Source organism: Microbacterium atlanticum, assembly GCF_015277815.1.
Taxonomy (GTDB): Bacteria; Actinomycetota; Actinomycetes; order Actinomycetales; family Microbacteriaceae; genus Microbacterium; species Microbacterium atlanticum.
The window spans coordinates 2,357,657-2,415,327 of the sequence record NZ_CP063813.1 but is presented as its reverse complement, the minus strand read 5'-3'; the positions used below and the strand labels follow the sequence as shown (position 1 = coordinate 2,415,327).

Here is a 57,671-nt window from a genome sequence, read left to right as displayed (position 1 = left end):
GTTCTACGACCTCGCCATCGAGATCGCCCTCATCCGTCCCGGACCCATCCAGGGCGGCGCGGTGCACCCGTTCGTGCGCCGCAAACTCGGTCAGGAGCCGGTCACGTACCCTCACGAGAAGCTGAAGCCGGTGCTGGAGCGCACCAAGGGCATCCCGGTCTTCCAGGAGCAGCTCATGCAGATGGGGATGGTCATCGGCGGTCTCAGCGGAGAGGATGCCGATCTGCTGCGCCGGGCCATGGGTTCCAAGCGCGGGGTCGAGCGCATCGAGTCGCTGCGCGACAAGCTCTATTCCGGCATGGCGCAGAACGGTCTGGTGGGGGAGGACGCCGACGCGATCTACGCCAAGATCCAGGCGTTCGCGAACTTCGGGTTCGCCGAGTCACACTCCCTGTCGTTCGCGCTGCTCGTCTACGCCAGTTCGTGGATCAAGCTGCACTACCCGGGGGCGTTCCTTGCGGGGCTGCTGCGCGCGCAGCCGATGGGCTTCTACTCGCCGGCGACGCTCGTCGCCGACGCACGTCGCCACGGGGTCGACGTGCGTCGGCCCGACCTGCACCTGTCGGACGCGGAGGCGGTGCTCGAGCCGGCGGGAGTTCCGCCGTCGCCTCTTCCCGCCGGAGGACCGACCGGCCTGGACTCGTGCCTCGAACGCCGTCAGCCGCCCGTCGGGATCTTCGATCTCCATAGCCCCGACGAGTCGGCGGCGCATCGCCGTGACTCGGGGTTCGCGGTGCGGCTCGGTCTCGCCGGCGTGAAAGGCATCGGCGCCAAGGTGGCCCAGCGCATCGTCGACGCCCGTGCGGCCGGAGGACGCTTCCGCGACCTGCGCGATGTCGTGCGGCGCACCAGCATCACCGCCGCCCAGGTAGAGGCGCTCGCCACTGCGGGTGCGTTCGAGTGCCTGGGTCTCAGCCGGCGGGAGGCGATCTGGCTCGCCGGGTCAGCGGCCCAGGACCGCCCGGAGTATCTGCCGGGCTCGCTGATCGCCGTGCAGCCGCCGCTGTTCGCGGACCCCACGAGCTACGAGCGCCTCGCAGCCGATCTGTGGGCGACCGGGATCTCCACCGACGACCACCCGATGACGCACTATCGCTCGGCACTCGATGCCCGCGGGGTGCTCACCTCGCGCGAACTGCGCAGGCACGAGACCGGCAGGCGGGTGGAGGTCGCGGGGCTGGTTACGCACCGGCAGCGGCCGGCGACGGCATCCGGTGTCACGTTCGTCAACCTCGAGGACGAGCACGGGCTCGTCAACATCGTGTGCTCGGTCGGTGTGTGGAACAGGTATCGGCGGATCGTCCGGGACTCACCGGCGCTCATCGCCCGCGGCATCCTGGAGCGCTCGCCGGAGGGCGTGACCAATCTCGTCGCCGACGGATTCGATGACCTCCGTGTGGGGGTGCAGCATCGGGCGAGGGACTTCCGCTGACGGGCCGCAGTCGCCGCGCTCAGTCCGCGCAGGAGCCGTGGCGACCGACGCTATGGCTGCTGCTCGTCGCGAAGCGTGTCTGCCGACTCCGCCGATGCGGGCCGGTCGGGATCCTCTCCCTCTGCCTGCGAGGGATGGCCGTCCGCCGGTTGGGTGCGTGTGTCGGGCTGCCGGGCCTGGTCTTCGCCCTCGGCCTGGCTGGGGGTCGCGCCGGTGGGGTCGCTCTCTGACATGTTCCGTCCTCACTCCTGCTCGTCGGTGATGGCGCCGGTCGGTCCGGCATCCTCCACCACATGGTGAACGCCCAGGTCGTCTGCGACGGTGCGGCCGGCGTCCACCGCCTCCTCCTTGCTGGCGAAGCTTCCGGAGAGCTCCGGATGCCCCTCCAGGTGGTTCTCCCATTGGCCGCGGTTGGAGCGGGTCACAACGGGCGACGTGCCGTCGGTCATGGTCCTCCTTGCGCAGGGCGGCTCAGTCGAGCTCGCCGTCCCATTCGACTGTCTTCGGGACGTCGCCGTCGATGACGGCGACGGGATGGTGTCTGCGCTGGATGGCATTCAGCCGCTCCACGGCCGTCTCATCGACGAGCTCCTCGAGGTCGGGCGATGCATCCTTCGCCACGATCTGGCTCGCTGGGCCGATCAGCACCGTCACCGCGCTGATCGCTCCGTCCGGCTCGACGACGGGCAAGGACACCGTCTCCGCCTCGCCCGCCTCGGCGAGAGCCTGGCTGCAGCTCAGCAGCGCAAAGGTGATGTCATCCCCGGTCAAGAACTCGCTTCCTGCGTAGATCACCTTCTTCACGGGACTTTTCTACCCCCGGGCGCTCTCACAGCGCTGGGGGTTGCAGGCCCGGCCACCAACGGCTACGGAGAGCTGTTGGAGGCGGCCTGCTCCCGGTCGCCGGCCTTGCCTTCCGCGACCGTGAGCAGGAGGCGCAGCGCCCGGTTCACCGTCTCATCCAGCACCCGCTCGGGCCCGCCGTCCAGCTGCAGATGCTCCGCGCCGGACCCCGCTGCGCTGGCCCATCCCAGATAGACGGTTCCCGCCGGGTGGCCGTCCTCGTCCTCCGGTCCCCCGACGCCGGTGGTCGCGACGGCGATATCGACGTCGAGGAGCGCGCGCACTCCTTCTGCCAGTGCGGTCGCACAGCGCGAGGAGCAGGGGTCGAGCCCCTCAGGTACACCCAGGAGGCCCGTCTTGACGGGCATCCGATACGCCACGACGCCGCCCGAGAACCAGTCGCCGGCGCTTTCGCCCTTTCCGACCTCGCTGGCCAGGAGCCCCGAGGTGAGGGACTCGGCCACGGCGACGGTCAGGCCGCGCTCTCGAACCGCTGCGCTCAAGCGCTGGATGTCGGTCTCCATGCGTTCCAGCCTGTCACGCCAAGACGCTGGGCGATCGCTGAGCGTTCATGAGATCACTAGCTTATCTAGCGAGAAGGCGTACTCTGGGAGGCGTGCGAACCGATGGGGGCGTCATGGAAGTTGTGAGAGCTCGGGTGGACGGTCAGATGTTCATCCTCGATCCCGAGCAGGACGTCGCGGACTTGCAGAGGCGCATCATCGACGCCGTCCAGCAGGGTGCCGGCTTCGTGGACTTCCAGACCGTTGGACGCTCCGCGATCTCCGTCATGATCACCCCGTACATCGGCGTCCGCTTCGAGACGATCGAGCGGAGTTCCGAGCAGATGGAGGAGTGGGAGTTCAATCCGCCCAGGATCGAACCGGGCGACAGCGTCTACGACGACCTGATGTACTGACCCTCGAATCCTGCCGGGTCACCTCCCGATTCAACCTCGTTCGCCGTCTTCGTGCGCGCCCGCGAGCGGCCACGAGATCAGAGTGCGCCAGGCGGACGGGTCCGGTTCTTCGTCGGGATCGCTCAGATAGGTCTCCCACATGACCCCTGCCGGCTGCCATCCTTCCGCGGCGAAGAACTGCTGGACGGCGGCGTAGGTCTCGACCATGGTGTCGTACGGTCCGACGTGCACGGCCTCGACGACACGTCCTCCCGGCAGGGATCCCGGGCGGACCTCGCCGGACTCCGCGACCGACCCGTCGACGGGCAAGCCGGCCTCCACGTCTGCCGTGGCGCCCGGCATCCCGTAGTACTTGCCGTACGGCGGTCCCGCCGGATGGAGCCCTTGCCCTGCCAGGGCGCGTATGGTCTGCGCGAACGCCTCCGAGAAGAACTCCGTCAGCCCGCTCATCGGGACCGTCCTGCGCACGCCGGCCGTTGGTACTTCAGGCCGGTCGGTGACGTGGATCTCCGTCGTCATGCTCGTTTCCCCTCGAGATGTAGGAAGGGTCGCCCGCCCGTCGCGTGCCCCGCCCTGGATCCGAGACTTCAGAGTGCACCGATCGCCGCGGGGCGCACAGGGCCATTGGTCCCGTCGACGCGGCGCCGGATCGGCAAGAGGAAAGCGGGCGGGAAGGACCTTCGGCCCGCCCGGGGCCGTGCCTCGCGGGCATCGTCGTCTCATGACGAACATCTTCACGCTGAGCAGGATCACCATGGCCGACCTGCCGCAGGTCGGCGGCAAGAACGCCTCGCTGGGCGAGATGATCGCGACGCTGAGCACGGCGGGTGTCCGCGTGCCCGGCGGCTTCGCCACCACCGCCGATGCGTACCGCGCGTTCCTCGCCGGCGGCGGCCTCGCCGAGCGCATCGAGGCGGAACTGGCGCGGCTCGATGTGTCTGACGTCGTGGAGCTGCGTCGCGTGGGCGCCGCGATCCGCGGCTGGATCGAGGCTCAGCCGCTTCCCGCCGACCTCGAGCGCGACATCCGCGCGGCCTACGCGGAGGCGATGGGGGCGGATGCCGCACCCGACGGCACCACCTGGGCGGTGCGTTCCTCGGCCACGGCCGAAGATCTGCCCGATGCCTCTTTCGCGGGGCAGCAGGAGACGTATCTGAACATCGCGGGCATCGACCATGTGCTCCACGCGGTGCGGAGTGTCTTCGCCTCCCTCTACAACGATCGCGCCATCGCGTATCGGGTGCATCAGGGATTCGCGCACCGCGACGTGGCGCTGTCCGCGGCGGTGCAGCGCATGGTGCGGTCTGACGTCGGCGCGTCGGGGGTCATGTTCACGATCGACACCGAGTCCGGCTTCGACCGTGCGGTCCTGATCACGAGCGCGTACGGGCTCGGGGAGGCCGTCGTGCAGGGCGAGGTCAATCCCGATGAGTTCACGGTGTACAAGCCCGCATTGCAGGAGGGGCGCCCCGCCATCCTGCGCCGCCAGCTGGGCGACAAAGCGGTCGCGCTGCGGTTTGCGGCGGGCCACGACGTGGGTTCCAGCACGACGATGACGAGCGTCGCGCACGAAGACCGGCGTCGATTCAGCATCTCGGATGCCGAGGTGCACGAACTGGCCCGATACGCGGTGACCATCGAGGAGCACTACGGCCGCGCCATGGACATCGAGTGGGCACGCGACGGCGTCGACGGGCGCCTCTACATCCTGCAGGCTCGGCCCGAGACCGTCGTGTCGCGGGCGCACGGGCCCGTCCTCACGCGGTTCGTGCTCCGTGAGCACGGCCGGGTGCTCGTGGAGGGGCGGGCGATCGGGCAGCGGGTCGGCGCGGGCCCGGTGCGCGTGGTGACGTCCCCGGCGGAGATGGCGAAGGTCCGACCCGGCGACATCCTCGTCGCCGAGATGACCGACCCGGATTGGGAACCCGTCATGAAGCGCGCTGCCGCGATCGTCACCGACCGCGGCGGGCGAACCTGCCACGCCGCCATCATCGCGCGCGAACTCGGCATCCCCGCCGTCGTGGGTACGCGCACGGCGACGACAGCCCTGGCCGACGGTGCCGACGTCACCGTGTCCTGCGCCGAGGGCGACGACGGCTTCGTGTACGCGGGGCGACTCGACTTCGCGGAGCAGAGCATTCCGGTCGAGCGGATGCCGCAGCCGCCGGTCCGCGTGATGATGAACGTCGGCACCCCCGATCAGGCGTTCGCCCTCGCGGCGCTGCCGCACCAGGGCGTGGGCCTGGCACGCCTGGAGTTCATCGTCGGCACCCAGATCGGCATCCACCCTCGCGCCCTCCTCGAGGCCGAGGCGCTCGCCGAGCCGCTGCGCTCCGAGGTCGCACGCCGGGTGGAGGCCTACGCGTCACCGCGCGACTTCTTCGTCCAGCGCGTGGCCGAGGGCGTGGCGACGATCGCGGCCGCCTTCGCGCCCGAACCGGTGATCGTGCGCACCAGCGACTTCAAGTCCAACGAGTATGCGCACCTCCTCGGCGGCGAGCAGTACGAGCCGCGCGAGGAGAACCCGATGCTCGGGTGGCGCGGCGCCTCGCGGTACATCACGCCCAGCTTCCAGGAGTGCTTCGCCATGGAGTGCGAGGCTCTGCGGTTCGTCCGCGATGAGATGGGCCTTCGGAACCTGAAGATCATGGTGCCGTTCGTACGCACCCTCGCGGAGGCGGCGGAGGTGTCGGCGGAGCTGGCGAAGCACGGCCTCCAGCGCGGGCGCAACGGTCTCGAGGTCATGATGATGTGCGAGATCCCGTCCAACGCGCTCACGGCCGATCGCTTCCTGGATCACTTCGACGGCTTCTCGATCGGGTCGAACGACATGACGCAGCTCGTGCTCGGGATCGACCGTGACTCCGACCTCGTCGCCGCCGGGTTCGACGAGCGGGACCCGGCGGTGCTCGAGGTGCTCCGTCTCGCGATCGAGGCCTGCAACCGCCGCGGGAAGTACGTGGGGATCTGCGGCCAGGGCCCGTCCGACCACCCGGAGCTGGCGGACTGGCTCGTGGACGCCGGCATCCAGTCGATCTCGCTGAATCCGGATTCCGTCGTCGACACGTGGCTGCGGCTGGCGCAGCGCGCGGGCGCACCGGTCGAGGACCGTTCCGGCCACGCGGTGCCGGACCCGGTGGCACCCTGACGCCGCAGCGTCGCGGCATCCGTCACGACACCAGCGCGAGCGCGAGGAACGCGAAGATCACGATGTCGCTCAGGAAGTGGATGAACCACGCCCAGAAGAGGCCGCGGGTCTCGAGCATCGCCTTGCCGAGGATCCACCCCATGAAGACCGAGAGGACTGCGCCGACAAGGCCGCCGGGGACGCCGAAGTAATGCGCGACCCCGAAGAGGAAGGCGGTCTGCCACAGGGCGTGCCGGCCTCCCACCGCCGGTTCCAGCGTCGCGAGCAGCGGAGCGCGGTAGGTCATCTCCTCGCTGAAGGCGTTGAGCGCGGCGTAGAAGAGGATCGACGGCACCATCGGCCAGAGCGCGGCGATCGCGGACGGGTCGGGGCGCAGCAGCAGGTACTGCCCGACTCCGAGCGCGCCCGCGATGCCGAATCCCCAGATGAGGCCGAAGCGCGGCCACGGATCCGCCTTCGGGAAGCCGAGCACTCTCACCGGCCGGATCGGCGCGGTGAGCTGCCCCAGCGCCAGGAAGAACTGCCCCGGCCGCAGTCCCAGCAGCAGCATCACCCCGATCATCGACAGCGCGACGGCAAGGCGGCCGGTCTGCTCGGCCTGCATCCGGGCGTCGAAGGGCGTGCCGCCGAACAGGGACTGGAGGGCCGGCAGCGCGAAGGACACGTTTCCCCACGCCCACGTGAGAAGCAGAAGAGCGCCGGAGGCGACGCCGAAGCGCCAGAGCGGGCGGATGCGGGCTATCCCGAGCGTGCACAGCAGCAGCAGCCCCACGACCGCGGCCTGCGCGACGATGATCCACGACGGGACGGCGCCCCAGAGCTGGTGACCGAGGATGGCCGGCACGGCGCTGAGGAGGACCACCGCGACCCACGCGGTGCGAACCGCCCACGCGGCTCCCGGGGCGGCGCGCCAAGGGTGCGGACTGCGCCTCGTGTCGTCTCGGACCATGCGCTCGGTCACCCCGCCACCTCCGATCCGCAGCCAGCTTCCCGCGGAACCGCGTCGAGCGTCGGGCCGAACGTCCCCCGGCTACGCGCGGAAAGAAGTCACGCGCAGCCCCGTCGTCCGGGTCGCTCAGCGCTGCGGACGGAACCGCCGGCCGGTCACGGCGTCCGGCGTGATCTCCAGGTAGTCGTACTTACCGGTGGGGCTGGTCGACCGGAGGTCCAGCACGCCGGATGCCTCGATCTCGTCGTCACGATCCAGCCGGCGGGCGGCGCCACGGACCACGACGCTCCAGCGGAAGCCGTCCGCGTCACCCTCGGCCTCGAAGGCGACGAAGGGGTTGCGTGCGAGGTGCCGGAGCTTCAGGCCGGGGGCGGTGCGGAGGAAAAGGTGACGGTCGGAGACGAGGTAGTCCATCGGGAAGATGTCGGGTCGTCCGTCGGCGCCGATCACGGCCAGCCGGCCGACATGCGCACCGGCGAGCAGATCCCAGCATCCGGCGTCGGGCACGTCCTCCACCGCGGTCGCGATGAGGGCCGGGTGGACCGCGCCGGCGAGGATGCGAGCGGGTCCGGTGTGCGCGCCCGACATCTCAGATCGCCGCCCATCCGCCATCCACCGGGATGACGGCCCCCGACACGTTCGACGCATCGTCGCTGAGCAGCCAGGTGATCGCGGCCGCGAGCTGCGATGGCTGCGCGACCGGCGGCAGGTTGGTCTGGAAGAACGGTCCGAGCCGGGTCTGCGCCCACTCCGAGCGGAACGGCGCCTCGATGCTCGTGGCCACGGGGCCGGGCGCCACCGCATTGCACCGCACGCCCTTGGGTGTGTAGAAGAACGCCGTGCTGACGGTGAAGCCGTTCACGGCGTGCTTCGACGTCGTGTACGGCGTGCCGGCGGCCGACCCTCGCTGCCCTGCTTCGGATCCGACGTTGACGATGCTCCCCGCGCCCCGGTCGATCATCCCCGGGAGCACGGCGCGGGTGAGTCTCATCATCCCGGTGAGGTTCACCCCCAGGACGCGCTCCCAGGTGGCATCCGCGATCTCGGCTGTCGGCTCGAAGCCGTCCATGATGCCGGCCACGTTCGCGAGGCCGTCGATGCGTTCCCCCGCCGCCGCCATGATGGCCTCGATGCCGGCGGCGTCGGCGATGTCGGCGGAGACGGTGACGACTTCGCCGCCGACCTCGTCTGCGAGTGCCGTCAAGCGGTCGGCGGAGACGTCGACCGCGATGACGCGGCAGCCTTCCGCGGCGAGCCTTTCGGCGGTCGCCCGGCCGATGCCGGCGCCCGCTCCGGTGACAATCACCGTGCGTCCGTTGAATCGCTGGGAGGAGAGAGTCATGGCCGTCCTTTCCTATGGCCTCCATCCGAGCCGGTCAGGGCCGACGAGCTCGGGCCGAAGGTCCCGTGGGGACGAGGGGACCCCGGCGGCCAAACGGCCGGGGGACCTTCGGCCCAGGCGGGTGCTCCCACGGTGGGTTGGCTGGTCGTCAGCGGCGGATCCGCCGCGCGACACGGGGGGAGCGCCTCATGGAACGCATCGTTCTCGGCTACGACGGGAGTCCGGCATCCGTCTCCGCACTGTCCTGGGTGGCGGCGCGCGCCGGTCGCGAGGTCGCGAGCGTCGGTCTCGTGAATGTCGTGGGGCGATCCGCGAAGGACCGGGCCTCGGCGCTGGACCAGCTCGCCCACGCCGAGGAGTTCCTCCGCGAACGCGCACCCGGCGTCGGTGTGGAGCTGCACCGGCTGGAAGGCGGGACGCCGGAGTCGCTGGCGGACTTCGCAGCCGACACGGATCTTCTGGTCATCGGCATCAATCCGGGCCATCCGATCCGTGCGGCGATGGCGGGCGCGATGCCGCTGCGCCTGAGCACGACGGCCCGGGTTCCGGTCGTCATGGTGCCCGCGGCATGGGTGGACCTGGGGGAGCCCGTCACCATCGGCATCTCCGACGACGACTCGTCCAGCGCCGCGCTCGCGTTCGCGGCCGCCGAGGCCGACGCCACCCGGTCCGCGATCCGTCTCGTGCACGCGTGGCTCATGCCCACCCCGTCGTTCGCCGGCACGACCGCGCTCGCGCTCACGCCCGACGCGGCGATGGCCGAACATCGCGGAACCCTGGACGCCGCGATGAGCTGGGTCACGGAGCGGTATCCGCGGCTGGAGCTGCAGAGCGAGCTGGTCCGCGACAGCCAGTCGGCCGCCCTGCTGCGCTACGGGGCGCGCAGCTCGATGCTGGTCATGGGCACGCACCACAGGGGGGTCTTGGCGGGAAGCCTGCTGGGATCCGTCGTGCAGGAGGTGCTCTGGCGAGCGGAGTGCCCGGTCGCCGTGGTGCCGCGCGGTGCCGCCGAGTCCCGACACGAGGAGGACTGAGTCATGGTGCGCTTCTCTCGGATGACCCTGCTGATCATCCAGGCCTTCGTGGCCGTCACCGCGCTCGCGGGAGGTCTCGCGCTCATGATCGGGAGCATCGATCCCGACCTGGCGTCGGTGCTGATCCCGCCCGGCGACTACCTCGAGGGTTCGCCGTTCCGGTCGTACCTGGTACCGGGACTGCTCCTCATCGTGCTCGTGGCCGGGGTGCACGCGATCGCGTTCGTGGCGGTGCTGACCGAGTCCCGCTGGAAGACCATGTTCTCCGCCGCGGGCGGCTTCGCGTGCGCCATCTGGATCTTCGTGCAGATGGTCTACATCCCGTTCAGCTTCCTGCAGGCGCTGTACTTCGTCATCGGCTTGGCCGAGCTCGGGCTGACGATGGTGATGCTCGGCATCCTGGACGAGGTGACGGCCGCCCATCGATCGACCTTTGTGCCGGCCCGGTCTCGCCGTGCACCGCACGCGCACGGCTGAGCCGCGACGCGGCTCGGCTCAGTCGTGCCGGTGCTCGAGTTCGAACACCGCCGCCTGCGTGCGACGCTCGAGACCGAGCTTGCTCAGCAGTGAGGACACGTAGTTCTTCACCGTCTTCTCTGCGATGCCGAGGTTCTCGCCGATCTGACGGTTGGTCAGTCCGTCGGCGATCAGGCGCAGGATCTGACGTTCGCGCAGTCCCAGCGATCCGAGCCGGGGGTCGGAATCGTCCGCGCGCTCGCGGATCCTCGCCGTGGCACGCTGCACCACGGAGTGGTTCATCAGTGATCGGCCGGCGGCGACCGCGCGGATCGCATCGACCAGACGTGGCCCGCCCACGTCCTTGAGCACATACCCCGCCGCGCCCGCGAGCACGGACGCGCTCACCGCGGCGTCGTCGTCGTAGGCCGTGAGGATGAGGCATGCGACGGTGGGGATGCGGGAGCGGATGTCGCGGCAGAGGTCGATGCCGCTGCCGTCAGGCAGGCGCACATCGAGCACGGCCACGTCGGGCAGCGTCGCCTCGATCCGGCCGATCGCCTGCCGCACCGTACCGGCTTCGCCCACGACCTCCAGGTCGGGCTGCGATCTGACGAGGTCCGACAGTCCGCGCCTCACGATCTCATGGTCGTCCACCAGGAAGACGCCGATCATCCCATCCCTCCGTCGCCGTCGATCGGGCCGGAGTGCAGCGGCGCGGTCCACCGCGCCGCCGTCGCACCGGCACGGGAGTCCACGCGGAAGGCCCCGCCGCGCCCCGCCGCCCTCTCGGCCAGGTTGGCCAGGCCGCTTCGTCGTCCGCCCTCGTCGACACCGACCCCGTCGTCCTCCACCAGCACCGTGACGTCGTCCCCGACGACGGCCACCTCGATCGAGATCCGATCCGCGCCGGAGTGCCTCACCGCATTGCTGAGCAGCTCGCGGGCGACTCCCACCACGTCCTCCAGCAGCGGACCGGTGATCGCGTGGTCCACGGGTCCGGTGAACCGGATGGCGGGAGGATGCCGCAGCGCCGCCGACAGGTCGGCCACGACATCGATCACGCGATGCCGGAGGGAGCTCTCATCCCGCCGGGACAACGCGAAGACCACGGTGCGGATCTGCGAGATCGCATCGTCCAGCTGGTCGATCGACTCGTTCAGGCGGTTCGCCTCCGGCCCCGGCGCAATGCTGCCGGCAACGGCCTGCAGGGTGAGCCCGGTGCCGAACAGCTGCTGGATCACGTGATCGTGCAGGTCGCGCGCGATGCGCCGGCGATCCTCGGCCAGGAGCGACCGCTGACTCTCCTCGCGTGCATAGGCGAGCTCGAGCGCGATGGTCGCGCGCGAGGCGAAGTCCACGAGGCTTGCCAGCTCGGTGGCGGTGAAGCGGCGCTGTTGCGGCCCGCGCGCCGCGCACACGACGCCCCACAGCCTGCCCCGGGTCCGGAGGGGCGCCGCAGCGACAGGACCCGTGAGCCCGTCGGTGCAGATTCGCACGGGGTCGCTGTCGGACGCGGACTCCCGTCCGGCCGCGTGGGCGTGCCCCGAGGTGACGATCGTGCCGGCGCACGTGGCATCCGTCTCGACCGTCATTCCGAGCAGCTCCGCCTCGTCGTCGCCGCGTGCGGCGACGATCTTGAGCGTCGACGTCGTCTCGTCGGCGAGCAGGACGGTCACCTTCTCGCTGCCGGGCACGTCGAACAGACGGCCCGCGATGAGATCGAACGCCGTCTCGGTGGACGACGACAGCAGCGCCGCAGACAGCTCGGCGGCCGCCGTCATCCACCGCTCGCGGGTCCGCGCCTGCTCGAGGAGCCGCGCGTTCTCGACGGCGAACCCGGCCGTGGTCGCCAAGGCCTCGACGAGCCGCTCGTCCTCTTCCGAGAACGCGCCCTCGCGATGATTCGTGAGGTACAGGTTTCCGAAGATCTCGCCCCGAACCCGGACGGGCACCCCGAGGAACGACTCCATCATCGGGTGGTGCGGCGGGAATCCCGCCGCGCGCGGGTCGCTGGACATCTGCGGAAGACGGATGGGCCGGGGGTCCTCGATGAGGGCTCCCAGGAGCCCGTGACCGGTGGGCAGATGTCCGATGCGCGCCGCCTGTTCTTCGGTGAGGCCCACGTAGATGAACTCCTCGAGCGCGTCCCGCTCCGGAGCGATCACGCCGAGCGCTCCGTACTCCGCATTCACGAGCGCCGTGGCGGCTTCGGCGATCCGCCGGAGCACGGAGTTCAGATCGCTCTCCTCGACCACAGCCCGGGTGGCGCCGAGCAGCGCGCGCAGCCGGCCCTGACTCGTGCGCACCCGCTCGGCCTGCACGAGCAGGCTCGCCAGTGCCTCGTCGAGATCCTGGCGCGGTCCATCGGGGAACCCCAGGTCGTCCTGCGTCATCGTCCCCGCCTCCCTCGACGCCGAGGCCCACAGTAGGACACCTCGGTGGATGCCGCCAAGGGCACTGCCGCCGTCACCGCCGTGGCATCGCGGGACCTTCGGCACCCCGTCCGTCGACGCGGCGGAGCAGGGTGAGGTCATGAGCGCACACGCGATGAGCCCCCTCCCTCCGGTCACCCGCCGGCAGCGCGCCCGTGCGACACGGGCCCTCGGCTACACCATCGCCGCGGTGGTCAATTCGGTCCTGCTGTACCTGGTCAACGTGGCTCCCGGCTGGCAGGCGGTGCCTTTCCTGAGCGACAGTGCGGTTGATGTCGTTCCGGCGCTCAACGCCGCGCTCACGGTCGGGATCATCGGGAACGTCGTGAACGTGGCGGTCGACCGTCGGTGGATGCGGGCCCTCACCGACCTGCTCGCCTCGGGCGCATCCCTCGTCTTCATCGTCATGACGTGGCGGGTCTTCCCTTTCGACTTCGGCTCGGCCGACGTCGACGGGGAGCTGATCACCCGGACGGTGCTGGTCTTCGCCGCGATCGGCTGCCTCATCGGCATCGCCGCACAGGGGCCGCGTGAGCGGCAGCGGCTCGATCATCAGGTCGCCGCACCGCCGTTCGAGGTCATCCCTGCTCCCCAAAGGCGGGATCAGGCGGACGTGCGCCTCGAGGTCGGGCTCGCGCTCTCCCCACGCGTGGTGGCGACCCGCCCGCACCGGGAGCTGCCGCAACGTGGGCAGTTCCTGCACCCGGCGGGCGATCGTCCCGCGCACCGCCGTCATGTCCAGCACCCCGTCGCCGCCGACGAAACCGCCGCGGGTCAGCAGCCCCGCGACCAGGAAGACGTTGACCTGTCCCGGGTGGTCCAGGACGAGGTTGGCCTCGTCGGCCGGCTCGAGCCGTCGCTCCCGTTGCACCGAAGCTCTCCGTCCCGCCCCGGCGAGGCATCTGCTCGGGGCGTCGCCGGCGCCGGAAGCGCGGGCGTGCTTCCAGTTTGCGGGGGGCGTGCGAAGGCGGCCGGGCCCATGGTCCTGTGCGCTTCGCGGTCCGTCGGGGGACTTACGTCCCGGTGGCGCCGGGTCGCAGACGAAAGGCTGGTCTCGTACAGATTCCACGGAGGAGAGAGCAATGCGAAGCGCAGTCGTCCGAGAGCTCGGCACCCCGGCCCAGGTCGAGGAGCGTCCCATCCCGCAGCCGGGCCCCGGGCAGATCCTGATCCGGCTCGAGGCGTGCGGACTGTGTCACACCGACATCCACGCGATGCACGGTGACTGGCCCGTCAAGCCGAAGCTCCCACTGGTGCCCGGGCATGAGGGGGTCGGCATCATCGAGCAGCTGGGGGAGGGGGTGACCTCCCGCCAGATCGGACAGCGGGTCGCGATGCCGTGGCTCGGCCACGCGTGCGGCGAATGCCGCTACTGCGTGGACGGCCGCGAGAACCTCTGCGAGAGCCAGTACAACAACGGCTATGCGGTCGACGGCGGGTACGCGGAGTTCATGCTCGCCGATGCCCGCTACGCCGTTGTCGTCCCGGACGGCGTCACGCCGTTGGATGCCGCGCCCCTGACGTGCGCCGGCGTCACGACGTACGCCGCCATCAAGAACGCGCGGGTCGTGCCGGGGGAGACCGTTGCGGTGTTCGGCATCGGCGGCCTCGGCCACCTCGCCGTGCAGTATGCGCGGCTGGTCGGTGCGAAGGTGATCGCCGTCGACGTCACCGAGGAGAAGCTGGCGCTGGCGACCGAGCTCGGTGCCGACCACACGGTGAACGCCCGCACCACCGACCCGGTCGAGGCGATCCGCGATCTCGGGGGTGCCGATGTCGCCGTCGTCCTCGCTGTCGCTCCGGCGGTCTTCCGGCAGTCGTTCGACGCCCTCAACCGCGGCGGGCGGCTCGTGCTGGTCTCGCTGCCCGCCGACGGAACCATCACGCTCCCGATCTTCGAGACGGTGCTCAAGGGCATCAGCGTGATCGGCTCGATCGTCGGAACGCGTCAGGATCTCACCGAGGTCTTCACGCTGCACGCCGCCGGACGCACGCGGGTTATCACCGAGACCCGCGATCTCGACCAGGTGAACAGCGCCGTCGACGAGGTGCTCGAGGGCACGGTCCCGGCGCGGCTCGTCTTCACCTATGACACCGCAGACATCATGCAGAAGGACTGACCTTGAGAAAGAGGGACGGATGCCGCGCGGCATCCGTCCCTCTCTGCGCCACGGCTCCGCGCCCGGCGCGGCGCTCTCGTCGGCGGTGTGCGCGTAACGCCGGGTCGCCGGTGCTTTAGGCTAGCCTTACCTGTCTCGTTCCCAGGAGTAGTCCGATGCCTTCACGCCTGCGCCCTCGCGCGCGCCGCCTCCTCATCGCAGGGCCCGCGGTGCTCACCGCCCTCGCTCTCGCCGGCTGCGCCGGCGGCGCCGCCGGTGCCGACGGGTCCGCCGACGCCGATGCGCTCGTCGTCTACAACGCACAGCACGAGCAGCTCACCGAGGAGTGGGCCGAGGCGTTCACCGCAGAGACCGGCATCGACGTGGTGCTGCGCAACGGCGACGACAGCGAGCTCGCGAATCAGCTGGTGCAGGAGGGAGCGGCCTCCAAGGCGGATGTGTTCCTCACCGAGAACTCACCGGCGATGTCGCTGGTGGAGGACGCCGGCCTGTTCGCGCCGGTTGAGGCCGAGACCCTCGCCCTGGTTCCCGAGCAGTATCGTCCGGCGTCGGGGCTGTGGACCGGCATCGCGGCTCGTTCGACAGTGCTCGTCTACAACCCCGACCTCATCGCAGAGGACGAGCTGCCGGCATCGCTGCTCGAGCTCGCCGAGCCGGCGTGGGAGGGTCGCTGGGGTGCCGCGCCCGCCAAGGCGGACTTCCAGGCGATCGTGTCCGCCGTGCTCGCCACGCAGGGCGAGGACGGCGCGCGCGCATGGCTGGAGGGCATGGCCGAGAACGCCGTGGAGTACCGGAACAACATCGTCACGATGAAGGCGGTCAACGCCGGCGAGGTGCCGGTCGGGATCATCTATCACTACTACTGGTACCGCGACCAGGATGCCGCGGCCGAGGACAGCTCCGACACCGCGCTGCACTACTTCGGCAACCAGGACCCGGGCGCGTTCGTCAGCGTGTCGGGCGGTGGCGTTCTCGAGAACGCGCCGCATCCCGACGAGGCGCAGCAGTTCCTCGCCTTCATCGCGGGAGAGCAGGGCCAGGCGATCCTCGGCGAGGGGTACAGCTTCGAGTACCCGGTGGCGTCCGACGTCGCCGCCAAGCCGGAACTGCCCGCGCTCGCCGACCTCGACGCTCCCGTGATCGACCCCTCCACGCTCAACGGCCCCGCCGTGATCGAGCTCATGACGGAAGCCGGTCTGCTCTGACCCAGCTCGAGACGCGCGCCACGGCGGGCGGAGCGACCGAGAGGCGTCCGCCCGCCGCGCTCGTGGCTGTCGTCGTGGTGCTGGCGGTCGGCGCGCTCGTTCCGATCGGGTACGTCGTCCAGGCGGCAGTGGCCATGGGCTGGGACCAGCTGTCGACGCTCGTGCTGCGCCCCAAGGTCGGCGAGCTCCTCCTCAACACGGTGCTCCTCGTGCTGATCGGCGTGCCGGCCACGATCGTCCTCGGCGTCGGTGGGGCGTGGCTCGTCGAGCGCACGTCGCTCCCCGGCCGCGGCATCGTCAAGGTCGCGCTGGCCGCGCCGCTCGCGATCCCGGCGTTCGTCGCCAGCTACGGGTGGGCGAGCGCCCTGCCGTCCCTCAACGGGCTGTGGGCGGCAGTGCTGGTGGCGACGCTGGCGTACTTCCCGCTGGTGTACCTGCCGGCGCTCGCCGCCATCCGGGGCATGGACCCGGCGCTCGAGGAGTCCGCGCGCACCCTCGGCATGGGGTCGTGGGCCGTGTTCTTCCGCGTCATCGCTCCCCAGCTGCGTCTGGCCGTGCTCGGCGGGGCGCTGGTGGTCGCCCTGCACCTCCTCGCCGAGTACGGCGCGTTCGCGTTCCTGCGCTTCGACACCTTCACCACCGCGATCGTGGTCGCCTACCAGAGCACGTTCGCCGGTCCGAACGCCGCAGCGCTCGGACTCGTGCTGGCTCTCCTCTGCCTGGTGCTGCTGGTCGTCGAGTCCGCCGCGCGCGGTCGGGCACGGTACGCCCGCCTCGGGGGCGGGTCGCCGCACCCGGCCGCGACCCTTCGCCTGGGTCGCTTCACCGCGCCGGCCCTGATGGCGGTCGCGGTGGTGCTCACCGCCGCCCTCGTGGTGCCTCTCAGCACCGTCGCGCGGTGGCTGCTGCGAAGCGATCCGGGCGCGTTCGGCGACGTGGCGGTGGCCGCGCTGCAGACACTCGGGCTCGCGGTCGCCGGCGCCGTGTGCACGATCGCCGTCGCCTTTCCGTTCGCATGGCTGGCGGTGCGTCACCCCGGACGGGTGTCCCGGGTGCTCGAGGGCACGGCGTACCTCGCCAGCAGCCTGCCGGCCATCATCGTGGCCCTCGCCCTCGTCGCGGCCACCCTCGCGTTCGCCCCGGCGCTGTACCAGACGGCGTTCACGGTCGTCGCCGCCTACGTCGTCATCTTCCTGCCTCGCGCGCTGGTGCCCCTGCGCGCCGGCCTCTCGCAGGTTCCGGAGTCGCTGGAGGAGGCGGCGCGCGCCCTGGCGGTGTCGCCGGCGGCGGCCCGTATGCGCGTCACCATGCCCCTGCTGCTTCCGTCGATCGGAGCGGGAGCGGCCCTCGTCGCGCTCGGGGCGGCCAATGAGCTCACGGCCACGCTCCTGCTGGCCCCCACGGGCACCAGCACCGTCGCGACGAGCTTCTGGTCCGCGGCATCCGCTCTCGACTATCCCGCCGCAGCGCCCTACGCCGTTCTGCTCGTGCTGCTGTCGGTGCCTGCGGTCGCGCTGATGTTCGCCCACGCGACGGGGAGGACCGTGCGATGACCCTGCGACTGGACGGCGTGTCGAAGTCCTTCGGCGGCAGCCAGGTGCTGCGCGACGTCTCACTCGAGGTGCCCCGCGGCACCCGCCTCGCGCTGGTGGGGGCATCGGGCAGCGGCAAGACGACGCTGCTGCGTCTGGTCGCAGGGTTCGTGGATCCGGATGCCGGCAGGATCAGCCTGGGCGGCGAGGAGCTGTCGCGACCGGGCCGCAGCGTTGCGACCCATCGCCGCGGCATCGGCTACGTGGCGCAGGACGGCGCGCTCTTCCCGCACCTGTCGGTGGGACGCAACATCGCCTTCGGCCTCCCCCGCGGGGCGGGCCGGGCCCAGCGCGTGCGTGAGCTGCTGGAGCTCGCGTCGCTCCCGCCGGAGTTCGCCGACCGCATGCCGCACGAGCTCTCGGGCGGGCAGCAGCAGCGGGTGGCCCTCGTGCGGGCCCTCGCCCAGCGGCCGCGCATGATCCTCCTCGACGAGCCGTTCAGCGCGCTGGACACCGGACTGCGTTCGGCGACGCGGGATGCGGTCGTCGACGTGCTCGAGCGCAGCGGCGTCACCGCCGTGCTGGTCACGCACGACCAGCACGAGGCGCTGTCGTTCGGCCACCAGGTGGGCGTGCTGGTCGGCGGCCGCCTGGTGCAGTCGGGCGACCCGATGGCCGTCTACGACGCGCCGGTCGATGCATCCGTCGCCCTCTTCCTCGGCGATGCCCTCGTGGTCCCCGCCCGCGTCGACGCTGACGGCGTCGAGTGCGGATTCGGCCGCCTCGCGGTGCGCCACGACCTCTCCGGCGGGGCTGCGCGGGTGCGTGCGATGGTGCGGCCGGCGCAGCTGCGGATCGCGGCGCTCGCGCACGGCGCGGCCGCGACGTTGGCGCCGGTGGCCAACGGGGTCGTGACGGCGGTGCGTCCGGCAGGCTCGACCGCCGACCTTCGGCTCAGCGTCGGATCGGGGGAGCTCTCGACCGAGCTGATGTACCGGGTGCCGCAGCACCGGGCGGCGGCCTTCGCCCCCGGCACCGCGGTGCGCGTCGTCGTCGAGGGGGGCGTCGTGCTGTATGCCGCCGCCGGCGAGCCGACGACGGGGAGCCTCATGGCCGCGCAGCCCGCCGCCGACCGCGCGCCCGCAGCTGCTTCACCGCTCGTGGAGCCGCGCCGCTCAGGGTGACGTAGGCGCGGTACGCCAGCACGCCGACGGCGAAGGACAGCAGTGTGCCCAGCCACGGCGCGGTCTGCTCGAACGGCGGGTAGACCTGCCAGTGCGTGAGGTAGACGAACAGCGATGCGGCGGCGACCGTGACCAGCAGCGGTACGGCGATGCGGGGGACAGGGATCGCGCGAACCCACACGAGCGCCAGGATGCCGACGGCGACGATGGCTTCGCGGACGGGTTCGCCGAAGAAGCCCCACACCGATGCGACGGCCACGACCGACACCACCGCGCGGCGGGCGGTGGTGTCTGCGCGCGCGATGAGCCAGCCGAGTGCCACCAGCCAGAGCACCCCGATGGCGGTGTAGCGCTCCACGTGCTCGGCGGTCAGGCCCGTCGTCACGAACCGCGCCGCGAGGGCGACGGCGAAGAGGGCGAGCGCGAACGCGAAGGGCGCGCGGCGCTCCAGCCGGTCGACCGGTCGCACCGCGAGGAGCAGAGCCGCGCCGACGAGGGCCCACAGCATCGCCTCCAGGAACCAGAACTGCCACTGCTCGTTCCACCGGCCGTCGCCGGGCACCAGGTTGTTGACGAGGGCGACGGTCGTCGGCGCATACTGGCCGGTGACCAGCGCGACAGCGCCGATCCAGAGCACGGCCGGCACCACGAGCTGTGATGCGCTGCGCCCCAGCCGCCCCAGCCGCCCCAGCCGCCGCAGCCGCCCGGTGCCGGTCGAGGTCGCCAGCTGGAATCGCGCCAGGTTGTAGCCGGCGACGGCCAGCAGCAGGTGCGCGCCGCCCTTCAGGGTGAGGAGGTCGGCGTGCGTGGCCACGATGAGGAAGATGGCGGCGGCGCGTAGCACGACGGGCGTCTCGAGTCGCGTCCACGCTCGGCGCCGTCGTGGCGTTGCCCGGCCTCTCGGCGCCGCAGTCGCGGAGGGCGGCGCGGGCGGCGTGGCCGCGGAGTGCGGCGCGGTCGCAATGGCGGTCGCCGTCGCGGCGGCATCCTCCGCCGCAGTGACCGCGGCCGGAGCGGCCGATGCCGCCAGCTCGCGCGGGGTGAGAGCGGGCCACTCGCGCGGCAACGTGCCGAGCAGGTCCTCCAGGCGCAGCGAGATCTCGACGTAGCTGAGCGAGTCTCCGCTGAGCGCCGCGAACGAGTCGTCGAGGCCGGCGCCCGGTTCGCCCAGCAGCGCGGCGTAGAGATCGCGGACGCCCTCGGCCGTCACCGCTGCACCCTGCGCCGCGCTTGCGCCGGCAGCCGGGGCGGTGCGGTCGCTGAGTTCGGCGTAGCGCGCCAGGGCGGCGTAGTCGCGCTTGCCGTTGGCCGTGCGGGGGAACTCCGCGACGGCGTAGGCCGAGATGATGTGCGCCGGCACGCCGGTCAGCGCGGCGGCACGCGCACGGGCTCGCTCGGCCGCGCGCTCGGAGGTCGCGAAAAGCAGCAGACGCTCGTCGACGGTCGTGGCGCGCGTCTCGATGCCCTCCTCCTCCAGCAGCTGCTCGATGCGGTCGAGGTCGAGCCGAAGCCCGAACACCTTCACGAACCGGTTGATCCGGCCGACGATCTCGTACAGCCCGTCGTCGCGACGTCGCGCCACGTCGCCGGTGCGCAGCTCGGTCGCGTCGGGACCGAGTGCGAAGTCCTCGGGAGTCTGCGCGTACCCCATCATGACGTTCGGCCCCTGATAGACCAGTTCCCCGGTGCCGGCCTCGTCGGCGGCGTCGATGCGGAACGTGCCGCCCGGGATCGGCCGTCCGATGGCGCCCGCGTGGGTCTCGGCGAGCTCGGGCGGGAGGTAGGCCATGCGGGCGGTGGCCTCGGTCTGCCCGTACATGACGTACAGCTCGAAACCGCGCTCGCGGCCGAGGCGCGCGAATCGGCGCACCGTGTCGGGCGCCATGCGCCCGCCAGCCTGGGTGACGTACCGCAGCGAGGGCAGGTCGCGGGTGGCGAAGCCGCCGGCTTCGAGCAGCTCGAAGGTGTACGGCACTCCCGCGAACGACGTCACGCCCTCCCGCCGCGCCTGAGCCCAGAACTCCTCGTCGGTGACCGACCGGTCGGTGAGCAGCAGGCTGGCCCCCGCGAGCAGGTGGCTGTTCACGACCGAGAGGCCGTAGCAGTACTGCAGCGGCAGCGTGGTCGCGGCTCGGTCGCTCGGGTCGAGCCGCAGGTACTCGGCGATGGCGGCGGCGTTGCTGCGCATGTTCTCGGCCGAGAGCCGCACGAGCTTCGGCGATCCAGTCGACCCCGACGTGCTCGAGAGCATCGCGAGGTCGGGGTGGAGGTCGTGGCGGCTGCCGGGGCGACGCTCGTCCAGCACCCAGCCCGACGGGCCGTCCGCGGCGATGACATCGGGGTCGAACCGGCTGACCAGCGCGTCGCGATGGGCCCGGGGGCCCTCGGCGTCCGAACCGTCCACGAGCAGCACGGGGTGACCGCCCTCCAGTGCCGCGAGGTACGTCACGATCGGCTCGAGCGCGTTGCTCGCTGCGATCATGACGAGTCGTCGGATGCCGCCGAGCTCGTCTCGCCGGCGTCGCACGCGGTCGCTCAGCTCGGCGTAATCGATGCGTGCGCCGTCCGCGATCAGCGCCGTGTCGTGCGCCCTGCCACCCAGCAGAGAGAAGCCGAGCGCGGTTGCGGTTGCAGTCATGGGGGATGGGTCCTCCGAGAGTGCGAGCCGGAGGAGCACGCGACGATCAGGGCAGGTTTGGCTATCCTAACCTCCGCTGACTGTCGTGCCCTGAGTGTGACGGCGCCTGCCGCCGGATCACCGCTTCATCGAGTCCGCCCGCGCGTGGCCGGCATCGGGCGTGGACGTCGCCGATGGCGGGAGGGATGCTGCGGAGGGAAGCCGCCCTCCCAGCGCGCGGAGCGCGTAGAGAATCGTTGCGAGATCCACGAGCTCCTGGATGAGCGCGCCCGCGACGGCGGGGATGACGCCGGTCATGGCGACGAGCATCAGCCCGATGCTCAATCCGATGCCGATCCAGATCGCAGTGAGAGCCACCTGCAGCGTGTGCCGGCCGATGGCGATCGCGTCGACGACCTCGGTCAGCGAGTCCACGAGGACCACGACGTCGGCGGCGTCACCGGCTGCCGTCGCGCCCTTCGCGCCCATCGCGACGCCGACATCGGATGCCGCCAGCACCGGCGCATCGTTGACCCCGTCGCCGACCATCATCATGGGGCGCGGGCGCATCTCGCGTGCGAGCTGGACCTTGTCGGGCGGAAGCATCTCGGCGTGGACCTCATCGATACCCACTTGCTGGGCGATCGATGCGGCCGTGGCGGAGGCGTCGCCCGTCAGCATCGCGATCCGCTCGATCCCGTTCGCACGGAGCCAGGCGACGACCTGGGAGGACTCGGGTCGTGGATCGTCGGCGAGGATGAGAGTGCCGGCGAAGCATCCGTCCACCGCGACATAAGCGGCCGCCTGTCCCTGCGTGAGGGCGGCGGGAACCGTGTCCGGTGCGAGAGCGGCGACGAAGGAGCGCTTGCCGACCGCCACGTGCCGGCGTCGAACACGGCTTCGACGCCGTTCGTGGCCACCTCGGAGGCGTCATCCGACGTCAGGAGCTCCACGCCGCGGTCCATGGCGGCACGTCGAACGCCCTCAGCGAGAACGTGGGACGAATACTGCTCTGCGGATGCGGCGAGCTGCAGCACGTCGGCGGCGTCGAAGCCTCCTGCCGGACGGATGGCGATGAGATCCGGCCGTCCCTCGGTCAGGGTTCCCGTCTTGTCGAACGCGATCGTGCGCACGCGGGCCAGCTGTTCGATGACGGCGCCGCTCTTGATGATCACGCCATCCTTCGCCGCCCGGGACAGTCCGCCGAGAAAGGCCACCGGGGCGGCGATGAGGAGCGGGCAGGGCGTGGCGAGGACCAGCACTTCGGCGAACCGCGTGGGGTCGCCTGAGAGGGCCCACGCGGTGCCGGCCAGGACGAGGGAGACCGCCGTGAAGGGGATCGCGAAGCGGTCGGCGAGGCGGACGACGGGCGCCCGGGATTCCTGCGCTCCCCGGACCAGGGCGACGATCTGCTGGTACTGGCTGTCGCGGCTGAGGCGGGTCGCCCGCATCGTCACCGCGCGCGTCCCGTTGATCGATCCCGACATCACCTCGCTTCCCGCCTCCCGGGTCACCGGCATGCTCTCGCCGGTGAGGGAGGACTCGTCGAACGTCCCGCCGGCGCTCAGGAGGACTCCGTCGACCGGCACGATCTCCGATGGCCGCACCAGCAGGACGTCGCCGATGGCGACATCGTCCACGGGGAGGTCCGACACGTCTTCGGAGCCTCCGGAGTCCGCACGGAGGACATGTGCGATCCGTGGCGATCGGTCCAGCAGCGCGGTCAGGTCGCGCCGGGCCCGCCTGCCGGCGTAGTCCTCCAGCGCCTCCCCGCCGGAGAGCATCAAGACGACGATCAGAGCGGCGAGGTACTCGCCGACGGCGAGCGCCGCGACCATCGCGACCACCGCGAGGATGTCGAGCCCGACGTGCCCGCGGAGCACGTCTCGCACCATTCCGACGATCGTCCACGCGATGAACGCCGCGACGTACGCGGTCGCCACCCATCGGGCCGCGGTCAGCGCGCCGGCGAACTGCAGTGTCAGCACCACGCCGAGCGCCGCCACGGACGCGATGATCACGGGGTACCGCCGGATTGCGCGAATCATCGCCACGTCCTCAGCATCTCGCCTTCCCACGGCTCGTACCACTGCGGCGATCCGCGCCGGCCGCGTCGAGTGCACGCTACGCTCAGCGATTCGCGCCAGCAGGGGTCTATGGTCCCGCGGCCTTGCCGTCCGACCGCCCACGCCAGCGACGACGCACCGGTCGCCGGGGTGCGGTCAGCGTGGAGGCGTCTGCACCAGCACGCGCCGCGCACGCACGGGAGAGGGCACGAGGAACACCAAATCGTCACAAGATCGCAAGATCGGCAGGGGACCGCCGAGGGCCGGTGTGACTAGCGTGGACCTGAGCGGGCATGCTCGCGCCCGCCGAAGCGAGGTCATCGACATGTGCCTGCGCGCTCCCGCAACGCTGACTTTCCTCATCGCAAGCCTGCTCGCGATGACCGGTTGTGCCACCGCCACGGACACGACCGGAACGTCGACCGCACCGACCGTCTCGGATGGGCGGTCTCCAACGCCTGACCCGACGACTCCACCAGGAGATGGTGCGTCCGACGATAGCTCGCCGACTCCGTCGGCGCCGCCGGGCGCATACGTGGACTATTCCGACGGCCTGATCGAGGCAACGACCGGGACGAAGGCGTTGTTCTTTCACGCGTCCTGGTGCCCGCAGTGCCGCGCGCTCGACGAAGCCCTGCGTGCCGAGGGGGTTCCCGACGGGCTCACCGTGTTCAAAGTGGACTACGACAGTCGCACCGATCTGCGGCAGAAGTACGGCGTCACGCTGCAGACCACGATCGTCTTCGTCGATGATGCCGGTGAGGCGATCTCGTCGACCGTTCTCTACGACGATCCGTCCGTCGACTCCCTCGTGGCCGCCATCCCCTGATCGGGCGCCATGACCGCTTCGCTGATCGGTGCACTGGCTGCGGGAATCCTCACCGTGGCCGCGCCGTGTGTGCTGCCTCTGCTGCCGATCATCGTGGGAGGATCGATCGTCCGCGATGGCGGTGCCCGGCGGGAGCGCTGGCGTCCGTACGTGATCGCGGCATCTCTCGCCGTGAGCGTTGTCGTCTTCACTCTCGCGCTGAAAGCGACGACCGCGCTGCTGGGCATCCCCCCACAGGTCTGGCAGGTCGTGTCGGGCCTCATCGTCATTCTCCTCGGGATCGACCTGCTCGTTCCGGCCCTGTGGGAGCGAGTCTCGGCGCGGCTCCACCTGCCGGCGCGTGCCGGCGAGGCACTCGACCGATCGGTGGCGCGTCAGAGCTTCAGCGGCGACATCCTTACGGGCGCCGCGCTCGGGCCGGTTTTCTCGAGCTGCAGCCCCACGTACGCGCTGATCATCGCTGCGGTGCTGCCCGTCTCGTTCCTGGAGGGTCTCGCGTATGTCGTCGCGTATGCGGTGGGCCTCGCCGGGATGCTGCTCCTCATCGCTCTCCTGGGCCGCCGTCTCGTGCGGCGGCTGGGGTGGATGGCGAAGCCCGACGGGTGGTTCCGTCGGACGGTCGGCGTGCTCTTCGTGCTCGTGGGAGTGGCGGTCATCACGGGATTCGACAAGCAGCTGCAGACGTGGATCCTGGACGCGGGGATCTACGACCCGATCGCCCAATTCGAGGAGTGGATCGGTGCCGGATGAGGCGCCGCCGGTAGCGCCTCCGTTCCCGCCACACAACCCGATGGGCCGGCAGGAAGGTCTCTCCTAGAGTTCGAGCATGTGGGTCGACAGCTGGTCAGACGTCGCCCGCGTCGTGGTGGTCTTGGGGGGCAACGGCCGGATCAGCGTGATCGCGATGAGCGAGCTGGGCAGCGGCTCCAGTCTCAGCGGCATCCCTCGCCCTGAGAAGTGAGATTCGGCAGGCGGGAGGAGTCGGGCATGGCGGAGCACACGAGCCGCGCGGCGACGGGGTCCCGAGCGCGAGGGTCGAGCGGCCGCGGCCCGGGGTCGGCTTGGTACGCCCGGCTCTCGGAGTCCGTGGAGTCGCGGCTCTGGCCCCTGCCCCTCGCGGTCATCGCGGTTGCGGTCGCTCTGGGCATCCTCCTGCCTCGCGTCGACCTGCTCGTCGACGCCAGTCTTCCGGATGCCGTCGATTCGGCCGTGTTCAACGGCGGCGCTGACACGGCGCGATCCGTCTTGTCATCCATCGCCGGGTCGCTCATCACCGCGACGTCGCTCACCTTCTCTCTGACTGTGATCGCCCTGCAGCTTGCGAGCACCCAGGCTTCTCCCCGCGTACTGCGGCTGTTCGCGCGTGACCGTCAGGTTCACTGGACGCTCGCTGCGTTTCTGGGGACATTCGCGTATGCGATCACGGTGCTTCGCTCTGTCCGCTCGCCTTCGGAAGATACGCCGGAATTCGTTCCCAGGATCTCCGTGACGGTCGCGTTCGTGCTGACGATCGTCAGCGTGGTGATGCTCATCTTCTTCCTCGCCCACCTGGCGAAGCAGCTCCGCGTCGAGACGATGCTGAAAGACATCCACGCCGAGACCGACCGCGCCGTCCGCCTCGTCGGCGACCGCAGCGAAGCGGTCTCCGCCTTCCACGGGCAGGCTGTCGTCCCACGCGGCCCGACCACCGTCCGAGCAACGGCCAGCGGGTTCATCACCGGGGGTGACCTTCCCACCCTGGTGCAGCTCGCCGAGGATCATGGCATCGTCGTCGAGGAGCTGCGGCAGGTCGGCGACAACATCGTGGCAGGGACTGATCTCGCCAGGTGGTGGGTGCCCGACGAGGAGGCCGGCTCGGCCGATGAGCCCGTGATCGCCGAGAAGATCCGCAGGATCTACGCCATCCGGTTCGAGCGGACCAGTGTCGAAGACATCCGGTACGGCATGCAGCAGATCGTGGACATCGCTTTGCGGGCGCTGTCGCCGGGCGTGAACGACCCGACGACCGCCGTGCATGCCGTCGGCCACCTCAGCGCCATCCTGATCAAGGCGGTCGCCATGCCGCGGCCGCCCGAGGCGGTCGCGGGCCCCACGGGCCTACTCCGAGTCGTGACTCATCGAACCGCCGCGGCCGATGACCTCGAGGCCGCGCTTGAGCCGATCCGACACTACGGATCTGGCGATCAGTCAGTCGTCGCGCGCTTCATTCAGCTCATCGAGGAGGTGTCGAGCTCGACCCGAAACAGAGACGTCCTGCGATCACTGATCGGGCAGCTGGACGCTCTCGCGCAGCAACTGGAGGGCGATCGTGTCGACCCAGCGACTTCGGAGAAGACCCTGCGTGCGGCGCTGGCCGCGCGGCAGCACCTCGCCCTCGCTCTGGAGGAAGACGAAGGTGCTGCCTCGCCGGCGCCGCTCAGGCGCTCGCGCCCTCGATGACCTCCAGCGCGCGTCGTGGGGTTTCGGGAGGACGCCCCTGGAGGGACTCGAAAACGTTTTGAGCATTCTGCATAGCAACGCCGAGCGGCAACTTCCGCGTAATTCCGCGGGTTGTCAGGACCACGACGACATCGAACGACGTCCGAAAACAGCCAGCGGCGAATAGAATGCGGCCAAAATGCGGGCAAGACTTGCCACTGCTGGAGAGGATCTCAGGCTCACCTCAGAACTGAATGCGGGCAAGTCGGTATTGGCCGCTAGTTGAAGGGCGTGATTTTGGGCGCTCTGCTCGCAGACGCGCGTCTTGCTTCGCAGAGTGCTCAAATACGGCTTAACGGATCTCGATGTTGTCAGCGACCGATCGAGGGCCCCGGTGAACGTGGCCTGACCGAGGGGTTGGTGAACTGCTCGCGGAGCTGCTGCTCGCGAGCCTGGACAAGCACCTCGCGACCAGTGGCCTCGTCGACGAGGCCGGCAATCCGCGCCCGATTCATCATGCGCGTCGCGGTGCTGACACTGACGCCGAGCTGTTCCGAGACGAGCTTGAGTGGACCGTCGTTGATGACCGAGGCGAGCCGGTAGAGCCTGACCGCCTCACGCAGGTTCTGTTCCTCCGAGCGCGACTCGTCCGCCTTCAGCCGTGTCAGGTATTGTCCGTAGGTCTCGGGCTCGGACAGACCGCCGTCGATTCGGATAACGCGAGCTGCAGCCCACTTGACGATGGCCTGAACTCGGAGGTCGCGCAGCAGCGTGGTGGTCACCTCATCGCCCTGGCCGCTCCGATCCACTCGAATCGACTCAGCCGCTGCCCGCCGCAGCGTCGGGTCGTACACGACGTGCGCGCGCACGGCACCCGGAATGTCGGGAAGGCCAGTCACGACGGCGACCCACGAGCGTGGAATGTGAATGCCGTCGCCGGCATCGAGGATCTCGTCGTCGATCAGCTCGATCGAGAGTTCAGGCATGCTGCGAGTTTCCCAGTTTCAGGAATCGCGAGCAAGTGATGACATCGAGCAATCACGGGTGTACAGTGCGTGAGCAAGTGATGACATCTACCATCCAGCGAAGGAGAAAGTCATGAACTCATCGCCGAATTCGCTTGCCCTGACGATGAAGGAGGCCGCGAAGCTCGTCGGGGTCGACTACCGCACGATCAAGCTCGGCATCGAGAGCGGGACCATCCCCACGATCCAACTCGGCCCGCGCCGGATGATCCCCCGCGTCCCGCTGCTGCGCGCCTTCGGCGTCGACGCCTGATTGCGGCGCGACAAGCGCTGCAGCCCAACGTCGAAGCAACCGGCAGGCTCGGTCCGATACTTCTGCGGGCACCGCCACGATGAGGAGCGCTCAGCGGGCGCTCGACCAAATCGCGAACATCAGTCGGGCGGCACCATATGTCGTGGACTCAACTGCTGACGAGGGTTGACCCGCGGGACGGCGCGCAGGGGTGCGTCACGCCCGACCTCACCGCCCCGCCGCTCGTGGCTGCGCGGTGCCGCTTGCCGTCTCGGCGCTCTTGCCTCGGGTCGTCGCCGTAGTGGGCGCACAATTAGCGGAGAGGTGGCCTGACTGCGCCACCCGCGCGGTCGCATCCTGATGGTTGCCTGGGCGCTCGGGCCAGCGCTCGCGGGGAAATGAGGGGAAGCTCTGAAAAGGACGGCTCGGGCAGATACGACATGATATTTTCGCAACAGCGTCGATGGTCTAATACGGCAAGGGCGCCCGCCTTCATCAGCCCGAGAACAGGGCTCCTCAGAGCGGGAGGTGTTCGTTCGAATCGAACCGGCGCACATGACGCTTGCCGACGTCGGATTGACCGTTACTCCTGCACGCAGGAAGTTCAAGCTCACTGCTGGTCAGAACAATCACTTCCTCATAACTCTGCTCGTCGGGCTCGACAGCGTACGAAGCGGAGAAGCCGTCGTGTCGGCGGAGTTCTCAACGTCGTGGAGCCCAAGCGACCGCGAGAGCAGCTATCACCGTAGTCGGCAGTACGCGCTCGAGTCGGCACTGGTCTGGATCACGGACCTGCTTGACGGGTACCGCCGGTCCATCACCAACATGCCGGGTCTATTTGCCGAAGGCGACGCACTGCGCATCAATCAGATGGACGGACGTGCTCGGAAGCTGCGGGAACTCGCTCGGCACTTGTCTCTCGAGCAGTCCGATGCCGAGTTGCTCGTTCAGGTCGGTTATGTCTGGCGTAATCGGGTCGTCCATTCGGACGGATCCGGTGGACGCGTCTCAGCCGATGTGCGAGCACGTCTGGAACGAGCGCGTGATCGCATCAGAGCTGATTTTCGCGGACTCGACGTCGACGAGTACCTCGACCGAGTTGGCGGCGGGAGTATTCCGTCGTTCAAGGACACAGCTTCAGCGATTGCCGCAACTCAACAACTCGTACAGGCGATCGACCACGCCGTGATCGACCGCATCGATCTCGACTCGTGGGGCGAGGCCTTGATCGGCGATTTTGTCCGCGAACAGTTCGTCACGAACTCAGCCGTCTACGCGCAGTTCTGGCCCGGCAATGCGGAGAAAACCTGTAGCAAAGTACGGCAGCTACTCCTTCAGCAGGGCATGAGCTCGGTCGGCCCCGGCGATCGGCGACTGTCGCGCGACTGGGTCGAGGAGCTTTCCTCGCTGCGAGCGCGTGATGCGCGGGAGCGCTTTGCGCCATCCTCTGACGAGACGCAGTAACTCTGTTCCGGTGAACGCGCCGATCTACCTGACTGCATCGGTTTGGCCGCGTACGTCTCAATCCAACGACGGTCCCACTGGTCGCAAGAAGAGAGGCATTCGATCGACACGTGCTCCGAACGCGTGCTAGACGTGCCGTGGTCGGCACTACGAGAGCACGCCCCGATACGGTTGCATACGTGATGCGCGAAAATGTCTGGCGGCCTTGGGATGCGGACGACGAAGAGTATGCCCACCGCCTCACGGTGCGAGAGATGCTACCTGCGCACGCGCGTGCGGCGGTAGAGAATTGGCTAGGTGCACGGCTCGCCAACGCCGGGTACGGATTCACGTCTGCCGCGCTTCGCAACTACATCGAGACTGCGCTGCACTTCAAGTTCGCGTACGACCCAGGCGATGTGCGAGCCCAGGCCCTTGTCGGCTCGATACTGGACGAAGGTGATCGTTTCACAGTACGTGTCATCGACCTCCTCGTAAGCGGAATGGAACGGGACCACATGTACCGGCCGCCTTCTGCGATTGTTGAGCTGGCGGGCTATCTGGATCTCGCCGCCTCGAGCATCACGATTGTCGACGATGATCGCTCGTTTCGCATCGGCCGACGCCTCCCAGACGGTGTAGAGCGGATCGCTTCCGAGGCCGCCGCGGCCGCGGGGGAGGTAGCTGGTCGACACCTCGCAACGGCATGGGCCGCGGCAACTGCGCTTGAGCCTGATCCAAGTAAAGCCATGACGGAAGCGATCCGTGGTGTTGAGGCCGCGGCTGGGCCCGTCGTGATCCCAAGGGACGGGCGCCCGCAACTGGGCAAGATCGTCCGTGCCATCAGGGACAAGCCCGACATTACCCTGATCTTCGAAACCCGCGACGATGGGCACCCCGACCTTCGACAGGTACTGATTGGGATGCTGGAGACCCTGGCGTTTGCCCAGAGAGATCGCCATAGTGGCGAGGCACCCGAACCTATTACCGCGATCGGGCACGTCCAACTCGCATCCACGTTGGTCAGCTGGTTCTCAACCGGCGTTGTGCGGTACAACGACTAGCTGCAGATTCACGCTGCAATCCCGAGGATAAAGCGGGGGCGCGAAACGTTACCTTCAACCTCGAGAGCGGGTCCGCGCAGCCGCGTCGAACCGGCGGTCAGCAGCCGGCGTCCACCCTGCCCGGCTGTCAAGACTCCCTCGACAGGGCGAGCAACTTCCGCGCGGCGCCCCGCTCCGTGGCTCAGAGGTGCTAGGAGCGCATCCCATGTGGGCAGTCCGCTCTCCTGCGACATCCCAGCTCCAACGAAGTCTGATGCAAATCCTGCACGCAGTGAGCGCTGAAGTCCTTCAGGAATGCCTCTACGGTGGCCGTGACAGAATCATCGTCGCGGGTCGCAGGCTACCGAAGAGGGCGAAATCTGATGCTGACTGCTGATGCTGCACTCGGCAGCGATTGCCGGCCGAGCGATGACCCCGCCGACAGCGGTACGGATATGGAACAGACAGAAGCGCGCGGCATGCACCATTTCGCCGCGGAGCCCACGTTGCGGCCGCGGCTCGAACTTGGCGCCCGGTGCTCGACAGCACATAGCGTCACGAGCAAGCTTTCTAGTTCTTCGCCAGCCACCTATTTCGGTCGCACCGCTACCTGGGAATCAATCGGGGGCGGACGGCGCAGCCCAGATGGATTCTCGCAGTCGCTCTTCGGCTGCTTTCACCGCGGACAGACGGCGGACGGTTGCAGCTGTAGACAGCATCAGTTCAGCTATTACCACTTGCCCGAAGAGGGCGAGCTTCGGCAACGCAAACCACAGCGGGGCGAGAGCGCTGGCCAGCACGAGCAATGCCCAGAGGGCTTCGAACGCCCCGACGACCCCCACCATTGCTTGTCCGTTCCGGATGGCCAGGACCAGGAGAAGAAGTGGCGCGTATCCGACCAGGGCGATTGAGGCGCAGACAAGGACGCTGAACGGAATCCACTTCCACGAAGAGGTCCAATACCGGGTCGCAACGGCAAGGTGGAGCCCGACAACGGCGAGCAACCCGACTGGTACGAGGACCCAAGCGGAGCGAGCGGTCTCCCAGAACTGCCCACCGTCTACTGCAGCACTCGTCGCGACAATTCCAACGGGAACCACACTGGCCAGGATGTACCAGACGACGATCTGTGTCCGCACCGCTGCGAGACGGGTGTACGGCGAGCTGTATCGACGAGTGACCGTCTCCGCAGCGCTCATGCGATTTACGCGCTCCGCAAGTTGAGCAGACCTGCTGCGCTCGTCGCTTCGGCGCGCGGACTCGGATAGCGGAAGAAGTTCGCGCACCACGGCGCTGACGACGACGCAAACGGCAGCGAGCGCAACGGCAGCAAGGGCTCGCCCGTCAGCGAAGTTTCCCCCGCCGAAGCTTGCGGCGACTGCGAGCGCGGCCCACGCAACCGCGAGCCACCCGCACATGGTCGCTGTCCCTACAATGAAGGAGCTCGCAGAGCCCACCGCTTTTACGACCGCCAGTGCTACCACCACCGCAGACAACGCCGGAAGAACTGTCGCTGCAGATGGCGAGAAGGGTCCTGCAGCGTCAGCCAGGGAGAGCCTCGACGTCGGAAAGAACTGCCCGGTGAATATGAGCGCGCGAAGCGCAAGATAAAGGCCCGCGACGTACACTCCGGTGCCGACAAGCAGGCCAATTCGGCTGGCGACGCGGCGTACTGAGTCACGGCGAACCTGGGCGTATGCCTCCTCATCGCTTTTCAGCGTCTCACTCGACGAAGCGGGGCTGTCTGTTGGTAGGAACCTCCCGCTCGCTCGTCGCGCTGAGCCGCGTGCGTGCGCGGCAAGCAAGGCGCTTACCGCCACGGCAGTCGAGCTCAGGCATATGACCGCGGCGTATGTGATCCCTCTGCCCTTGATCATCGAGGACCAGGCTAGCGGGCCTCTTCGACAACCCTTTTCCTTGAGCCCGCCGGCATTCGCATGCCGGCACGCCGCCCCCTAATCAGATCGGTCGTATGAGCCACGGCCGTCTCTATCCGATCCGGCCGGACTCGCACTCCGCGATTCAAGACTTGCGGTTGAGCATCAATGAAGTCGAGCCATAACGCGGCCTGCAACGCGCTCAGGAGCCGAAATGTCGAGGACGGTGTGGTGTTGCCATTAGCGTTCGTGGGTAGAAGGTGTCAATTACGGAGTTGAAGTGGCAGAAGAGAACCCCTGGAACGCGGCGCGCCTGATCCCGACGTCCGGGATCAACGGTGCTGAGGAGCAGGAGCGAAGAGCGACATCCGCATTGCTGGCGGTCATGAGTTCGGTGAAGGAATACGGCCGGGTAGTGACGGGTCGTATGGGCGCGCCGGCCGGGGTGCTGGAGACGTTCATCGAGGTGCCGTTCCAGCTTGGGGATAAGAAGGTCTTTCCCGACGGTCTCATCCGGGTGAAGCGCGGAAGCAAGGTCTGGACCGCGCTCGTGGAGGTCAAGACGGGCAACAACGAGCTGCAGCGGGAGCAGCTGGAGAACTATCTCGACGTCGCGCGGCAACATCGGTTCGACGCGCTGCTGACGATCTCCAATGAGATTCCGGCGGCGGCGGGCACCCACCCGACCGTCGTTGATAAGCGGAAGTCGAAGTACGCCAGCATGCACCACCTGTCATGGACAGAAGTGCTGACTGCCGCGATCATGCAGAAGGAGTTCCGTGGCGTCGCCGATCCCGATCAGGCGTGGATCCTGGGTGAGCTGATCCGGTATCTGGAGCACCCGAAGTCCGGCGCCGTCGAGTTCACTGACATGGGCCCGAGTTGGGTACCCGTTCGGGATTCGGTGTCGAGCGGCACGCTTCGCAAGAGCGATAAGGACGCCGCCCAGGTCGCGGGACGATTCGATGCATTGCTGCGCTACGGCGCCCTAAAGCTCGGGCAGCGACTCGGCGCTGACGTCACCCAGGTCTTGTCGAAAACGGAAGTCGCCAACCCGGCCCTTCGAATCGGAGCGGTCACCGACATGCTGGTGAACGAGGGCAAGATGTCAGGCGCGATCCGTATCCCGAACGCCGTGTCGCCTCTATCGGTGACCGTCGATATCCGCGCGGCGCAGGTTACATGCTCTTTCTCCACGAGCGCTCCCGCCGAGGGCCGGCCAACCACGAGGGTCAACTGGCTGCTGCGTCAGCTCAAGGATGCACCGGACTCCCTCCGCGTTGAGGCGTTCGCGGCGCGTCAACGCGGTGGCACCGCCGAGCTTCTGAAGACAGCACGCGAGAATCCAGGTGTCCTGGTTGCTGATCCCGCGAAGGAGATCAAGTCGTTCACGGTGACCTACATCGGCAAGATGGGCACCGCCCGCCTGGCGGGCAGGTCCGGCTTCATCGATTCGGTTATGGAGGCGATCCTCGAGTGCTATGACCTTGTGGGGCAGCGACTCAAGGATTGGTCTGCCGCTCCTCCGCGCCTCCGGAAGCCTGAGGAGGTCGTGGTGGACGAGGAAGTGTCGAAGGATATTCCCTCCGCTGCGCTCTCGTCCCAAGACGACGAGTTGCCGGGTTCGGCGGCAGCAGACGCACGCTAGCTTCGCGCGCAGGACGACTCACAGATGTTGAGTGCTGAAAGCCGCGCTGAGGTGTTCGCCCGTCTTTCCCGTGGCCAGGAATTCCTAGCAATGGCGACGATCGGGGAGGGCGATGAGAACTTCGTGAACTCCGTTGTCAGCCTCTGCGCGCAGGCAGGAATTGCCGCGTCGGACGCGACGCTCATGGCACACGGTATCGGGCGCGGCGCTCGAGCGGGGCACGAAACCGCACCTGCGGCTCTACGACGGATCCAGCAAGACCGGATCGCTGCCGCGCTCAGCCGACTCTTGCGTCTCAAGGCGAAAGCGCAGTATACGGCGAGAACGAGCTGCACACTGGGCGATGCTCGTTCTGCCCTGAGCGACGCGCGGCGGGCACTCGAGCTCGCGAAAGAATTCTGTGAACGAAAGGTATCTGAATGACTACTTGCTTCGTGATCGGGCCGATCGGCAACGAGTTCGCGCCCCCGGAGTCCGCGGCACGTCTGTCATGGGAGTCTTCCCTTGAGATCTATGAGCGCGTCATCAGGGCGGCATGCGAGTTCCTTGGCATCGAGGCCGTTCGCGCGGACCAGATTTCGATCTCCGGCGACATAAACGAGCAGATTTTTCGGCATTTGTTTGAGGCCGATCTTGTCATCGCCGATCTGACAGGAGCCAACGCCAATGTCATGTATGAACTCGGGCTCCGGCACTCGCTGAAGCGCCTGACGATCCAGGTAGCGGACAGCGCGACACCGCTGCCGTTCGACGTTAAGGCCGTGCGGACTATTCTGATCGAACGATCTCAGTTGGGCCTGGTGGAAGCGCGCAAGCGCCTGGTCAAGGCCATCGAGACGGGACTCAACGGCCAGATCGATATGGTCGCAGCGACCCGCGTCTGGGAGGCTTTGCAGAGCGCCGATTCCGGCGATGTAACGGTCGTGCTGGGCGAGCCCGACCCCTCGGAAGATGAAGCGCCCGAAACGCAGGCCGGCTTTTTCGAGATAGTGATGAGTCTTGACGACTCCTTCGGGACCGTCACGGCAACCTTGCAACGTGTTAGCGAGGTGATGTCCGCGATGAACGAGGACACGTCGCTGGCGAGCTCAGGGCTGAGAGCCATCCCCTCGACGGCAAGCAATGCAACGCGGCTGGCCAAGATTAGAGAGTTCGCGGACATGCTGAAGGGTCACGCATCGGAGTTCGACCGAGTTACCCTTGCTTACGAACGCGATCTGAGCGCCCTCGACTCACACGTTTCTCCTCTGCTGCGTATCGTCGCTACCAACCCGACTCTCCTGCGGAACGAGGGAACGACCAAGTTCCTGGAGGTTATCTCCGATCTTGCAATCACTGCTCGGCAAGCATTCGAGGGCTTCGGCGGCTTTAGCGCCTCGTTGCAGGACCTCGGAGCGATGAGTTCCATGTTGCGTGCCCCTGCGAAGACGATCGCGCAGGGCGTCGCTCGCCTAGCTGAGACGGTGACTCTCATCGATGATTGGGACGCTGCCGTGCGGCGCATCCGTGATGGGCAGCACCAAGGGATCGGCTGAACTGCGCGTGGCGCCCCCGCGAGGCCGTCCGAAGGACGCTATCGCGTCAGCAACTCGGGCAGTTCCGGGTCACGAGCGCGAAGCGCCATCCTTGTCTTGGCCCTTGTAGGTCCATGATCCGGCATTCGCGCGATCAGCGTCGCCGGCCGGAGAGCGGTGGTGGATGGGACGGTTCACTTCACGAGCACGGGCGTGACAGAAGTTGGCGGGCGGCTACCGACGGTTGCGGACGGGCTAGAACGTGGAGATGCATCGCGCTCTGCCACGGTCACGCACCCTGAAAGAGGGCGCAATTGCCTCCGTGCGTCAGAGAATTGAGGTGTGCTCCAGATTGCTAGCGGGATCTACTTCGACACGGATGACCTTTATGAAACGGTGCACCGCCGAGTCGTGTACACCAACGGCCTGCGCGGCCGGGCGGAGGACGTAGAACTGCCGATCGGCGTCCTACGGTTCACCAATGGGTACGGCGACGTTCAACCGGTCGTAGTCGAGTGCGTCGATCGACTGGAAAGGACTGACCCCGATGGTTCGCAGTCTCCTCACATCGCGACTAGTGGCGACGAACTAATCGATGACTTCGCCGATGTGGTTGCCTTCGGCCTCGACATCGTCGTCCTCCCTGATGTCGACCTGGCACAGCGCGTAGTCTCGGGCGGCGGAAAGGGGCGAAGGCGGCGAGCGAAGCTTCTCAAGCATGTCCTGGAACCGGCGCGATATCTCTCCGATGAGGAGATCACCGACCTCCGTGAATTCTGCAGCGAGTTGATCGCGCTCGAGCGGCCGCACTTCGAGGCCGCGATGCGTGCTATCCGCCGGGTCGCCGACGCCGTCACCTTCGCCGACAGTGACGTCTCGCTCTCGTACACGCTGTTTGTCGCCGCAATTGAATCGCTTGCGAAGGACTCGGTTGTTCCTACGGCTACGTGGGAACAGTACGACTCTCCCAAACGGAAAATTATCGACGCTGCGTGTGCGGGGCTTGAAGAGGGCGAAACCGCGCTCATAAGAGATGCAGTGTTGAAGGTCGACATGCTCTCCTTACGTCGTAAATTCCAGGGGTTCGTGCTCGAACATCTTCCGGCTGAGTATTACCGGAGCGGTGCGGCGAACTCCATAAGCCCTATCCGGGCGGTCGACTTGCCCAAGGCTCTAGACTTCGCGTATCAGGTGAGGTCTAAAACCGTTCACGAACTTCGCGATCTTGCTCCGGAGCTGCGCGAGCTAGCCCGACAGGACGATACTGTCCGGCACGATGGAAAGACCGTTCTGAGTTTGGAGGGACTACACCGGGTCTGTCAGCACGTGATCCGGCAGTACATCAAGCGAGCTCCCACCGGCGTGGATACCGATTTCCAGCGCAGATATAGGCAGGCAATTCCTGGGATTATGTGGGTACCGTTGTCTCCAGAGATTTGGCTGCCTGGGTGGGACAGCTTCAACGCCAAGGACGCCCCGAGAATCTTCTCCGCCCTTGTCGAGTCGTTTCGTGCCGTTCTTAGCGGCGAGTCTGAGGGCGTCATCGACGCGCGCAAACCCCTCGAGCAGATCGAGAAGCTACTTCCAGGCGAGGCAAAACAAAATCGCGTGCCGTTGGTCGCCGCTTATGCACTGTGGCATGCCAGGGTCGCCGAGGACCTGAGGCGACCGCAAGCGGATCACTATCTCAAGCCAAACATGGACCTGCTGCGCGCGCCATCGATGTATTCATACGCCTTGTGGGCGTTTGGATTCACATTCGATTGGACCGACGCGGAGCTCATGGCTCTCGCCGATGAACGTGAATCGTCAATGCGCCAACAGCCCAAATACCTCCTTGAGCTCCCTGCCCGCCTCGACGCAGCTCTGCGATTCGATCTGGCGCAACGGGCCTGGAAACGGGGAGATCGAAGCGCGAGTCGCGTACAGATCAGCAAGGCAATCGAGTTACTCCCGGGAGACGAGCTACTCCTCGCCCACGAATTGCGAATGGGCACCGAGGACGTGTTCGAGGAACTCGACATCCGGGCCTTCTTCCTAAAAGGCGTTGAGCGCGATGACTCGGAGCCGTCGCCGGACGCTGGCGCTCTCTCGGAACGCGACCTCGACGGCACGGCGGAGTAACGCGAAGGGTCGGTGGCGCCAGGTAGCAACACGCGAGTGCGCCACGCGGCTACCGTGTGGGACGCCGTTGCGCGCTCAGGCCGGTTTCAGACCACGCGCGGGGATGCGACATCGGGCTTACGGACGGAAAGACGCACGGGTTCGACTCCAACAGGCACTACCTTGTGGCCATGAAGAAGGGCAACGTCGTTCGCATCGAACAGGTCACCTACGAGCTGAAGGTCAGCCTCGGGGGTGGCGGTGCAGGCGAGGTTTGGAAGGTCAGGGCTCGGGACGGTGAGGAAGACCTCGCACTCAAGCGCATTCCGAAGACCAAGAAGCGCTCTCGCAACGAACGCTTCCGGAATGAGATCGCCTATTGCGCGACGGCGACACATCCGAACGTCGTGAAGGTGCTCGCTTCTATAGAGGACGACGCAGCGTTCTCCTACGTGATGCGCTTGTATCCAATGACGTTGCGAAACGTGATCGACACCGAGTCAGATCACAAGGTACTGCTCGACTACGTGCTTCAGCTCTGCGAAGGCCTCGCACACGTGCACGGCGATGGCGTTGTCCACCGAGACCTTAAACCCGAGAACATCCTCGTCGACCCGGATACCCACACACTCGTCATCGCCGACTTTGGGATTGCCCACTTCAAGGACTCGACGCTGACTGAGCATGGTGAGCTTCTCGCCAACCGAAACTACGTCGCGCCCGAACAGATGGCCCAGAAGGGATCCATCGGCATCGGTCAGCCGGCTGACGTCTTCGCTCTCGGCCTCATCGCGACAGAGATGTTTACCAAACGGAACGCAAGGGGCAGCCACCATCCCAGAGTGGCCGACCTTTACCCATTTCTTTCCGATGTGGATCTGGTCGTGGACCGGATGCTCCTGCAGGAAGAGTCCGACCGAATCCGAATCGAGGCAGCGCGCGACGCCCTCCGGACGATCGAACGGAATGTCGAATCGATGATCGGCGACATCGCCGACGACTTGCGGCCCGCCGACGCGTCGATTCTGATCGATCCGAGTCAACGTGACCTCATTCGCGAACGTGCAGCGCGGGACATTCTCTCGGTGAAGTACCTCTTCGAGAGGGCAGCGCCGGAGGAGCTCGCTCGCCTCAACCCGAACTACCACTGTGAAATCGCGTACCGAGCCAGCCCCGATCTCTTCAATACATGCGTGCAAGCCGCGATCTACACGCGGTGCAAAGCGAAGTTCGAGTACGAAAGCCACGGCTCATGGGACGATCACGACCGCAGCCTCGTGCTCTCCACGGACAAACAGAAGCTCGAACGTGAGCTCGAGACGATTCTCACCGCGTTCCCTCTCACCCGAACTTCAATGTGGCTGGGCCTGGTCGACCGATCGCGGCACTACTTCCGTTTCCTCAAGGACTATCACTGTGGCGAGTTGTTGGAAAGCATCACCGAGATGATTTCAGCCGAAGGACCGGGCTCGCTTCGGTCGAACCTTCTCAACGCACCGCTCGTTTGGCTTGCCCAACACGTGAGGACGTACCTCGCGACCGACTTCACCCTGCTCGATCAGCGCACTCTCGAGCTCCTCGAGTTTGAACAGAATGTCGGCATCCTCTGGAGCGAGACCAACCTTGACGACAAGCAGCGAAGGGCCGCGGGCGCCGACCTGATCGACAAGTCGCTCTTCGCCGAAGAAACGGCGCGGATACTCGAGGCGTTCGAGAGCGCATGGGACGTCACCTATGGCGAGCGCACCGACGGGCGCTACTCCGTGCATTTTGGTTCCCGGGCCGAGTACGAGAGGTTCCGTTCTCTTGCGCTCATCAACGCCTCCCCGTTTTATGTGTTCGAGGCCGATGTTCTCGATCTGTTGCACCCCACAGGTTCGTACGAAGACCTCGTCACCCTTGAATGGGATGCCGAGTTTCGGATCCGGAACACGTTGGCGAAGGTCCTGGGGCTTCGCGATATCACCGAAGCTCCGAATGTTGCGCCTTCGCCGCGTCAGGCGCGGCGGGATTTGTGATCTCGAGCAGGCCAAACGGTAACGAATCGTCCCCTAGTCGCGACCCTTTGGTGCCTTAAAGGGCGGTCCCTCAAAGCAAGAGCGAGGAAATTCTGTGACCGACGCTGATGCCCGCGCTGATCGCGCCCGAATAACCCGCAACAGCATCTTCTCGTTGTGCCAGGTAATCGAGCGCCTTTAAATCCCCATCCCGCGCCCCGCACTCGGCGCCCCAACCACCGGGCCCGTCACCATGGCCGCCTCCCGCTTCCGCGCTGCCTGCCGCATCTCGGCCTCAGCCGCGCGCACCGCATCTTGCATCGTCAACTCCGGAGTGCCGCGCTGCATCGACTCGGCGAGGCACTCGCGGGCCGCGGCATCCGTCCGCGCCACGACGACCGCGACGTTGCTCAGCCGACCGCGCGTAAGGCCCACATAGAGACCTGCAGCATCCACGTCCGGCCCGACCACCGACGCGTCGGCGGTGTCGCCCTGCACGCCGTGCACGGTGGACGCGTAGGCGAGCTGCAGGTGCTCGCGCGCGTACTCGGTGGAGACACGCGCCACCTCGCCGCTGTCGCTCACCGAGACGAGGGACAGGTATTCGTCGCGGATGCCCCGCACGATCCACTGCGCGCGATTCTCGACTCCCGTGAGCCGGTCGTTGCGACGGGTCTGAACGGTGTCGCCGACGAGGATGTGCTGCTGCCCGGTTCCCCACGCGGCGACGCGGACGTCGAGCTCGCCCAGATCGACTCGCCGCTGCTGAATGGCGTCGTTGATCGCATCCGCCTCAGCATTCGTGCCAGATACCAGCGTCACCCGCTTGCCGCGTGCGTGCCAGTGGAAGTACGCGTCGACCATCCGCTCACGCGCCGCGTCGTGATGTTCGAGCCGGTCGACGTGACCGTGTTCGGCAAGCTCGCCGGCAACCACCAGCGCACGCTCGCGATCACCTGCATCCCGCAGCCGCAGCGTGAGGGACGCGTACTCGCGATCGCGGAACCGGTGTACAGTGTCAAGCTCGACCGCAGCGTTCGCGTGCCGGATCGCAGAACCCATCGCACCCGCATGTCCGACCGGCAACGCCTGATGCGTGTCACCCACGAACGCCAGCCCGACACCCTGCTCGATCGCGAGCTCGACGAGGACGTTCGCCGTCTGCAGGTCGACCATGCCGGCTTCGTCGACGACGATCCGATCGCGAGAGCGCAACACGTACCGGGTTGGTCCGCCGTACAGGGCGTCCGTGCTGGAATCGACTTCTCCCACTCGAAGCCTGGTCCACACCTTCGCGCCGGCATCGTCGGTGGCCCATCGGTAGCCGTGGTCCAAGAGAAGGGCTTGAATACTGGATGCCGCGGCCCCGATCTCGCGCGACGCCACCGATGCCGCTTTTCGCGTGGGAGCAACCACGAGCATCCGTCGCCGTTGCGACGTGAGCGCCGCGAACGCAGCGCGCAGCATCGTCGTCTTGCCCGCGCCGGCGGGTCCGGTCACCGTCACGAGCCCGTCCGTGCCGGCGATGCCGCACGCGGCAACGCCTTGCGATGAATCGAGCGCCGACAGATCCGCGCCCGACGTGAGCCGGTGCAACTCGCCCGGGAGCAGGGAACGCCCGGGGCGGGCGAGTACGTCCAAGCGGCCGGCGAGACGCACCTTGGCGCGTACGGTCTCCGTCGCCATGAACGCCTTGACGTGCGCCGGCGGATCCTCCGCAACGAGCCGGTAGACGGAACGCGTGGCACGCTGCGCGATCTCGGCGATCGCGCCGTCGAGCCGGTCGCGCGCCACAACGACGCCCGTGCGCGAGAGTGCGCGGATGGCTCCCGCGCGGATGTCGAAGCTACTGAACCTCCCGCCGCATGAGGTGGACCGTTCGTCCGCGTCAACGACCGCCTGCGCAGCAAGCAGATCCAGGTTCAGCGCATCCGGGTCTGTCACAGCAACTGGAACGGGTGCGCGGAGGGTGGTCAGACCCGGATCGATTGCTGTGATCTCGTCGCGGACGCGGGCCTCCCAGGACGCCTCAACGAGTCCGGCCGGTTTGTTCGGACGCGACACCGCCCACGCGCGGCGATCGATCTGCTGCAGCACCTCCACGCTCGGCGCAGATCCTCCGTGGGCCGCTGACCACTCCGCGATCAGGCGGGCGCGGTTGCCCTCGATCTGTGCCGACCGGCGGGAGACGGGTCGTACGGCACCGGCGAGCTCGGCGATCTCGCCCGTCTCGTCGAGCGTGTACCCATGCTCGGCGAGCGCAGCGATCCAGGCGGGATCGGTTCGGGCGGCGAGCTCACCCTCAGCATTGACGACGGTGTGGAGTTTCATTGCGACGCGCGAGTCGAGGTTGGACCACTTGCCATCCGCGCCCAGTACCTTGATGTTCAGCCAGAGGTGACGGTGGATGTGCGGGTCGAGCGCGCGCGAGCGCCGATGCCGTAGCTCGACGGCCTCGATGCGGGTGATCTCCTCGCGGATGAGCCCGCCGTGCCCGCGCCGGGCGTTGAGCTCCGTCTGCCACGTGAGCAGGACGCGGTCACGCAGCCGGTCCTGGAGCCCTTCGAACGCGGCGGCGAGCTCCGGCTGCAGCAGCGCGGCGATGCTGTACGACTTCGGGTGGTTGAGGGTCCCGTCGAGCAGCAGGTCGGCGTCGGGGTTCAGCCGCTGATGGCCGCGCTCTTCCCCAGTGACCGGGTCGTGGCCGGTGAGCCAGACACGAAGGCCGCCAGCGGTGAGCTCGTCGGAGGTGATGACACCGTTCTCGACGATGAACCGCGACACGGTCGAATCCGATGCGGCACTGTACCGTTCGAGCGCCTCAACGCCGGGGGAGTGCTGCAGGTGAGCATCGCAGGTGCCCTCGAGTGCATAGGCGATCGCCTGTCGAACCCCTCGGGATTCGACACCTCGCTTCCATCGCTCGAGGCCTCCACGCATGCGGTCAGAATAGGGCGCGTTTTACCGATTATCCAGGGATTTTTCGGGCGTGCAGGTATGTGTAGGGGAGTGTTGCTAAAGGGCGTCGCTCACCCATGGTGCCTGCGTGCATTGCTGGATTGCTGGTTCCCGTTGGTTGTCTGGCTTTTGTCACCTTTGCTCGTCACCCTCTCATTCGTCGGCTTGGACTTCGTCTTCTCGCCCTGGTCGATATTGCGATCGGCGCCCACCTGTTCCGTCGAATGTGGCACCTGACCGTCCGAGACGATAGCGCCGGCCTAGCGGACGTCTCCAGCGACCAGACGATGACGGCTCGATCGGGTACCCGCGCGTGAACGGAGCGGCATCGTCTGCAATTCAGCGAGAGGACTAGGAGCGAGCAGAGATGGAGTCGTCGCTACGTTCGCGGCCCCAGTGAACGAAACCAGCGCGCGATCGAGCTCTGATTGGTTTTCGTCGACTGCGCGGCGAGTTCCGCCTCGCTTTCGCGCTGCGCTAGTTCACGCCGTTCCTTCTCATGGATCGCTGCCGCCAGCTCGTCCTCCAGCTGTCCCAGCTGCACGTTGCGCTGGACAATCTGACCATGCATCGGCAACACGCCGGCCGCGAGAGCGCCCGCCGTGAGGCTGATGATGAAGAACGTAGTGGCCGCTGTGGACGGTGATTCGTCACGTCCGAGCAAGATGAGTGCGAGCATGACCGAGATTGCCAGCAACATAACCAGGGCCGAGCTTGCAATGACTCCTAAACCCCACCGACGCCCAGCAGTGAACACACGCCAAGACCAGTAGTCGACGAACGGCATCTCTTTACGAATCGCCCGCCTCGCAACGCGGCTCGACGGGACCGCGTCGGCGTAGGTAAATCGGAAGAATCGAGACTCCACTACGAGCGCCAGCAAGAGTACAGGTGCGATCTGTGCAACGGTAGCCACGAAGGCCCGCTCAGCTTCAGTCACTGGCGCTCGCGGGTCTGGGCAGGCGTCGCCGCGCGCGGGCGCCCCGGATCGCGTCATTGAGCTCGGTCTCGATCTTCTTCATGTCGTACTCCAGGCGACTCCAGTCAAGGCGAGGGTGCTCACGATGGACTACCTCGTTACGGCTGTTGAGCACCCGCTTGATCCTGAACTCGGTATCCTCGCTGATCACGTGATCGTGAACGAGCGACTGGACGACCGACGGGATCGGCCGAGATGCATCCTTTCCCCCGAGAGTAATCTCCGCGAGTTGAAGTAGCTGTTTCTCGATTCCGATCCACCGCGCCAAGAAGGTGTAGCGGGTGATTGCCGCTTCCTCGGCCTCGGCGATCTCTTCGTCGATCGACGGACCAGCCAACGCCGCCACCTCCGACCCGTAGGCGTAGTCGCGAGAGAGCGCGCGAACGGTCGAAAGGCGGTCGAGCGTTTCGCGCTCACGTCGCTTGTTGCTCGCCGAAACCGCCAGAAACCAGACGACGGTGGCGGCTGCCATGGCCGCGGACGTGATAGTCGCGAGGATGGAGATCCATGGTTCGGATACTCTTCCCGAGTCAGCAAACAGACCAAGCAGGCTGGCGGCTGCAGCACTCGCAGCAACCACGAGAACCGTTGCTTGACCGACCTGGATCTGCAGCGTCAGCCGCCGCTCTGACTGAGCAACCAGGTCCTCTGCTTCGAGGTTCAGTGGCGCGGACTGCGCGCCGGTCGTTTCGGTGTAGGCGCGCAATACGTCAACAGCATCGAGCGGACCGCCTCCGCGCCGCGCAGCCTCGCGAATCACCTCTTCCCGTTGGCGATTCAGAATCTCATCCAATGCCGCGCGAGCGTCATCCGTGAGGATCGGGCGGTCTTGCTCGCGAGCGGTCATTTGTTCTCCAGCATCCACTTGTGGATCTTCTCGATTGCCAGGCTCACCGCGGCGACGACCATGGTGAGCGCCGTCACCACTGCCCAACCCCAGCCGTTGGGCGTCATGCTCAACGCCCACCCGGCGAATGCCCACAACGGTGGTTGGAAGACCTCGACAACGATGTGCCAACGCGGAGTCTTGAGCCGGACCCATCCCGCGTCAAGCACGGAACGTTCGGCGTCGACGAAGTTCTTGGTGCTGAACTCGCGATGCCGCACGCCCCTGGCTCTTCGAAGCCACTCCTCCTTCGATGCCACCTCGAACACCCGGAAGGCGTAGTCCTGAACGATCTTCGTGAAGGCCGCGCGGTGTGCTTCGTTGAGCTGCGATGTGCCCTTGACGGTAACGGTGATGACATCTCTCGCCGAAGCGTCAGACGAAACGGAGCCGACCGTTGGGGTACTGCTGCTCGTCATCATTCTCCTTGAGATTCGAGCCGACTGTAGCAGTCGGCTCGCAGTACTCGTCGGTGTGGCGGCGGATACCTGATCCGCCAGAGCTGCTAGCTCCCGCCCGTGTTTCCCACAGATTGTCGGCCTGCTAGGTGCGGCGCGCAGTTAGTGCGTCGAGATGGGAATCCTCAGAATCCGAGTCGCTTCCATAGCGATCGCTTCTCCGATGGCGCAGCCTGCTCCGCGACAATCGCCTCTCGGTGCTCCCGTGCGACCGCGTCCGCGCGTTGAGCAGTCGCGGAATCGTCTCGCTCGTCGGCGGCGCGCTCGGCTCGAAAGTCCGCATAATCCTGAGAGTCGCTGGACATCGGTGGAGGCGAGAGCCAGACGCCGATGTTTGGCCGATCGGGAGTCCCGCCGTATAGCGAGGCCTCTCGAAGTACGATCAGGCCGTCGTCGGCCGCCTGAACCACCAACGGCTGGAGCCTGTATGCCTGTTCGCGGGGCAGATAGCCGCAGGTCTCTCGTTGGTAGTCCCACACGAGGTCCACGCGCACCGCGTGGCGATCAAACTCGTTCAGGGGCTCTGCGATTAGCTGCGCGAAGAGCGTCCCGCCCTCATCATCTGCATCCATCACCTCCTTGACGCGTCGAATTCCCTCGAGGTAGCGGGATTCCCCGACTACCTCCCACTCTTCGTCGTCGGTGAACCCCATCGCTCGCGTAGGAACGACAGGGGCGTAGGCCTTCGCGCCGAGTGGAGGGAACTGTCCGTCCTGGAAGGGGAATGAATCGTAGCGGGCGTCCATTCGCCCAGTATGGCTTTACGTCCGGGCCCTGGAGATCAACGACATGTACAGCGGGAATTCGCCCGGTTCCTTTCAGGCGCCGCCACGTGGAGGCCTGGCGCAGGCGGGTGAGAAGGACGGCGTGCTTCCCCATAGACTTCGGGAGTTGGTCTATTGGGGGAACGTATGGCACGTCGTCGTGGATTCTTTGCCGAGCTTCAGCACCAGGCGAAGCTTGCCGATCAGCGGCAGCAGGCCGCGCTGCGGCAACAGTCGCAGGCGGTCAAGCGAGCCGAAGCTGCTCAACGCGCCGCAGAGCGCGCGGCGGCAGCCGCCGCCCGTGCGTCGGAGCAGGATCGCAAACGTCTTGAGCGGGAAGCAGCTCAGGCGCACGCAGATGCTCGCCAAGCCGAGGCGGAGGAGCTAACCGCGGAGCTGAACGGGCGCTTCGTCGAACTCGAGGAGATTCTCTCGGCAACGCTCGATGTGGACGACTTCGTAGACCTGGAGTCGCTGCGCGCCGTCGTAACGCACCCGCCCTTCCCCCGGGAAGACCTGCGCGTCCCGATTCCCGAGCCGGCGGCGATCCCGGACCCTCCGCTGCCGGTAAAGCGCGAACCGGAGCCCGTGAAGGGCCTGCTTGGGCGCAAACAGAAGGCTGCGGATGCTCTAGCCGCGGCCGAGCAGCAGTATGCGACCGACTACTGGGCGTGGAAAGCTGCGAGTGACGAACTTCCCGCACGCCGCGCGGCGCAAGAGGCCGCTCATCGGGCAGCAGAGAGCGCGCGACAGGCCGCCCTCGCCGAGGCGCTCGCGCAATACGAGGCGGAGTCAGCTGCGCGGGAGAAGAATGTCGCCGAGCAGAATGAGTCCCTCGACCAGCTGATCTCGGGCCTGGCATACGGCACGGTTGACGCCGTTCAGGAGTACGTCGGAATCGTGCTCGCCAATTCGATCTACCCGGAATGGTTTCCGGTATCGCACTCGGCGACCTTCGAGCCGACCACCGCCGAACTCAGCCTTCGGGTTCTGATTCCCGGGCCGGACGCGATTCCCGCGATCAAGTCGTACCGCTACACCAAAGCGACGGACGAAATCACTCCTGTTGCCGCAACACAGAAAGATACAAAGGACCGCTACATGCGTGTCGTTCACAACATCGCGCTGCGGTCCCTTCACGAGGTGTTCGAGGCCGACCGTCGAGGACTGATCGGGGGCATTTCACTGGAGCTCGGGACCGAGACGATCAGTCCGGCGACCGGCCAACCGACGTACGTGCCGTTCGTCGCAGTCGCAGCACGCCGCGAGGAGTTCGAGGCGCTCGACTTGTCCGCAGTCGTCCCGTCCGCGACTCTCGAGCACCTTGGCGCATCGGTATCCAAGAACCCGCACGGTTTGGTGCCCGCCGTCGCCGGCGGCGTGCGGCGCGCGCGATGACCAATTCCAGCGTCCGGTTTAACCCGCCTCCTGGATGGCCCAAGCCACCGGCGGGTTGGGTCCCGCCAGCAGGCTGGACCCCCGACCCGTCATGGCCCGAGCCGCCAGCCGGATGGCAGTTGTGGCTGACGGACGACCCGCCCACTGCAGCGGAAGTTGCGCCGACGGACGATCATCCGGCAGATTCGAGTCCGAGAGACGCGGCGCCGGCCCCAAGTCCGGAGATGGGACGGCTAGCGTTTCTTGAAGCCGAGAACGCCTCACTTCGCGCACAGCTGGCGGAGGCACGTGCAGGCGACGTTGTGGAGTTGAGCGACGCGCGAGTGCTGCAGGACGTGGGGATCTACCGATACCACCACCCGCTTGAAACGGCAGCGGCGTACCAAGAATCGCTTGCCGCACTCGAGTCGCGGATTGCCGACGCTGTAAAGGCGGGTCGAGCGATCGTGAAGTCTGAGTTGTTCACCTTCAACAACTCTCTCGCCCAGGGGCGCCGGATGACCGACGACCTGGCCAAGCTCATGCTCCGGGCTTACAACGCTGAGGCTGACAACTCGATCCGAACGCTTCGGGTCGGGAATGTGGTGACCGCCAAACGTCGACTTGAGGCATCGCGGACGGCGATCGCGAAGCTCGGCGCACTGATGGAAATGAAGATCAGCGATGAGTTTCATGACCTGCGCGTGGAGGAGATTGAGCTAACCGCCGACTGGTTGATGAAGAAGCAGGAAGAGCGCGAGGCAGAACGTGAGGAGCGAGCTCGCCTCCGTGAGGAGAAGAAGGTCGAACGCGAACTCGCGGAGGAGCGAGCACGCCTCGACAAGGAACGCGCACACCTCCTCAACACCTTGTCAGTCTTGGAGCAGCAGGGGCAGGTCGACGACGCCCTGCGCGCACGGCTCGCAGCGGTCGATGATGCGATCGCGCAAAACGACTTCCGGGCAGCGAACATTCGGGCTGGTTATGTCTACGTGATCTCGAACGAGGGGGCTTTCGGCGCCAACGTGGTGAAGATCGGCCTGACGCGACGCCTCGAGCCGCGTGATCGCATCGTCGAGCTCGGTGGGGCTTCTGTGCCGTTCAGATTCGATACGCACGCCCTCTTCTTCTCGGAAGACGCCGTGACCCTCGAATCTGAGCTGCATCATCACTTCGCGGACCGCGCCCTTAACCGTGCCAACGCGCGAAAGGAGTTCTTCTTCGCCACACCCGCCGAGGTGCGCGACGTCCTCATCGAAAAGGTGGGCAACATTCTCGAGTTCAACGAGGTTGGCGAAGCCACCGAGTACCGGCAGTCGGTCGGACTCTGGCCCGTACCGGAACCCCGCAACTAGTCCTGCGCGACACAGGAATCGCGAAACGTGCGTTGCGACCGCCCGACTCGTATTGGTCCCTCGCACGAACGCGTTGGTTTCGGTATCCGGAGCGCACGGCTTCCTTGAAGCACGAACTGACCCGTGCGCGCCTCGCGGCGCGTTTCCCCATGAGCCAGCACAGGTGACGTGCCCCTCGGCACGCCGAGCGGACTAGCGGCTGACGCGCCGCCCAATACGGTTCCTTATGTACGCGCGTAGCGCCGGATCACACACGTAGACGTATGTGCCGCGAATGCCCCTCGTCAGGAGGACTCCGTAGATGTTGCGGATGAACTCCAGTAGGTCGTCATCGGAGTAGACGATCCCGCGTTGCTTGTTGTTCTCTTTGCCCTTGGCGTCCCGATACGACGCGCGGTCGATGTAGAGCCGCCGGGATCGGGCGTCGTAGCGGAGGTCGTTGCCGATGATGACGCCTGCGTAATTGAGGTCGTAGCCCTGAACCGTGTGAATAGACCCGACCTCGTGAATGGATGCCGGACTATTGATCCAATCTTTGGCTTGGCTGTTCCAGCGAAGGCGCACGCCATCGAGCTCGATATCGAACGCTTGCTTATCGCGGTTGCTCTTCCACTCCCATGCGTAGCCGGCGACCAGGCGGGCGAGGCCATGCTCGTCGTTGCGCTTGAAAATCTCGCGTCGCATCGCCCCGAGGTCGTCGAAGAATCTCAGGTCATAGTCACCGAGGTCGGGGCGGGCGGTCGCGTTGGACTCTCCCCGCAGCACGTCCCGAACGAATTGCACATAGTCGGCGCCCGCGCGCACGCGCATCTGGGTAGACAGCGGATACCGGCGATGCGTCGACCTTGCCTGGTCTACGAGTGTGCGGAGGACACTCTGAGGCAGATCAGCCGGTCGTACGGTCTGCTCGAGATCTAGCAGATAGATCTGGTGCCGACTCTGAGCGCGTATCCAGTCCAGCTGCGTCTTCGATGGGTCGTCAGCGCCAAAGAGCTTTTCGTTGATTGTGATGAATCGCTTGTTGTTGACGCCCGACGACTGGTTCGCGCGTTGGTTCAGGCGATGAGTTTCGTCGACAATCAGCAGGTCCCATGGTTGATCTGATGCCCCCACGTCGAAGGGCGTCAGGATCTGTGCCTCCGTGACCTTTGGTGTCTTCTTGAACACACGCTTGATGGATTCGCGCAAGGACTGCTGAGGCACGACGAAACCGATCCGAAGGCCCGCGAGCACTTCGCGATTCCCGGGGACGAAGAAATCGGCGAACATCGAGTCCGGTTCGACTTCTTCTGCATCAGCGTGGTCGCGGATGTCCGCGAGGAGCTTCATCAGAAAGATCGCGACGATGGTCTTACCAGTGCCAGGCTGCCCTTCGATCACGCTCGCGGAAGACGCGCCGCTCTTGAGGTCGGCCAGGAGCCCTTCCACAATGTCCTCGACGGCGATCGCTTGTTCCGGCGTAAGCACTTTGAACGGCGACAGTTTGAAGAGGTCGCTGTTCTCGATCTCAGGGATGCTGCGCTGGAAGACTCCTTCTGACCGCAGCTTTTCGAAGATGTCGCGGAAGCTCTCTCGGTAGAGGTCGCGTTCGTAGTACCGAGCATCGATGATGCCCTCGTTGCCATTCATCACCGTGAACTGTCCGTCGCCCGCGAGCCAGCGGATCAGATGAGACTCCAGATCGAGGCACGCCGACTTGTTGAAGGTGTCGTCGATGACGACGCGCACGCGCCGGAATGCGTTCTTGGCCGGGTTGGCGAGATGCTGGCGCATGCGCGCAGCGGCGTTGACCGTCTCACCGACGTAGACAGCCCCGGCACGAGCCGAGTCGGCACCATCGAGAACATAGACCACTGGCCAGTTTCTTCGGCGCTCGTCGCCAGCCACCCAGCCCGAAATCGCGCCTGTCGTGAAGTTCAGGCGCTCGATCTCAAAGGGCGTCATACTTGGTGCTCCGTCCCCGGGCCCGATCGGCCGGGTACTTCTCTCCAGTCGCGACAAGTTTCGCGAGCACGATGTCGTCAAGGTCGACCCCGAGCCGCGCGGCGAGCAGCGTGCAATAGGTCACCACGTCAGCAAGCTCGGCTCGCACCAGCGCCTCGTCTGCATCGTCGCTCCACTGGAAGCACTCAAGGAGCTCTCCAGCCTCGATCGCGATGCTTTTTGCGAGGTTCGCCGGAGTGTGGAACTGGGCCCAGTCGCGTTCTCGAACAAACTCCTCCAGCGCCTTCTGAACCCGCTCACTCGTCACGATTGCGACCGTATCAGGACGGCGGCGGAGACTTCGCCGGATGGCTAGTTGTAGTCGCCCCGGTGACAACCCTCCGCTCCGCTACCGTATGGAGCAGAGCGAGCAGGGTTGGTGGGAGGGAGCAGGATGGCGGGGTTGCCGGATCTGCAGGCTGGGCTATATGAGACGCTCGTCACTTCGGGCCTGCAGGGACGCCTCCACTCGCAGGGTGGGCTGCTGCCGACTATTGAAGCTGTCGACGAAGCGGATCAACCACACGTACTCGCACGCCTGGTCTACGAGGAAGCCGTTCGGCAGCTTTCCTCCATTTCAGGTGAGAGTGAACGCCTCGAGCTCGTGAACCGTCTGTTAGCAGACATCGCCGCGTCTCCCGACTTTGTGGTGGCACCGGCACGTCAGCTCCAGCGACTCGCGCCTCCCGCTGGTCCGGGAATCTCGACGTATGACAACGTTCGGCCGACTACGCCGCTCAGTGAGGCAGCGCTACTTACGAACACCCGGGGCGAACCCAACCTGAACGCCGAGCTGAAGGCGGAGATCGACACCGCAGACCAGGTCGATCTCCTGTGCGCGTTCGTGAAATGGCACGGGGTCAGGCTCTTGGAGGCGGAACTCGCTCGGCTTCGTCGCCGGGGTGCCCCCTTCCGGATAATCACGACCACCTATATGGGTGCTACCGAGCGCGCCGCTATCGATCGCTTGGCGCGTGAGTTCGGTGCGCAGGTCAGAGTGCAGTACGACTCGATGCGCACCCGTCTGCATGCGAAGGCGTGGCTCTTCCAGCGCCGCAGCGGGTTCAACACTGCATATGTGGGCTCGTCGAATCTCTCGAAGGCAGCGCTGCTCGATGGAGTGGAGTGGAACGTCCGGCTGTCGGGTGTGGGCACGCCGTCGCTCCTCGAGAAGTTCCAAGCCACGTTCGATACCTACTGGAACGACGCCAGCTACGAGGTGTACGACCCCGATCACGATGGGGATCGACTCGACGATGCGCTTGCCGAGGCCTCCGGGACGCGGCGTAACGACCGGATGACAGTGTCCCTATCGGGTCTGGAGGTGCGCCCGTATCCGTATCAATTGGAGATGCTCGAAGCATTGGCTGCGGAGCGCGAGGTGCATGGCCGCCACCGAAACCTCGTCGTTGCGGCGACGGGTACCGGCAAAACGGTCCTGGCGGCATTCGACTACCAGCGACTCGGCGGCTCGAAGCGCTCATTGCTATTTGTTGCCCACCGAAAAGAGATCCTCACGCAGGCTACTCGTACCTACCGCGAGGTATTGGGCGACGCGAGCTTCGGTGAGAGTTACGTCGCGCGTAGCCGGCCAGAGCGGTGGGAACATGTCTTCGCAAGCGTTCAGTCGCTCACCTCATATGGGGTAGAGAACATCCCTGCCGAGGCCTTTGATGTCATCGTGATCGACGAGTTCCATCACGCCAGCGCGGCGACGTACCGGAAGCTCCTGGACCACTTAGAGCCGAAAGAGCTACTCGGCCTCACCGCGACCCCGGAACGCGCCGACGGCAACGACATTCTGGCGTACTTCGACGGACGCGTGGCAGCGGAGCTGCGGCTGTGGGACGCGCTCGGCCAGGAGCTCCTGTCGCCCTTCCACTACTTCGCCATCGCCGACGGCACCGACTTGTCGAGGATCGCGTGGGTGCGCGGCGGTTATGACGCCACACAGCTTTCGAACCTCTTCACGGGAAACGATGCCCGTGCGCGGATCGTCGTCAACGAGGTCGTCGACAAAGTGATCGATCCGCTCGGCATGCGCGCGCTGGGCTTCTGCGTTGACGTCTCACACGCGGAGTACATGGCGCGAGTGTTCAACGAAGCCGGAATCCCCGCCCTCATGATTAGCGGTGACGGGCGGACGCAAGCGCCGCGCGACGAGGCTCTTCGCCTACTCCGCAACCGGGAAGTGAACGTCCTCTTCTCGGCGGAGTTGTTCAACGAGGGGCTCGACTTGCCCGACGTGGACACGGTGCTCTTCCTGCGTCCCACCGAGAGCGCCACAGTCTTCCTGCAGCAGTTGGGGCGTGGCCTGCGCCGCACCGCCGACAAGGCCGTGCTTACGGCCCTGGATTTCGTCGGTCATCAGAGCAAGCAGTTTCGTTGGGACATGAAGCTGCGTGCGCTGACCGGGCTGACGCGCCAAGCTGTGGCCCGCCAGGTCGAACACGGCTTCCCTTTCCTGCCGTCCGGGTCGCAGATCGTGCTCGACCGGCAGTCGCAGCATTTGATTCTCGAGAACTTGAAGGAGCAGGTGGCCAATCAATGGCATCAGCTCGCTGCTGAGCTGCGCTCGTATGGCGACACGACGCTGGAGGAGTTCCTGAGCCAGGCAGGGGTCGACCTCGCTGACGTGCTTAAGAAGGGGAAGCGGGGCCGTTCATGGACCAGGCTCCGAAGAGATGCTGGGCTTCGAACATCGGGCGGGACGGAGCGCGAAACGCACCTGCTGAAGCGCGTTCGCGCGTTGGTCCACGTGGACGACAGCGAGCGCGCGCGAGAGTATCGGCATCTACTGGCCGACGGTTCGCCGGAGTACGCGGACCTGTCCGCACGAAGCCGTCTGTTCGCCTCCATGCTTTTCTTTTCGCTGTGGCCCAATGGCGGCGGATTCTCCTCCGTCGAAGACGGGTTGCGCTCCCTCGAGGCCGAACGAGCAGTGCGTGAGGAACTCGCCGAGGTCATTGAGCTCGGCTTCAGCTCCGCGCGACACATTCCGACCGCGATGGCCGGCAGACTCTCGTGGATGCCGCTCCAAATACATGCTCGATACCAGCGGGAAGAGGCGCTCGCCGCGCTCGGTTACGCAACCCTCGGTCGGAGGCCGAACTCGTTCCAACAGGGCGTGCTGTTCGTAAGAGACGAGAACGTAGATGCCCTCTTCATCACGCTCAAGAAGTCGTCTGCAGGGTTCTCGCCAAGCACCATGTACCGCGACTATCCGATCAGCCAAGATCTCTTTCACTGGGAGAGCCAGTCAACAACGACGATCCGGTCCACGACTGGGCGGCGGTATCTTTCCGGGTCGAGTGACGTCCTACTCTTCGTTCGTGAAGAGAAGACCAACGAATTCGGGACCGTGCCCTACCTCCTTCTCGGCACCGCGAAGATCGCGCATCATGTGGGCGAGCGGCCAATCGCGATTACCTGGCGACTCGATCAGCCCATGCCTTCGGACTTCTTTCAAAGAGCGTCGGTGGCGGCCCAATGAGCGTTGTCGTCGGTGCGGTGATCGTACGCGATGGGCTGGTGCTGGCGGCACGACGGACTCGACCCGCAGAACTCGCCGGCCGGTGGGAGTTTCCGGGCGGTAAGGTCGAAGAAGGCGAGAATCTCGCAGAGGCCCTCGCACGGGAGCTCAAGGAAGAGCTCAACTCGACCATCAACGTGATGGACGAGGTTAGAGACGCCGCCTCGCCATGGCGTATCAGCGACGAACATGTCCTCCGGCTCTTCCTTGCCACAGTCGTCACCGGTGAACCCACCGCTGGGGAAGACCACGACCAGCTCTGCTGGTTGCTGCCGGGCCATCTTGGCGATGTCGCGTGGCTGCCCTCAGACCAGCTGGCCCTGCCCGCAGTACGGAGAGCAGTGGAACGACGAGCTACCCTCTAGACCCGGGGCTCCATGTGCGCCCAACGGTGGCCGCGCGGTGTGAACGGATGGCACTGGACTGCAGGGCGCACGCCGCTCACGCGCACACGACGAGTTGTCCGCCTTCGACACATATGCCGCCCCAGCGATCGGGCGCGGCGTAGTGCTCGTCGTCGAACGGCTGCTAAGCGACGCGCGCCAGCGCGGAGTCTGCAAGGAGTGAGCGACGAGAACGGAGGCGCGACCGATCGCTAGACTCCCGGCGTCGGAGGGAGGCGCACCTCCCCAACGCCAGTTGACGACATCTTCCGCCATCTGTCCACATCTGTGATCGGCCGCGTTGACGAGGCGTCTCTAGTGTCCGACACTGGCCCGATACTGACCGTCGAGCCAGCATGAGCGGAGGTCGAGAGATGGGCACCATCACCCCGTACGAAACGGCGAAGGGCCGCCGCTACCGGGTGCGCTACCGCAAGCCTGATAGCACCGAAACGCAGAAACGCGGCTTCACGACGATGCGCGAGGCGAAGCTCTACCTGTCCATGGTCACCGTGTCCAAGTCGAAGGGCGAGTACATCGATCCCGTAGCGTCACGGGTGCCGGTCCGGATGTTCGCCGACAGCTGGCTCCGGTCGAAGCAGCCGCCGATGTCGAAGCCCTCGTACTACATGACGCTCGAGCGGGCGTGGAAGAACCACGTCGCTCCAGTCTGGGCAGACAGGGAGATCTGGTCGATCCGGCGGTCTGAAGTTCAGGACTGGGTGTCAGTGCTCGCGACGCAGAAGTCGCGCACCGTCGTTCTTCGCGCGCTGGGAGTCCTTGCAGGCATCCTCGATGTCGCGATCGATGATCGTCGCCTTGCGAACAATCCGGCGCGACACATCCGCAATCTCCCTCGGAGCGGACCAGGCAAGCGCCGCGTCTATCTCTCGCACGACCAGGTGGCGACGTTGGCGGCATGTTCGGCGTATCCGACAATGGTCCTGACCTTGGCATACACCGGCCTGCGCTGGGGTGAGGCGACCGGGCTGCGCGTGCGGAGTGTGAATCGGCTGCGTCGACGCTTCGTGATCGAGGAGAACGCGGTGATGATCGCCTACGAGATCCACGTCGGCACGCCGAAGACGCACGAGAAGCGCTCGGTCCCCTACCCGGAGCGCCTCGCTCCGATGATTGAACAGGCTTGCGCCGGCAAGGGCCCGGAAGGACTGCTCTTCGGCGACGGTGTCAACCACATGCGCAACTCAGGCGCACAGGGATGGTTTGCGAACGCGGTCCGCCGCGCGCAGGCTGTGGACCCATCGATCCCGCGGCTGACGCCTCACGACCTCCGCCACACCGCCGCATCGCTCGCGATCAGCTCCGGCGCCAACGTGAAGGCCGTGCAGCGGATGCTGGGGCACGCGTCGGCGGCCATGACGCTCGACACCTACGCGGACCTCTTCGACGACGACCTGGATGCCGTCGCATCGCGCCTCAACGACGCGATGCCGCTCGTGGCGCTGCCCGCGGGTCCGCAGACCCGCTACGCCCGACCGCAGTAGTCGCAGAGAGCAGATTGCTCAGTTTTTCGACGAGGCTCGAGACGCCCGAAACGCTCCATTTCGTCGTTCCGCAACGTCCAACGGAGCGCGCTGAGGGGGCTTGTCGGCGCCCTCCGAGCGGTCTCGAGATTTTCAGAATGCGGCCAAAATGCGGCCAAAAACGCATTCTGAGTGGTCTGACCACGAAAGAAATACCTGGTCAGAGAGAAAAAGAGACTGTGCCCCTGGAGGGACTCGAACCCCCAACCGTTTGCTTAGGACGCAACTGCTCTTCCATTGAGCTACAGAGGCTGGCGGCATCCAGTCTATGCGTCCGGGCCGGGCCATCCTGCGGCAGGGGCTCGCACGCGAGAGCCCCGGCACCCCGCGAATGGATGCCGGGGCTCTGCGCACGCCGTCAGGCTCGCGCCGTCAGCGCGAAGCGCAGGGCGCCCTCGTCGGTGACCTCGGCGTCGAGCACGCGGTCGTCGAGCGCCGCCGCAGCGTTCTCGTCGAGGAAGACGCGCGCGCCGTCGGTGACGACGATCGTGTCGTGCGGCTGAGGATCGGGAGCGACGCTCAGCTCGAACGCGCCCGTCGCTCCGGTGTCCCGGATGCGGACACCCCCGTCCTCGACCTGCGGCACGCGGGCCACGATCTCCTTGACGGCGTCGGCGGCGGTCTGGGTGAGAGTCAGCATGCTCTTCCTTTCCGTTGGCGGTTCCGAACCGGCCACGATGCCGAGAACGGCCCCGCGATGCAACCTCACCGCGTCGTTCACCGGCCTTTCGGAGGGTTCTCCCACGTTTCCCGCCCGGCACCTCGTTGCGCGATGAGCAAGATCCCTCATTCTTGGTGACGTGTCGGTCCGCGATGACGGCCGCATCCTCCCCGACGTCTGCAAAGGTGGAGGCGTCGAGACAGCGCGAGAGCGCCTGCGAGACCCGTCGCACCAGATTCAGAGGAACGCATGACCCGCATTGGCATCGTCGCCGAAGCGCCCGGCGAGAACCGGGTGGCCGCGACCCCGACCACCGTCCCGAAGCTCATCGCCCTCGGCTACGACGTCGTCGTCGAAGCCGGCGCGGGCGCCGCGTCATCCTTCCCCGACAGCGCGTACGAGGCCGCAGGCGCAACCATCGTCGACGATCGCGCCGCGTGGGCGGCCCCGATCGTGCTGAAGGTCGATTCGCCGACCGCCGCGGAGATCGACCGTCTCTCCGACGGCGCCACCCTCGTGGCCATGCTGAGCCCCGGCCTGCGTCCCGACCTCGTCGAGGCGCTCGCGACGAGAGGCATCACGGCGATCGCCCTCGACGCCGTCCCCCGCATCTCACGGGCGCAGTCGATGGACGTCCTCAGCTCGATGGCGAACATCTCGGGCTACCGTGCTGTCGTCGAGGCGGCGCACGAGTTCGGGCGCTTCTTCACCGGCCAGGTCACCGCCGCGGGAAAGGTGCCGCCGGCCAAGGTGCTCGTGGCCGGAGCCGGCGTCGCGGGACTCGCGGCGATCGGCGCGGCGTCGAGCCTGGGCGCGATCGTGCGGGCTACCGACCCGCGGCCGGAGGTGGCCGACCAGGTGGCCTCGATCGGCGGCGAGTACCTCCCGGTCGTGGTGCCTGAGGAGACCGCTCAGGCCTCGTCGGACGGCTACGCCAAGGCGACCAGCGAGGCCTACGACCGGCGTGCGGCCGAGATCTACTCCGAGCAGGCCGCCGACGTCGACATCATCATCACGACGGCGCTCATCCCGGGCCGACCGGCCCCGCGCCTCATCACCGCAGCTGACGTCGCGTCGATGAAGCCGGGAAGCGTCATCGTCGACATGGCCGCCGCGCAGGGCGGAAACGTGGAGGGCTCCGTCGCAGGGGAGCGGGTGGTGACCGACAACGGCGTCGTGATCCTCGGCTACACCGACCTGCCGGGCCGTCTGCCGCAGCAGGCTTCCCAGCTGTTCGCGACGAACCTCGTGAACCTGCTCAAGCTCCTCACGCCGGGCAAGGACGGGCGCCTGGTGCTCGACTTCGATGACGTCGTGCAGCGCGGGGTCACGGTAGTGCGCGACGGCGCGATCACGTGGCCGCCGCCCCCTGTGCAGGTG

At 66.9% G+C, this 57,671-nt stretch carries 48 protein-coding genes, 2 tRNA genes and 1 pseudogene (2 of these 51 running past the window's edge); 28 read left to right on the top strand and 23 right to left on the bottom strand.

Translation table 11 applies throughout. From position 1 onward, the window contains the following. Nucleotides 1-1,432, top strand: partial view of an error-prone DNA polymerase gene (locus tag IR212_RS11000; RefSeq protein WP_194395963.1) — the 3' end only. It extends 1,994 nt beyond the left edge of the window; the window shows 1,432 of its 3,426 coding nt (coding positions 1,995-3,426); the start codon falls outside the window, past its left edge; it ends in the stop codon at nt 1,430-1,432. Nucleotides 1,433-1,674: 242 nt separating this feature from the next. Here IR212_RS11000 and IR212_RS10995 read toward each other — a convergent pair whose 3' ends face one another. The 3 genes from IR212_RS10995 to IR212_RS10985 form a co-directional block, all read right to left on the bottom strand. Continuing rightward, nucleotides 1,675-1,881 (bottom strand): DUF2188 domain-containing protein, encoded by a 207-nt coding sequence (locus IR212_RS10995; protein WP_194395962.1) that lies wholly within the window; start codon nt 1,879-1,881, stop codon nt 1,675-1,677. A gap of 22 nt (nt 1,882-1,903) precedes the next feature. Beyond that, nucleotides 1,904-2,236 carry a hypothetical protein gene (locus IR212_RS10990; protein WP_194395961.1) on the bottom strand — a complete coding sequence of 111 codons (333 nt, stop codon included), beginning with the start codon at nt 2,234-2,236 and terminating at the stop codon, nt 1,904-1,906. Nucleotides 2,237-2,298: 62 nt separating this feature from the next. Next, complete coding sequence (locus IR212_RS10985; RefSeq protein ID WP_194395960.1) at nt 2,299-2,799, bottom strand: CinA family protein; 501 nt, start codon at nt 2,797-2,799, stop codon at nt 2,299-2,301. A 92-nt stretch (nt 2,800-2,891) separates the two neighbouring features. Here IR212_RS10985 and IR212_RS10980 point away from each other — a divergent pair, with 92 nt between their 5' ends. Beyond that, entirely contained in the window at nt 2,892-3,194 is a 303-nt protein-coding gene (locus IR212_RS10980) for a hypothetical protein (RefSeq protein WP_194395959.1), read from the top strand. Nucleotides 3,195-3,224: 30 nt separating this feature from the next. On the opposite strand, the gene IR212_RS10975 is transcribed toward IR212_RS10980, so the two are convergent. Next, nucleotides 3,225-3,713 carry a GyrI-like domain-containing protein gene (locus IR212_RS10975; RefSeq protein WP_194395958.1) on the bottom strand — a complete coding sequence of 163 codons (489 nt, stop codon included), beginning with the start codon at nt 3,711-3,713 and terminating at the stop codon, nt 3,225-3,227. A 202-nt stretch (nt 3,714-3,915) separates the two neighbouring features. On the opposite strand from IR212_RS10975, the gene ppsA reads away from it, so the two are divergent. Then, nucleotides 3,916-6,342, top strand: coding sequence for a phosphoenolpyruvate synthase (gene ppsA / locus IR212_RS10970; RefSeq protein ID WP_194395957.1), 2,427 nt, complete (start codon nt 3,916-3,918; stop codon nt 6,340-6,342). 22 nt (nt 6,343-6,364) lie between these two features. Here ppsA and IR212_RS10965 read toward each other — a convergent pair whose 3' ends face one another. The 3 genes from IR212_RS10965 to IR212_RS10955 form a co-directional block, all read right to left on the bottom strand. Beyond that, nucleotides 6,365-7,303: a CPBP family intramembrane glutamic endopeptidase gene (locus tag IR212_RS10965; protein ID WP_194395956.1), complete on the bottom strand. Its 939-nt coding sequence runs from the start codon at nt 7,301-7,303 to the stop codon at nt 6,365-6,367. Nucleotides 7,304-7,417: 114 nt separating this feature from the next. Beyond that, entirely contained in the window at nt 7,418-7,879 is a 462-nt protein-coding gene (locus IR212_RS10960) for a pyridoxamine 5'-phosphate oxidase family protein (protein WP_194395955.1), read from the bottom strand. Nucleotide 7,880: 1 nt separating this feature from the next. Beyond that, the gene (locus tag IR212_RS10955; RefSeq protein WP_194395954.1) at nt 7,881-8,633 is read right to left on the bottom strand and encodes an SDR family NAD(P)-dependent oxidoreductase; all 753 of its coding nucleotides are present in this window, start codon (nt 8,631-8,633) and stop codon (nt 7,881-7,883) included. Between the two features lie 188 nt (nt 8,634-8,821). On the opposite strand from IR212_RS10955, the gene IR212_RS10950 reads away from it, so the two are divergent. Next, a complete protein-coding gene (locus IR212_RS10950; protein WP_194395953.1) occupies nt 8,822-9,667 on the top strand; it encodes a universal stress protein in 846 nt (281 codons plus the stop codon). 3 nt (nt 9,668-9,670) lie between these two features. Further along, a complete protein-coding gene (locus IR212_RS10945; protein ID WP_194395952.1) occupies nt 9,671-10,144 on the top strand; it encodes a hypothetical protein in 474 nt (157 codons plus the stop codon). Nucleotides 10,145-10,162: 18 nt separating this feature from the next. On the opposite strand, the gene IR212_RS10940 is transcribed toward IR212_RS10945, so the two are convergent. The 3 genes from IR212_RS10940 to IR212_RS10930 form a co-directional block, all read right to left on the bottom strand. Continuing rightward, nucleotides 10,163-10,798, bottom strand: a complete 636-nt coding sequence (locus IR212_RS10940; protein ID WP_194395951.1) for a response regulator — start codon at nt 10,796-10,798, stop codon at nt 10,163-10,165. Further along, on the bottom strand, nt 10,795-12,519 hold the full coding sequence (locus IR212_RS10935; protein ID WP_194395950.1) for a sensor histidine kinase: 1,725 nt from the start codon (nt 12,517-12,519) through the stop codon (nt 10,795-10,797). The genes IR212_RS10940 and IR212_RS10935 overlap by 4 nt, the downstream gene beginning before the upstream one ends. A gap of 73 nt (nt 12,520-12,592) precedes the next feature. Beyond that, a complete protein-coding gene (locus tag IR212_RS10930; RefSeq protein WP_194395949.1) occupies nt 12,593-13,429 on the bottom strand; it encodes a wax ester/triacylglycerol synthase domain-containing protein in 837 nt (278 codons plus the stop codon). 211 nt (nt 13,430-13,640) lie between these two features. Between IR212_RS10930 and adhP the strand changes: the two genes are divergently transcribed. The 4 genes from adhP to IR212_RS10910 all read left to right on the top strand — a co-directional run bounded on the left by adhP (nt 13,641) and on the right by IR212_RS10910 (nt 18,599). Then, nucleotides 13,641-14,678, top strand: a complete 1,038-nt coding sequence (gene adhP, locus IR212_RS10925) for an alcohol dehydrogenase AdhP (protein WP_194395948.1) — start codon at nt 13,641-13,643, stop codon at nt 14,676-14,678. 155 nt (nt 14,679-14,833) lie between these two features. Beyond that, a complete protein-coding gene (locus tag IR212_RS10920; protein WP_194395947.1) occupies nt 14,834-15,883 on the top strand; it encodes an iron ABC transporter substrate-binding protein in 1,050 nt (349 codons plus the stop codon). A 62-nt stretch (nt 15,884-15,945) separates the two neighbouring features. Beyond that, nucleotides 15,946-17,436, top strand: a complete 1,491-nt coding sequence (locus tag IR212_RS10915) for an ABC transporter permease (protein ID WP_228479278.1) — start codon at nt 15,946-15,948, stop codon at nt 17,434-17,436. Further along, entirely contained in the window at nt 17,433-18,599 is a 1,167-nt protein-coding gene (locus IR212_RS10910; RefSeq protein ID WP_194395946.1) for an ABC transporter ATP-binding protein, read from the top strand. Before IR212_RS10915 ends, IR212_RS10910 begins: the two co-directional genes overlap by 4 nt. Here the strand turns inward: IR212_RS10910 and IR212_RS10905 are convergent. Together IR212_RS10905 and IR212_RS10900 are read right to left on the bottom strand one after the other, a co-directional pair. Beyond that, entirely contained in the window at nt 18,523-21,237 is a 2,715-nt protein-coding gene (locus IR212_RS10905) for a non-ribosomal peptide synthetase (RefSeq protein ID WP_194395945.1), read from the bottom strand. The two genes, IR212_RS10910 and IR212_RS10905, sit on opposite strands and share 77 nt — an antisense overlap. Before the next feature lie 117 nt (nt 21,238-21,354). Beyond that, a pseudogene (locus IR212_RS10900) lies at nt 21,355-23,264 on the bottom strand (heavy metal translocating P-type ATPase). Nucleotides 23,265-23,559: 295 nt separating this feature from the next. On the opposite strand from IR212_RS10900, the gene IR212_RS10895 reads away from it, so the two are divergent. The 4 genes from IR212_RS10895 to IR212_RS10885 all read left to right on the top strand — a co-directional run bounded on the left by IR212_RS10895 (nt 23,560) and on the right by IR212_RS10885 (nt 26,550). Next, on the top strand, nt 23,560-24,111 hold the full coding sequence (locus tag IR212_RS10895) for a thioredoxin family protein (protein ID WP_194395944.1): 552 nt from the start codon (nt 23,560-23,562) through the stop codon (nt 24,109-24,111). A 9-nt stretch (nt 24,112-24,120) separates the two neighbouring features. Continuing rightward, the gene (locus IR212_RS10890) at nt 24,121-24,861 is read left to right on the top strand and encodes a cytochrome c biogenesis CcdA family protein (RefSeq protein WP_194395943.1); all 741 of its coding nucleotides are present in this window, start codon (nt 24,121-24,123) and stop codon (nt 24,859-24,861) included. Nucleotides 24,862-24,937: 76 nt separating this feature from the next. Beyond that, the gene (locus tag IR212_RS17245; RefSeq protein WP_273542093.1) at nt 24,938-25,072 is read left to right on the top strand and encodes a hypothetical protein; all 135 of its coding nucleotides are present in this window, start codon (nt 24,938-24,940) and stop codon (nt 25,070-25,072) included. A 26-nt stretch (nt 25,073-25,098) separates the two neighbouring features. Continuing rightward, nucleotides 25,099-26,550 carry a DUF2254 domain-containing protein gene (locus IR212_RS10885; protein ID WP_194395942.1) on the top strand — a complete coding sequence of 484 codons (1,452 nt, stop codon included), beginning with the start codon at nt 25,099-25,101 and terminating at the stop codon, nt 26,548-26,550. 350 nt (nt 26,551-26,900) lie between these two features. Here IR212_RS10885 and IR212_RS10880 read toward each other — a convergent pair whose 3' ends face one another. After that, a complete protein-coding gene (locus tag IR212_RS10880) occupies nt 26,901-27,515 on the bottom strand; it encodes a hypothetical protein (RefSeq protein WP_194395941.1) in 615 nt (204 codons plus the stop codon). Nucleotides 27,516-27,627: 112 nt separating this feature from the next. Here IR212_RS10880 and IR212_RS10875 point away from each other — a divergent pair, with 112 nt between their 5' ends. The 4 genes from IR212_RS10875 (at nt 27,628) to IR212_RS10860 (ending at nt 30,293) form a co-directional block, all read left to right on the top strand. Beyond that, nucleotides 27,628-27,807, top strand: coding sequence for an excisionase family DNA-binding protein (locus IR212_RS10875; RefSeq protein ID WP_228479277.1), 180 nt, complete (start codon nt 27,628-27,630; stop codon nt 27,805-27,807). A gap of 436 nt (nt 27,808-28,243) precedes the next feature. After that, nucleotides 28,244-28,340, top strand: a tRNA-OTHER gene (locus tag IR212_RS10870). Between the two features lies 1 nt (nt 28,341). Further along, nucleotides 28,342-29,250 (top strand): hypothetical protein, encoded by a 909-nt coding sequence (locus IR212_RS10865; RefSeq protein WP_194395940.1) that lies wholly within the window; start codon nt 28,342-28,344, stop codon nt 29,248-29,250. 182 nt (nt 29,251-29,432) lie between these two features. Next, the gene (locus tag IR212_RS10860; RefSeq protein WP_194395939.1) at nt 29,433-30,293 is read left to right on the top strand and encodes a hypothetical protein; all 861 of its coding nucleotides are present in this window, start codon (nt 29,433-29,435) and stop codon (nt 30,291-30,293) included. A 596-nt stretch (nt 30,294-30,889) separates the two neighbouring features. On the opposite strand, the gene IR212_RS10855 is transcribed toward IR212_RS10860, so the two are convergent. Then, complete coding sequence (locus IR212_RS10855; RefSeq protein ID WP_194395938.1) at nt 30,890-32,149, bottom strand: hypothetical protein; 1,260 nt, start codon at nt 32,147-32,149, stop codon at nt 30,890-30,892. A 280-nt stretch (nt 32,150-32,429) separates the two neighbouring features. Between IR212_RS10855 and IR212_RS10850 the strand changes: the two genes are divergently transcribed. The 5 genes from IR212_RS10850 to IR212_RS10830 all read left to right on the top strand — a co-directional run bounded on the left by IR212_RS10850 (nt 32,430) and on the right by IR212_RS10830 (nt 39,432). Then, complete coding sequence (locus IR212_RS10850) at nt 32,430-33,797, top strand: stress response protein (RefSeq protein ID WP_194395937.1); 1,368 nt, start codon at nt 32,430-32,432, stop codon at nt 33,795-33,797. A gap of 24 nt (nt 33,798-33,821) precedes the next feature. Next, the gene (locus IR212_RS10845) at nt 33,822-34,220 is read left to right on the top strand and encodes a hypothetical protein (protein ID WP_194395936.1); all 399 of its coding nucleotides are present in this window, start codon (nt 33,822-33,824) and stop codon (nt 34,218-34,220) included. Continuing rightward, nucleotides 34,217-35,332, top strand: a complete 1,116-nt coding sequence (locus IR212_RS10840; protein WP_194395935.1) for a hypothetical protein — start codon at nt 34,217-34,219, stop codon at nt 35,330-35,332. Before IR212_RS10845 ends, IR212_RS10840 begins: the two co-directional genes overlap by 4 nt. Nucleotides 35,333-35,653: 321 nt before the next feature. Then, on the top strand, nt 35,654-37,435 hold the full coding sequence (locus IR212_RS10835; RefSeq protein WP_194395934.1) for a hypothetical protein: 1,782 nt from the start codon (nt 35,654-35,656) through the stop codon (nt 37,433-37,435). Nucleotides 37,436-37,605: 170 nt separating this feature from the next. Further along, nucleotides 37,606-39,432, top strand: a complete 1,827-nt coding sequence (locus IR212_RS10830; RefSeq protein ID WP_194395933.1) for a serine/threonine-protein kinase — start codon at nt 37,606-37,608, stop codon at nt 39,430-39,432. Between the two features lie 177 nt (nt 39,433-39,609). Here IR212_RS10830 and IR212_RS10825 read toward each other — a convergent pair whose 3' ends face one another. The 5 genes from IR212_RS10825 to IR212_RS10805 form a co-directional block, all read right to left on the bottom strand. After that, nucleotides 39,610-42,195 carry an AAA family ATPase gene (locus IR212_RS10825; RefSeq protein WP_228479276.1) on the bottom strand — a complete coding sequence of 862 codons (2,586 nt, stop codon included), beginning with the start codon at nt 42,193-42,195 and terminating at the stop codon, nt 39,610-39,612. 553 nt (nt 42,196-42,748) lie between these two features. Then, entirely contained in the window at nt 42,749-43,309 is a 561-nt protein-coding gene (locus tag IR212_RS10820) for a hypothetical protein (RefSeq protein ID WP_194395931.1), read from the bottom strand. Continuing rightward, nucleotides 43,302-44,213, bottom strand: coding sequence for a hypothetical protein (locus IR212_RS10815; RefSeq protein WP_228479275.1), 912 nt, complete (start codon nt 44,211-44,213; stop codon nt 43,302-43,304). The genes IR212_RS10820 and IR212_RS10815 overlap by 8 nt, the downstream gene beginning before the upstream one ends. Then, nucleotides 44,192-44,656, bottom strand: coding sequence for a hypothetical protein (locus tag IR212_RS10810; RefSeq protein ID WP_194395929.1), 465 nt, complete (start codon nt 44,654-44,656; stop codon nt 44,192-44,194). The genes IR212_RS10815 and IR212_RS10810 overlap by 22 nt, the downstream gene beginning before the upstream one ends. Before the next feature lie 161 nt (nt 44,657-44,817). After that, on the bottom strand, nt 44,818-45,438 hold the full coding sequence (locus tag IR212_RS10805; protein WP_194395928.1) for a hypothetical protein: 621 nt from the start codon (nt 45,436-45,438) through the stop codon (nt 44,818-44,820). 165 nt (nt 45,439-45,603) lie between these two features. Here IR212_RS10805 and IR212_RS10800 point away from each other — a divergent pair, with 165 nt between their 5' ends. Together IR212_RS10800 and IR212_RS10795 are read left to right on the top strand one after the other, a co-directional pair. Beyond that, nucleotides 45,604-46,854, top strand: a complete 1,251-nt coding sequence (locus IR212_RS10800) for a hypothetical protein (protein ID WP_194395927.1) — start codon at nt 45,604-45,606, stop codon at nt 46,852-46,854. A 302-nt stretch (nt 46,855-47,156) separates the two neighbouring features. Then, a complete protein-coding gene (locus IR212_RS10795; RefSeq protein WP_228479274.1) occupies nt 47,157-48,188 on the top strand; it encodes an SNIPE associated domain-containing protein in 1,032 nt (343 codons plus the stop codon). A gap of 192 nt (nt 48,189-48,380) precedes the next feature. Here IR212_RS10795 and IR212_RS10790 read toward each other — a convergent pair whose 3' ends face one another. Both IR212_RS10790 and IR212_RS10785 read right to left on the bottom strand, forming a co-directional pair. After that, complete coding sequence (locus tag IR212_RS10790) at nt 48,381-50,132, bottom strand: DUF2075 domain-containing protein (protein WP_194395925.1); 1,752 nt, start codon at nt 50,130-50,132, stop codon at nt 48,381-48,383. Further along, complete coding sequence (locus IR212_RS10785) at nt 50,119-50,439, bottom strand: nucleotide pyrophosphohydrolase (protein ID WP_194395924.1); 321 nt, start codon at nt 50,437-50,439, stop codon at nt 50,119-50,121. The genes IR212_RS10790 and IR212_RS10785 overlap by 14 nt, the downstream gene beginning before the upstream one ends. 144 nt (nt 50,440-50,583) lie before the next feature. Here IR212_RS10785 and IR212_RS10780 point away from each other — a divergent pair, with 144 nt between their 5' ends. The 3 genes from IR212_RS10780 to IR212_RS10770 all read left to right on the top strand — a co-directional run bounded on the left by IR212_RS10780 (nt 50,584) and on the right by IR212_RS10770 (nt 55,591). Next, complete coding sequence (locus IR212_RS10780) at nt 50,584-53,664, top strand: DEAD/DEAH box helicase (RefSeq protein ID WP_420488622.1); 3,081 nt, start codon at nt 50,584-50,586, stop codon at nt 53,662-53,664. After that, entirely contained in the window at nt 53,661-54,068 is a 408-nt protein-coding gene (locus IR212_RS10775) for a (deoxy)nucleoside triphosphate pyrophosphohydrolase (protein WP_194395922.1), read from the top strand. Before IR212_RS10780 ends, IR212_RS10775 begins: the two co-directional genes overlap by 4 nt. A 392-nt stretch (nt 54,069-54,460) precedes the next feature. Then, the gene (locus IR212_RS10770; RefSeq protein WP_194395921.1) at nt 54,461-55,591 is read left to right on the top strand and encodes a tyrosine-type recombinase/integrase; all 1,131 of its coding nucleotides are present in this window, start codon (nt 54,461-54,463) and stop codon (nt 55,589-55,591) included. 219 nt (nt 55,592-55,810) lie between these two features. On the opposite strand, the gene IR212_RS10765 is transcribed toward IR212_RS10770, so the two are convergent. After that, a tRNA-Arg gene (locus tag IR212_RS10765) sits at nt 55,811-55,882 on the bottom strand. A gap of 106 nt (nt 55,883-55,988) precedes the next feature. Further along, on the bottom strand, nt 55,989-56,270 hold the full coding sequence (locus tag IR212_RS10760) for a Fe-S cluster assembly protein HesB (RefSeq protein ID WP_194395920.1): 282 nt from the start codon (nt 56,268-56,270) through the stop codon (nt 55,989-55,991). 270 nt (nt 56,271-56,540) lie between these two features. On the opposite strand from IR212_RS10760, the gene IR212_RS10755 reads away from it, so the two are divergent. Next, nucleotides 56,541-57,671, top strand: the 5' portion of a protein-coding gene (locus IR212_RS10755; RefSeq protein ID WP_194395919.1) for a Re/Si-specific NAD(P)(+) transhydrogenase subunit alpha. Its footprint extends 417 nt past the window's final position; 1,131 of the gene's 1,548 nt are visible here — the first part of the coding sequence; it begins with the start codon at nt 56,541-56,543; its stop codon lies beyond the right edge, outside the window.

Bases quoted from the DNA above. Each gene is read 5' to 3' on its own strand.
- IR212_RS10995 (WP_194395962.1), bottom strand. From the start codon at position 1,881: ATGACCGACGGCACGTCGCCCGTTGTGACCCGCTCCAACCGCGGCCAA.
- IR212_RS10985 (WP_194395960.1), bottom strand. From the start codon at position 2,799: ATGGAGACCGACATCCAGCGCTTGAGCGCAGCGGTTCGAGAGCGCGGC.
- IR212_RS10975 (WP_194395958.1), bottom strand. From the start codon at position 3,713: ATGACGACGGAGATCCACGTCACCGACCGGCCTGAAGTACCAACGGCC.
- ppsA (WP_194395957.1), top strand. From the start codon at position 3,916: ATGACGAACATCTTCACGCTGAGCAGGATCACCATGGCCGACCTGCCG.
- IR212_RS10960 (WP_194395955.1), bottom strand. From the start codon at position 7,879: ATGTCGGGCGCGCACACCGGACCCGCTCGCATCCTCGCCGGCGCGGTC.
- IR212_RS10955 (WP_194395954.1), bottom strand. From the start codon at position 8,633: ATGACTCTCTCCTCCCAGCGATTCAACGGACGCACGGTGATTGTCACC.
- IR212_RS10950 (WP_194395953.1), top strand. From the start codon at position 8,822: ATGGAACGCATCGTTCTCGGCTACGACGGGAGTCCGGCATCCGTCTCC.
- IR212_RS10945 (WP_194395952.1), top strand. From the start codon at position 9,671: ATGGTGCGCTTCTCTCGGATGACCCTGCTGATCATCCAGGCCTTCGTG.
- IR212_RS10940 (WP_194395951.1), bottom strand. From the start codon at position 10,798: ATGATCGGCGTCTTCCTGGTGGACGACCATGAGATCGTGAGGCGCGGA.
- IR212_RS10935 (WP_194395950.1), bottom strand. From the start codon at position 12,519: ATGACGCAGGACGACCTGGGGTTCCCCGATGGACCGCGCCAGGATCTC.
- adhP (WP_194395948.1), top strand. From the start codon at position 13,641: ATGCGAAGCGCAGTCGTCCGAGAGCTCGGCACCCCGGCCCAGGTCGAG.
- IR212_RS10920 (WP_194395947.1), top strand. From the start codon at position 14,834: ATGCCTTCACGCCTGCGCCCTCGCGCGCGCCGCCTCCTCATCGCAGGG.
- IR212_RS10910 (WP_194395946.1), top strand. From the start codon at position 17,433: ATGACCCTGCGACTGGACGGCGTGTCGAAGTCCTTCGGCGGCAGCCAG.
- IR212_RS10905 (WP_194395945.1), bottom strand. From the start codon at position 21,237: ATGACTGCAACCGCAACCGCGCTCGGCTTCTCTCTGCTGGGTGGCAGG.
- IR212_RS10890 (WP_194395943.1), top strand. From the start codon at position 24,121: ATGACCGCTTCGCTGATCGGTGCACTGGCTGCGGGAATCCTCACCGTG.
- IR212_RS17245 (WP_273542093.1), top strand. From the start codon at position 24,938: ATGTGGGTCGACAGCTGGTCAGACGTCGCCCGCGTCGTGGTGGTCTTG.
- IR212_RS10885 (WP_194395942.1), top strand. From the start codon at position 25,099: ATGGCGGAGCACACGAGCCGCGCGGCGACGGGGTCCCGAGCGCGAGGG.
- IR212_RS10880 (WP_194395941.1), bottom strand. From the start codon at position 27,515: ATGCCTGAACTCTCGATCGAGCTGATCGACGACGAGATCCTCGATGCC.
- IR212_RS10875 (WP_228479277.1), top strand. From the start codon at position 27,628: ATGAACTCATCGCCGAATTCGCTTGCCCTGACGATGAAGGAGGCCGCG.
- IR212_RS10865 (WP_194395940.1), top strand. From the start codon at position 28,342: ATGACGCTTGCCGACGTCGGATTGACCGTTACTCCTGCACGCAGGAAG.
- IR212_RS10860 (WP_194395939.1), top strand. From the start codon at position 29,433: ATGCGCGAAAATGTCTGGCGGCCTTGGGATGCGGACGACGAAGAGTAT.
- IR212_RS10855 (WP_194395938.1), bottom strand. From the start codon at position 32,149: ATGATCAAGGGCAGAGGGATCACATACGCCGCGGTCATATGCCTGAGC.
- IR212_RS10845 (WP_194395936.1), top strand. From the start codon at position 33,822: ATGTTGAGTGCTGAAAGCCGCGCTGAGGTGTTCGCCCGTCTTTCCCGT.
- IR212_RS10840 (WP_194395935.1), top strand. From the start codon at position 34,217: ATGACTACTTGCTTCGTGATCGGGCCGATCGGCAACGAGTTCGCGCCC.
- IR212_RS10830 (WP_194395933.1), top strand. From the start codon at position 37,606: ATGAAGAAGGGCAACGTCGTTCGCATCGAACAGGTCACCTACGAGCTG.
- IR212_RS10810 (WP_194395929.1), bottom strand. From the start codon at position 44,656: ATGATGACGAGCAGCAGTACCCCAACGGTCGGCTCCGTTTCGTCTGAC.
- IR212_RS10805 (WP_194395928.1), bottom strand. From the start codon at position 45,438: ATGGACGCCCGCTACGATTCATTCCCCTTCCAGGACGGACAGTTCCCT.
- IR212_RS10800 (WP_194395927.1), top strand. From the start codon at position 45,604: ATGGCACGTCGTCGTGGATTCTTTGCCGAGCTTCAGCACCAGGCGAAG.
- IR212_RS10790 (WP_194395925.1), bottom strand. From the start codon at position 50,132: ATGACGCCCTTTGAGATCGAGCGCCTGAACTTCACGACAGGCGCGATT.
- IR212_RS10775 (WP_194395922.1), top strand. From the start codon at position 53,661: ATGAGCGTTGTCGTCGGTGCGGTGATCGTACGCGATGGGCTGGTGCTG.
- IR212_RS10770 (WP_194395921.1), top strand. From the start codon at position 54,461: ATGGGCACCATCACCCCGTACGAAACGGCGAAGGGCCGCCGCTACCGG.
- IR212_RS10760 (WP_194395920.1), bottom strand. From the start codon at position 56,270: ATGCTGACTCTCACCCAGACCGCCGCCGACGCCGTCAAGGAGATCGTG.